At 30.9% G+C, this 57671-nt stretch carries 63 protein-coding genes and 1 other annotated feature (2 of these 64 only partly in view); of the genes, 55 read left to right on the top strand and 8 right to left on the bottom strand.

Going from position 1 to position 57671, the window contains the following annotated elements; all coding sequences use genetic code 11:
* From GQF29_RS02610 to GQF29_RS02510, 22 genes are all read left to right on the top strand, one after another.
* A protein-coding gene (locus tag GQF29_RS02610) for a C40 family peptidase (protein ID WP_008788345.1) crosses the window boundary here: on the top strand, positions 1-609 show its 3' portion. The gene continues 375 nt to the left of window position 1, outside the view; 609 of the gene's 984 nt are visible here — the last part of the coding sequence; its start codon lies beyond the left edge, outside the window; the stop codon is at positions 607-609.
* A 66-nt stretch (positions 610-675) separates the two neighbouring features.
* On the top strand, positions 676-1845 hold the full coding sequence (locus GQF29_RS02605) for a cation diffusion facilitator family transporter (protein ID WP_017144162.1): 1170 nt from the start codon (positions 676-678) through the stop codon (positions 1843-1845).
* Between the two features lie 48 nt (positions 1846-1893).
* Positions 1894-2125, top strand: a binding site (T-box leader).
* Between the two features lie 38 nt (positions 2126-2163).
* Positions 2164-3183 (top strand): methionine ABC transporter ATP-binding protein, encoded by a 1020-nt coding sequence (locus GQF29_RS02600; RefSeq protein ID WP_008788348.1) that lies wholly within the window; start codon positions 2164-2166, stop codon positions 3181-3183.
* Positions 3184-3849 carry a methionine ABC transporter permease gene (locus GQF29_RS02595; RefSeq protein ID WP_008788349.1) on the top strand — a complete coding sequence of 222 codons (666 nt, stop codon included), beginning with the start codon at positions 3184-3186 and terminating at the stop codon, positions 3847-3849.
* Between the two features lie 14 nt (positions 3850-3863).
* Positions 3864-4685, top strand: a complete 822-nt coding sequence (locus GQF29_RS02590; RefSeq protein WP_029158252.1) for a MetQ/NlpA family ABC transporter substrate-binding protein — start codon at positions 3864-3866, stop codon at positions 4683-4685.
* Between the two features lie 77 nt (positions 4686-4762).
* Positions 4763-5950: an HD domain-containing phosphohydrolase gene (locus tag GQF29_RS02585; protein WP_017144163.1), complete on the top strand. Its 1188-nt coding sequence runs from the start codon at positions 4763-4765 to the stop codon at positions 5948-5950.
* Positions 5951-6018: 68 nt separating this feature from the next.
* Positions 6019-6192 (top strand): hypothetical protein, encoded by a 174-nt coding sequence (locus GQF29_RS18340; RefSeq protein ID WP_008788352.1) that lies wholly within the window; start codon positions 6019-6021, stop codon positions 6190-6192.
* 27 nt (positions 6193-6219) lie between these two features.
* Entirely contained in the window at positions 6220-6468 is a 249-nt protein-coding gene (locus GQF29_RS02580; protein ID WP_008788353.1) for a spore coat protein, read from the top strand.
* Between the two features lie 111 nt (positions 6469-6579).
* Entirely contained in the window at positions 6580-7245 is a 666-nt protein-coding gene (locus tag GQF29_RS02575; RefSeq protein ID WP_008788354.1) for a response regulator transcription factor, read from the top strand.
* Positions 7233-8240: a sensor histidine kinase gene (locus GQF29_RS02570; protein WP_008788355.1), complete on the top strand. Its 1008-nt coding sequence runs from the start codon at positions 7233-7235 to the stop codon at positions 8238-8240. Before GQF29_RS02575 ends, GQF29_RS02570 begins: the two co-directional genes overlap by 13 nt.
* Positions 8241-8292: 52 nt before the next feature.
* Complete coding sequence (locus GQF29_RS02565) at positions 8293-10584, top strand: ABC transporter permease (RefSeq protein WP_008788356.1); 2292 nt, start codon at positions 8293-8295, stop codon at positions 10582-10584.
* Positions 10585-10629: 45 nt separating this feature from the next.
* Positions 10630-12987, top strand: coding sequence for an ABC transporter permease (locus GQF29_RS02560; RefSeq protein ID WP_008788357.1), 2358 nt, complete (start codon positions 10630-10632; stop codon positions 12985-12987).
* Positions 12988-12998: 11 nt separating this feature from the next.
* On the top strand, positions 12999-13682 hold the full coding sequence (locus GQF29_RS02555; protein WP_008788358.1) for an ABC transporter ATP-binding protein: 684 nt from the start codon (positions 12999-13001) through the stop codon (positions 13680-13682).
* 75 nt (positions 13683-13757) lie between these two features.
* The gene (locus GQF29_RS02550; RefSeq protein WP_008788359.1) at positions 13758-14639 is read left to right on the top strand and encodes a LysR family transcriptional regulator; all 882 of its coding nucleotides are present in this window, start codon (positions 13758-13760) and stop codon (positions 14637-14639) included.
* A 77-nt stretch (positions 14640-14716) separates the two neighbouring features.
* The gene (locus tag GQF29_RS02545; RefSeq protein WP_008788360.1) at positions 14717-15511 is read left to right on the top strand and encodes an MBL fold metallo-hydrolase; all 795 of its coding nucleotides are present in this window, start codon (positions 14717-14719) and stop codon (positions 15509-15511) included.
* A gap of 358 nt (positions 15512-15869) precedes the next feature.
* Complete coding sequence (locus GQF29_RS02540) at positions 15870-16058, top strand: hypothetical protein (RefSeq protein WP_160340732.1); 189 nt, start codon at positions 15870-15872, stop codon at positions 16056-16058.
* A 153-nt stretch (positions 16059-16211) separates the two neighbouring features.
* Positions 16212-16532 carry a MerR family transcriptional regulator gene (locus GQF29_RS02535; protein ID WP_008788362.1) on the top strand — a complete coding sequence of 107 codons (321 nt, stop codon included), beginning with the start codon at positions 16212-16214 and terminating at the stop codon, positions 16530-16532.
* A gap of 17 nt (positions 16533-16549) precedes the next feature.
* Positions 16550-17605, top strand: a complete 1056-nt coding sequence (locus tag GQF29_RS02530) for an MFS transporter (RefSeq protein WP_236916374.1) — start codon at positions 16550-16552, stop codon at positions 17603-17605.
* Positions 17606-17772: 167 nt separating this feature from the next.
* A complete protein-coding gene (locus GQF29_RS02525) occupies positions 17773-18522 on the top strand; it encodes a carboxymuconolactone decarboxylase family protein (protein ID WP_054689962.1) in 750 nt (249 codons plus the stop codon).
* 12 nt (positions 18523-18534) lie between these two features.
* On the top strand, positions 18535-18933 hold the full coding sequence (locus GQF29_RS02520) for a cupin domain-containing protein (protein WP_008788365.1): 399 nt from the start codon (positions 18535-18537) through the stop codon (positions 18931-18933).
* Positions 18934-18945: 12 nt separating this feature from the next.
* Positions 18946-19923, top strand: a complete 978-nt coding sequence (locus GQF29_RS02515; protein ID WP_117599015.1) for an aldo/keto reductase — start codon at positions 18946-18948, stop codon at positions 19921-19923.
* A 3-nt stretch (positions 19924-19926) separates the two neighbouring features.
* Entirely contained in the window at positions 19927-20490 is a 564-nt protein-coding gene (locus GQF29_RS02510; protein WP_008788367.1) for a histidine phosphatase family protein, read from the top strand.
* Positions 20491-20521: 31 nt separating this feature from the next.
* On the opposite strand, the gene GQF29_RS02505 is transcribed toward GQF29_RS02510, so the two are convergent.
* Entirely contained in the window at positions 20522-20836 is a 315-nt protein-coding gene (locus GQF29_RS02505) for a PTS sugar transporter subunit IIB (RefSeq protein WP_008788368.1), read from the bottom strand.
* A 231-nt stretch (positions 20837-21067) separates the two neighbouring features.
* Entirely contained in the window at positions 21068-21904 is an 837-nt protein-coding gene (locus GQF29_RS02500; protein WP_008788369.1) for a MurR/RpiR family transcriptional regulator, read from the bottom strand.
* 296 nt (positions 21905-22200) lie between these two features.
* On the opposite strand from GQF29_RS02500, the gene GQF29_RS02495 reads away from it, so the two are divergent.
* A complete protein-coding gene (locus GQF29_RS02495) occupies positions 22201-23094 on the top strand; it encodes a LysR family transcriptional regulator (RefSeq protein ID WP_008788370.1) in 894 nt (297 codons plus the stop codon).
* A gap of 17 nt (positions 23095-23111) precedes the next feature.
* On the opposite strand, the gene GQF29_RS02490 is transcribed toward GQF29_RS02495, so the two are convergent.
* Complete coding sequence (locus GQF29_RS02490; RefSeq protein ID WP_008788371.1) at positions 23112-23981, bottom strand: DegV family protein; 870 nt, start codon at positions 23979-23981, stop codon at positions 23112-23114.
* 212 nt (positions 23982-24193) lie between these two features.
* Between GQF29_RS02490 and GQF29_RS02485 the strand changes: the two genes are divergently transcribed.
* The 16 genes from GQF29_RS02485 to GQF29_RS02410 all read left to right on the top strand — a co-directional run bounded on the left by GQF29_RS02485 (position 24194) and on the right by GQF29_RS02410 (position 38939).
* Positions 24194-24706, top strand: a complete 513-nt coding sequence (locus GQF29_RS02485; RefSeq protein WP_008788372.1) for a flavodoxin — start codon at positions 24194-24196, stop codon at positions 24704-24706.
* A gap of 2 nt (positions 24707-24708) precedes the next feature.
* Positions 24709-25458, top strand: a complete 750-nt coding sequence (locus GQF29_RS02480; protein ID WP_008788373.1) for a carboxymuconolactone decarboxylase family protein — start codon at positions 24709-24711, stop codon at positions 25456-25458.
* A 13-nt stretch (positions 25459-25471) separates the two neighbouring features.
* Positions 25472-26446: an aldo/keto reductase gene (locus GQF29_RS02475; RefSeq protein WP_008788374.1), complete on the top strand. Its 975-nt coding sequence runs from the start codon at positions 25472-25474 to the stop codon at positions 26444-26446.
* Position 26447: 1 nt separating this feature from the next.
* Positions 26448-27272 (top strand): SDR family oxidoreductase, encoded by an 825-nt coding sequence (locus tag GQF29_RS02470; protein WP_008788375.1) that lies wholly within the window; start codon positions 26448-26450, stop codon positions 27270-27272.
* Between the two features lie 18 nt (positions 27273-27290).
* A complete protein-coding gene (locus tag GQF29_RS02465; protein ID WP_008788376.1) occupies positions 27291-28256 on the top strand; it encodes an aldo/keto reductase in 966 nt (321 codons plus the stop codon).
* Between the two features lie 166 nt (positions 28257-28422).
* A complete protein-coding gene (locus tag GQF29_RS02460; RefSeq protein ID WP_008788377.1) occupies positions 28423-28707 on the top strand; it encodes a PTS sugar transporter subunit IIB in 285 nt (94 codons plus the stop codon).
* Positions 28708-28718: 11 nt separating this feature from the next.
* Positions 28719-29165, top strand: coding sequence for a PTS sugar transporter subunit IIA (locus tag GQF29_RS02455; protein ID WP_008788378.1), 447 nt, complete (start codon positions 28719-28721; stop codon positions 29163-29165).
* Positions 29166-29173: 8 nt separating this feature from the next.
* Positions 29174-29716 (top strand): 6-phospho-3-hexuloisomerase, encoded by a 543-nt coding sequence (gene hxlB / locus GQF29_RS02450; protein WP_008788379.1) that lies wholly within the window; start codon positions 29174-29176, stop codon positions 29714-29716.
* Positions 29717-29920: 204 nt separating this feature from the next.
* Positions 29921-30544, top strand: coding sequence for a TetR/AcrR family transcriptional regulator (locus GQF29_RS02445; protein WP_008788380.1), 624 nt, complete (start codon positions 29921-29923; stop codon positions 30542-30544).
* A gap of 2 nt (positions 30545-30546) precedes the next feature.
* Positions 30547-31764 (top strand): cation:proton antiporter, encoded by a 1218-nt coding sequence (locus GQF29_RS02440; RefSeq protein ID WP_008788381.1) that lies wholly within the window; start codon positions 30547-30549, stop codon positions 31762-31764.
* A gap of 205 nt (positions 31765-31969) precedes the next feature.
* Positions 31970-33529 (top strand): carboxylesterase/lipase family protein, encoded by a 1560-nt coding sequence (locus GQF29_RS02435; protein ID WP_008788382.1) that lies wholly within the window; start codon positions 31970-31972, stop codon positions 33527-33529.
* 20 nt (positions 33530-33549) lie between these two features.
* Entirely contained in the window at positions 33550-34935 is a 1386-nt protein-coding gene (locus GQF29_RS02430) for an MFS transporter (protein WP_017144165.1), read from the top strand.
* A 94-nt stretch (positions 34936-35029) separates the two neighbouring features.
* Positions 35030-35881 carry an AraC family transcriptional regulator gene (locus GQF29_RS02425; RefSeq protein ID WP_008788384.1) on the top strand — a complete coding sequence of 284 codons (852 nt, stop codon included), beginning with the start codon at positions 35030-35032 and terminating at the stop codon, positions 35879-35881.
* A gap of 71 nt (positions 35882-35952) precedes the next feature.
* Positions 35953-37068 carry an alpha/beta hydrolase gene (locus tag GQF29_RS02420; RefSeq protein ID WP_008788385.1) on the top strand — a complete coding sequence of 372 codons (1116 nt, stop codon included), beginning with the start codon at positions 35953-35955 and terminating at the stop codon, positions 37066-37068.
* Positions 37069-37077: 9 nt separating this feature from the next.
* On the top strand, positions 37078-37968 hold the full coding sequence (locus GQF29_RS02415; protein ID WP_008788386.1) for an ROK family protein: 891 nt from the start codon (positions 37078-37080) through the stop codon (positions 37966-37968).
* A 107-nt stretch (positions 37969-38075) separates the two neighbouring features.
* Positions 38076-38939 carry a phosphatase PAP2 family protein gene (locus GQF29_RS02410; protein WP_008788387.1) on the top strand — a complete coding sequence of 288 codons (864 nt, stop codon included), beginning with the start codon at positions 38076-38078 and terminating at the stop codon, positions 38937-38939.
* Between the two features lie 88 nt (positions 38940-39027).
* On the opposite strand, the gene GQF29_RS02405 is transcribed toward GQF29_RS02410, so the two are convergent.
* Together GQF29_RS02405 and GQF29_RS02400 are read right to left on the bottom strand one after the other, a co-directional pair.
* Complete coding sequence (locus tag GQF29_RS02405; RefSeq protein WP_008788388.1) at positions 39028-39597, bottom strand: chromate transporter; 570 nt, start codon at positions 39595-39597, stop codon at positions 39028-39030.
* On the bottom strand, positions 39594-40160 hold the full coding sequence (locus GQF29_RS02400; protein ID WP_008788389.1) for a chromate transporter: 567 nt from the start codon (positions 40158-40160) through the stop codon (positions 39594-39596). The genes GQF29_RS02405 and GQF29_RS02400 overlap by 4 nt, the downstream gene beginning before the upstream one ends.
* A gap of 107 nt (positions 40161-40267) precedes the next feature.
* Here GQF29_RS02400 and GQF29_RS02395 point away from each other — a divergent pair, with 107 nt between their 5' ends.
* Together GQF29_RS02395 and GQF29_RS02390 are read left to right on the top strand one after the other, a co-directional pair.
* Positions 40268-41161 carry a LysR family transcriptional regulator gene (locus GQF29_RS02395; protein ID WP_008788390.1) on the top strand — a complete coding sequence of 298 codons (894 nt, stop codon included), beginning with the start codon at positions 40268-40270 and terminating at the stop codon, positions 41159-41161.
* 311 nt (positions 41162-41472) lie between these two features.
* Positions 41473-42186 (top strand): UPF0236 family transposase-like protein, encoded by a 714-nt coding sequence (locus tag GQF29_RS02390; protein WP_008788391.1) that lies wholly within the window; start codon positions 41473-41475, stop codon positions 42184-42186.
* Between the two features lie 422 nt (positions 42187-42608).
* Here the strand turns inward: GQF29_RS02390 and GQF29_RS02385 are convergent, their stop codons facing one another.
* Positions 42609-43607, bottom strand: a complete 999-nt coding sequence (locus tag GQF29_RS02385; RefSeq protein ID WP_008788392.1) for a GGGtGRT protein — start codon at positions 43605-43607, stop codon at positions 42609-42611.
* Positions 43608-43622: 15 nt separating this feature from the next.
* The gene (locus GQF29_RS02380) at positions 43623-44315 is read right to left on the bottom strand and encodes an iron-sulfur cluster assembly scaffold protein (protein ID WP_008788393.1); all 693 of its coding nucleotides are present in this window, start codon (positions 44313-44315) and stop codon (positions 43623-43625) included.
* A 280-nt stretch (positions 44316-44595) separates the two neighbouring features.
* On the opposite strand from GQF29_RS02380, the gene GQF29_RS02375 reads away from it, so the two are divergent.
* The 6 genes from GQF29_RS02375 (at position 44596) to GQF29_RS02350 (ending at position 50980) form a co-directional block, all read left to right on the top strand.
* The gene (locus GQF29_RS02375; RefSeq protein WP_008788394.1) at positions 44596-45027 is read left to right on the top strand and encodes a MarR family winged helix-turn-helix transcriptional regulator; all 432 of its coding nucleotides are present in this window, start codon (positions 44596-44598) and stop codon (positions 45025-45027) included.
* A complete protein-coding gene (locus tag GQF29_RS02370) occupies positions 45027-45791 on the top strand; it encodes a sulfite exporter TauE/SafE family protein (protein WP_008788395.1) in 765 nt (254 codons plus the stop codon). The genes GQF29_RS02375 and GQF29_RS02370 overlap by 1 nt, the downstream gene beginning before the upstream one ends.
* 73 nt (positions 45792-45864) lie before the next feature.
* Positions 45865-46761, top strand: coding sequence for a MurR/RpiR family transcriptional regulator (locus tag GQF29_RS02365; protein ID WP_008788396.1), 897 nt, complete (start codon positions 45865-45867; stop codon positions 46759-46761).
* 123 nt (positions 46762-46884) lie between these two features.
* A complete protein-coding gene (locus tag GQF29_RS02360; protein WP_008788397.1) occupies positions 46885-47769 on the top strand; it encodes an ROK family protein in 885 nt (294 codons plus the stop codon).
* A gap of 134 nt (positions 47770-47903) precedes the next feature.
* Positions 47904-49301, top strand: coding sequence for a 6-phospho-beta-glucosidase (locus tag GQF29_RS02355; RefSeq protein ID WP_008788398.1), 1398 nt, complete (start codon positions 47904-47906; stop codon positions 49299-49301).
* A 281-nt stretch (positions 49302-49582) separates the two neighbouring features.
* Positions 49583-50980 carry a PTS sugar transporter subunit IIC gene (locus GQF29_RS02350; RefSeq protein WP_008788399.1) on the top strand — a complete coding sequence of 466 codons (1398 nt, stop codon included), beginning with the start codon at positions 49583-49585 and terminating at the stop codon, positions 50978-50980.
* Positions 50981-51144: 164 nt separating this feature from the next.
* On the opposite strand, the gene GQF29_RS02345 is transcribed toward GQF29_RS02350, so the two are convergent.
* Positions 51145-51552, bottom strand: a complete 408-nt coding sequence (locus GQF29_RS02345; protein WP_008788400.1) for an Hsp20/alpha crystallin family protein — start codon at positions 51550-51552, stop codon at positions 51145-51147.
* A gap of 224 nt (positions 51553-51776) precedes the next feature.
* Between GQF29_RS02345 and GQF29_RS02340 the strand changes: the two genes are divergently transcribed.
* The 8 genes from GQF29_RS02340 to GQF29_RS02305 form a co-directional block, all read left to right on the top strand.
* The gene (locus tag GQF29_RS02340) at positions 51777-52640 is read left to right on the top strand and encodes a Cof-type HAD-IIB family hydrolase (RefSeq protein ID WP_008788401.1); all 864 of its coding nucleotides are present in this window, start codon (positions 51777-51779) and stop codon (positions 52638-52640) included.
* 79 nt (positions 52641-52719) lie between these two features.
* A complete protein-coding gene (vanR, locus tag GQF29_RS02335; protein WP_008788402.1) occupies positions 52720-53400 on the top strand; it encodes a VanR-ABDEGLN family response regulator transcription factor in 681 nt (226 codons plus the stop codon).
* Positions 53393-54493 carry a sensor histidine kinase gene (locus tag GQF29_RS02330; RefSeq protein ID WP_008788403.1) on the top strand — a complete coding sequence of 367 codons (1101 nt, stop codon included), beginning with the start codon at positions 53393-53395 and terminating at the stop codon, positions 54491-54493. The genes vanR and GQF29_RS02330 overlap by 8 nt, the downstream gene beginning before the upstream one ends.
* 71 nt (positions 54494-54564) lie before the next feature.
* On the top strand, positions 54565-55320 hold the full coding sequence (locus tag GQF29_RS02325; protein ID WP_008788404.1) for a C39 family peptidase: 756 nt from the start codon (positions 54565-54567) through the stop codon (positions 55318-55320).
* Between the two features lie 32 nt (positions 55321-55352).
* Positions 55353-55805, top strand: coding sequence for a GNAT family N-acetyltransferase (locus GQF29_RS02320; protein ID WP_008788405.1), 453 nt, complete (start codon positions 55353-55355; stop codon positions 55803-55805).
* Between the two features lie 103 nt (positions 55806-55908).
* Positions 55909-56571 (top strand): response regulator transcription factor, encoded by a 663-nt coding sequence (locus GQF29_RS02315; protein WP_008788406.1) that lies wholly within the window; start codon positions 55909-55911, stop codon positions 56569-56571.
* Positions 56556-57584: a sensor histidine kinase gene (locus GQF29_RS02310; RefSeq protein ID WP_008788407.1), complete on the top strand. Its 1029-nt coding sequence runs from the start codon at positions 56556-56558 to the stop codon at positions 57582-57584. Before GQF29_RS02315 ends, GQF29_RS02310 begins: the two co-directional genes overlap by 16 nt.
* Positions 57585-57622: 38 nt before the next feature.
* On the top strand, positions 57623-57671 hold the start of the coding sequence (locus tag GQF29_RS02305) for an ABC transporter ATP-binding protein (protein ID WP_008788408.1). Its footprint extends 632 nt past the window's final position; the window shows 49 of its 681 coding nt (coding positions 1-49); the start codon lies at positions 57623-57625; its stop codon lies off the right edge, out of view.

Genomic DNA, 57671 nt, shown 5'->3' with positions numbered 1-57671 from the left:
AGTTTACAAAAAGATGCTGCTATTGATAAAGATGAAACTGTTTTATTGCATATGAATGCAACTATTGATTCTCAACAAAGAGAAGAGAATTTAAGATTGTCATTTTATATTGAAGACCAGGAGTATGTTGTTGATTTTATTTATAAAGATTATCAGAATCAAAAACAAATTATTGAATTAAATCAGGTTTTAGATATGAATAATGAATTGTCTATGAAGTTTGATGATTTAGGAATCTTGAATAAAGTTCTTCCTGATGATACAAGTGGTGAATATTTTTATTTTGAATTGGAAGATAAAAAGAATCTGTTTTTATATGGCAGTTGTGATTTTGAGAATAAAAGTCATCATGATATGAAACTAGCGGATTTACCTGCTTTACGTATTCGTGGACAGAATATTCATTTGTTTCATATTGCCAAACAAACCAAAGATAAACGAGATTTTGTTGAAGATGAAAATACTGTTATTCAACAAGGAGAAAAATGTAGAATATTCTATTATATAGAATTGCCTAAAGACATTTTCTTTAATGATATTTATAAAAATAAACAAAAGATTGAAATGAGTTATAAAATAGATAGATATCTATTGAAAATTCCAGAATAACTGAAAGGATATTGATGAATATGTCAATGTCTTTTCAGTTATACTATGATAGAAGGGGGATTCATGATGTTCCAATTGATTGTAAAGAAGTACATAGAAAATTATGATGATAGTAGTCATCCAAAAGTCAGAGAAAGATATGGAACACTATGTAGTATCCTTTCCATTATTTGTAATGGTTTTATGGTTGTCTTTAAATTGATTTTTGGATTTATAACAAGGTCAGTTGCTATTCAAGCCGATGGATTTAACAACTTATCTGATATGGGAAGTAATTTGGCCACTCTGTTTGGGTTTAAATTGGCTGGCAAACATCCAGATGCTGATCATCCTTATGGTCATGGAAGATATGAATATATTACAGGACTGATTATTGCTTTTTTGATATTATTAGTCGCATTTTCTTCTTTAAAAGAATCTTTCATGAAAATTCTTCAACCAGAAGAACTGAATTTTCAGTTAACAGCTGTTATTGTTTTGGTTATTTCTATACTTACAAAACTTTGGATGGCATCATTTAATAAAAAGGCGGGTCAATTCATTCATTCAACATCATTAAAGGCAGCAGCTCAGGATAGTTTAAATGATGTTATTACAACATTTGCAACTTTAATTTCGTTGTGTTTAAGTCTTGTCACTGATTTACCAGTAGATGGGGTTATAGGTGTTATTGTGTCTTTGTTTGTATTGAAGTCTGGTGTAGATATTTTCAGAGATACAGTTGATCCTTTATTAGGGCAAGCTCCTGATAAGGAATTAATTAATCAAATCTATGATTTTGTTATGTCATTTGATAAGGTGATTGGTATTCATGATTTTATGATGCATGATTATGGACCGGGACGACAATATATGACATTTCATGCTGAAGTTGATTGTCGTGAAGATGTGATGGTCCTCCATGATCAAATAGATCTTATTGAAAGAGAATTATTACATAAGTTTGATATTTTAACAACAATTCATATGGATCCGATTGATATGAATGATGAATTAACAAATCATTTACGTGAAAAAGTGAAATTTATTGTGAATGATATTAATCAATGTTATAGTATTCATGATTTTAGAATTGTCAGTGGGCCAACTCATACGAATTTGATTTTTGATGTATTGATTCCAGCAGATGATGAGATTGCACATATTGATTTAAAAAGAAAGATCGAAGAAAAGGTCTATGAGTTGAATCCTTCTTATTTCTGTGTTATACAAGTTGATCATGCATTTATTTGTTAAAAGTGAAAAAAATGTTTGACAATTGTTTTTATTCAAGATAATATATTATCAACAACAGTGAAGAGAAGAGTAGTTTATTATAAGCTTCATAGAGAGTTCTTGGGTGGTGGAAAAGAACAAGTGGAGATAAATGAAGATGGTCTTGGAGTTTTATTGGTGAATAATGAGCCAATAACGGATGTACCCGTTACAGTACTAGAGTATGTTGGTACTCGAAGAGGCTATAATTGTGAGATTATAGTAAATTAAGGTGGTAACACGGGTGATGCTCGTCCTTTCAGTAGGACGAGTTTTTATATATTTAAGGGAGGAAAGACTATGATTGAACTTAAACATATTACAAAGATATTTCATACACAAAAGGGTGATATTAGTGCTTGTCAAGATGTCAATCTGACAATTCAAGATGGTGAAATCTTTGGTGTTATTGGATATAGTGGAGCAGGGAAATCAACTCTTGTTCGTATTATTAATCAATTGGAAAAACAAACGAGTGGTGAAGTGATTATTGATGGAGAGGACATATCTCAATTAAGTGGTGAACGTTTAAGAAAAAAAAGAACAAAGATTGGTATGATTTTTCAGCACTTTAATCTACTTTGGTCAAGAACAGTTCAAAAGAATATTGAATTATCTTTAGAAATAGCAGGGGTAGATAAACAGACAAGACAACAAAAGGCTAAACAATTAATTGAACTTGTTGGTTTAACAGGTAGAGAGAATGCTTATCCAAGTGAGCTCTCAGGCGGTCAAAAACAAAGAGTTGGGATTGCAAGAGCATTGGCTAATGATCCGCATATTTTACTTTGTGATGAAGCAACAAGTGCATTGGACCCCGATACAACCGAACAGATTCTAGACTTATTAATTCAAATTAATAGACAATTAGGAATTACAATTGTCATGATTACACATCAGATGGAAGTTGTTCAAAAAATCTGTCATCGAATAGCTGTAATGAGTGAAGGTAAAGTTGTTGAAGAAGCAAGTGTGAAAGATATTTTTGAACATCCTCATCATGAAATTACAAAACGTTTTGTAAGAGATTTATCTAGTAAAATTGATGATGGCAAATTGAATGATAATTTGAAGCAAATATATCCTGATGGTATTTTATTAAGATTAACTTTTGATGAAGAAATTTCTAGGCTTCCAATTGTCTCAAAAGTAATGAAAGAAATAGATTTAGATTTAAGTATTGTCTCAGGAAATTTAACAAATACAATTGATAGTTCGTTTGGAGTCCTGATTGTTAATGTTTTAGGTGGGGACAAGCAGGAATATGAAAATGTTATTCAAAAATTTAAGGATTATCAAGTGATTGTGGAGGTGATCTAGATGAGTACAGTTTTAGAACAAATTGATTGGGATGCAATGATTCTTTCAATTCAGGAAACATTGTTTATGACATTCTTTTCACTGTTGATTGCAGTTGTGTTAGGATTTGGACTAGGAATTATTCTTTATGTTACAAAAGATGATGGACTTTATCCAAATAAAATAATTAACCGTATATTAGACTTTATTGTCAACTTACTAAGAGCAGTTCCATTTATTATCTTGATCATTATCTTATTGCCAGTCACAATATTTTTGGTTGGAACAATGCTGGGAGCCAAAGCGGCTTTACCCGCTCTTATCATATCAAGCGCTCCTTTCTATGCACGAATGTGTATGATTGCACTAAGTGAAGTAGATAAGGGAACAATTGAAGCAAGTAAGGCGATGGGAGCAAGCCATTTACAAATTATTACCAAAGTTCTTATCCCAGAAGCCAAGCCAGCTTTAATATCAAGTATCACAGTAATGGGAATTTCGCTCGTTGGATATACAGCAATGGCGGGATGTATTGGTGCTGGAGGACTTGGAAATGTGGCTTACATGTATGGATATGCAAGACAAAACATGGTAGTCATGTATACTGCAACATTCTTTGTATTAGTTATTGTCTTTATTATACAGGGAATAGGAGATTATGTTGTCAAAAGAATTGACAAGCGATGAAAGGGGAAAATAAAATGAAAAAATTATTAAAAATCGCATTAGCATTATTATTAACAGTAGGCATTGTAGGGTGTGGAAGTCAGAGTGATTCTAGTGATGAAAAAACATTAACAGTATCAGCAACACTGGATCCACATGCGAAAATCTTAGAACAGGCAAAACCGTTGTTAAAGGAGAAGTATGGAATTGACTTAGAGGTTAAAGTTTTAGATGATTATTATATCTTTAATAAGGCATTAGATACTGGAGATGTTGATGCTAACTATTTCCAACATAGACCATTCTTTGATGGCGATGTAGAGAAGAATAATTATAAAATAGCGGAGGCAGGTGCTATTCATATAGAGCCATTTGGATTCTATTCAAAAACAGTAAAGTCTAAAGATCAAATAAAAGATGGGGCTAAAGTCATTATTTCTAACTCAGTTGCAGATCATGGAAGAATCTTAGCAATCTTAGCAGATGCTGGTTTAATTACGATTAAAGATGGTGTTAAAGTTTTAGATGCAACTGTTAAAGATATTGCATCTAATCCTAAGAATTTAGAATTCACTGAAATTAAGCCTGAATTATTAGCAACTTCTTTTAATAATGGTGAAGGTGATTTGGTTGCTATTAATGGAAATTATGCATTACAAGCAAACTTAAATCCAACAAAAGATGCTGTTATCTTAGAATCAGCAAATGCTGATAATCCATATGTAAATATTGTTGCTTGCCAAAAAGGGCATGAAAATGATGAAAAAATAAAAGCATTAGTAGAAGTTTTAAAATCTGATGATATTAAAAAATTTATTGAAGAAACTTATAAAGGGTCAGTGATTCCTGTTAAATAGATGAGATAAATCTCATCTATTTCTTTTTGTTTTATTCGACATTCAAATCATGTATAATGTGTAAAGGTGGTGATTCTGTGAAATTATGTTTTAATCATTTGTTATTGGCTTTTTCATATGCACTTGATTGTGTTGAAAAAGATTATTTTAAAACAACGAGTTATCATGGCAAAAGAGTATCATATATATGTTTATTGTTAGGAGAACATTTTGCATTAAATAATCAGCAATTAAGTGATCTGGTAGGTTGTGCAATTTTGCATGACAATGGATTAACTGAGTATTATAAGCAAGGTGATAATACTCAAGAGGCTGAATTTTTAAAGATTCATTGTGAGGTTGGTGAAGAGAATATAGATTATATTCCTTTTTTTGAAGATGTTCATAATGTCATTTTATATCATCATGAAGCAGTTGATGGAAGTGGACCATTTCATAAGATGATTGATGAAATACCACTATATGCTCAACTTATTCATATTGCTGATTGGATTGATGTCAATTATAATCTTCAAGATATGAGTGAAAAAGAGTATCAGAATATATTATTAGAACTTCATAAGTTAAGAAATAAAGAATTTTCAGATAAAGTTGTTGATGCATATTTAGCTGCATTAACATATGATAAGATAATCATTAACAACGATCAATTAGAAAATTATTTAAGAGAAAATATTCATAATATCTATCAAGATTTCACAGATTCGCAAATGTTAGCAATCTGTCAATTGTTTGCAAGAATCATTGACAGCAAATCCCCACATACGCGAACACATTCAATAGGTGTTGCATCAAAGGCATCTTATATGGCTTTATATTATGAATATGATGAAGAAATGATGTTAAAATTATTTTTTGCAGGTGCGATGCATGATGTTGGAAAACTCGTTATTGACCGTGATGTTTTGGAAAAGCCTGCTCAATTAACTGACTCTGAATATACGTATATGCAGACACATGCATATTATTCATATAAGATTCTTAGTGATATGCAGTTGGGTGAAATTGTTCATTGGGCATCTTATCATCATGAAAAATTAGATGGTAGTGGTTATCCATTTGGAAAAAAAGCCGAGGAATTGGATTTTATTGATCGTTTGATGGCATGTTGTGATATTTACCAGGCTTTAACTGAAGATAGACCTTATAAAGATGCAATGTCTCATGAAAAAAGTATTGAAATTATGAGAAGTATGGCAGTAGGAAATAAAATTGATAGTCAAATTGTTGAAGATATGAATAAAGTTTTTGGGAAGACATCTTAGAATGTCTTTTTTTTAAAGAAATGTATCTTTTTCATTTTTTTGTGAAAAATAAAAATGGAGGTGAAGGTATGAGTCCCAAAGAATTGCTTTATATTGAAGATGCATTAGGTCATGAAGAGTATTTGAAAAAACAGTGTACTGAAGTCGCTTCTAAACTTCAAGATGCTGAGTTAAAGGAATACGTAAATCAGTTAGTAACAAAACATAATGAATTATTTCAACAATTTTATAATCTTTTATAAAAACAATAAGAAAGGAGATCGAAAATCATGGATGATAAATGTTTAATGGAAAGTCTATTAATGAGTGTTAAAGGAGTTTGTGACTTATATTTACATGGAACTATTGAATCAAATACAGAACATGTGCATTCTGCATTTGATCAAGCATTATGTAATTCTTTAACAATCCAAAATGAGATTTATAAGAAAATGGCTGCTAAAGGTTGGTATCCAACTGAACAGGCTGAACAACAAAAGATAAATCAGTTAAAACAAAAATTCTCTCAAATGTCTTAATTGACAAATTAATAAGATAAAGAAATAGTGTTTCAATCTATGAAGCACTATTTTTTCAGTATTTTCATTCTTAATACACTTTTCTATGATACAATATATACAGGTGATATTATGCAAAAAATACTTGTTGTAGAAGATGATCAATTGATACAAAGGTCATTAAAAGAGGCATTAGAGTTAAAAGACTATGAAGTTATTCAGGCATTTAATGTTAAACAAACTTTAGAAATAATGAATTCATCTATTGATTTAATCATTATGGATATTCAATTACCTGATGGAAATGGAATTTCTTTATGCCAACATATCCGTGAGAATTATCGAACCCCTTTACTATTTTTAACATGTAAAAATAGTGAACAATCTATAGTAGAAGGATTGAGTGCTGGAGGAGATGATTATGTATGTAAACCATTTGGTATTCAGGAACTCTATGCACGTATCCAATCATTATTAAGAAGAATTCCAGTAAATCAGGATATTATTTATACAGCTGATTTAAAGATTGACACAAAAAACTATCAAGTTTATAAGAATGGTCAGTTATTAGATTTAACAAATGTTTGTTATCATATTTTGTTATGTTTGATTCAGCACCATGGCATGGTGATTACACGACAAAATTTATTGGATTTAGTGGAAAGTCAAACCCAGCATTTTATAGAAGACAATACTTTATCTGTTCATATGAAAAGAATTCGCCAAACTTTAGGTACTTATCATGGTCAATCTTATATAGAGACATTAAGAGGGGTGGGATATAGATGGGGCCAATAAAATCAATGGATGCTTATTTATATAAGGGTATTCAGACAATCTATATTATTTCTTTATTAAGCTTTATGATGTATATTATCTTTCAAACCCAGCTTTATCTTTATATGTTAGGGATATGTTTAGGTTTGTTAGGTCTTTTTTATGTTTGGATAAGGAAGAATAATCATGAGCAAATGAAACATCTTATTTCTCATGCAGATGCTATTATTGAACAAAAGAAAGTGAATGTCATTGATGGTGAGGGAGATATGAGTTTGTTATCTCATAAACTTTATACATTATCACATCGTTATAACCAACTTATGAAGACCATGCAACAAGAACAAATCCAATTGAAAGGTTATATTGAAGATATTTCTCATCAATTGAAGACACCAATTACATCTATGAGATTAAATGAAGAATTGCTATTAGATGTTATTGAGGATAATAAACAAAGAGATAAATTACATCAAATTTATCAACAAACATTAAAGATGAATCATTTGGTTAATGATCTTCTGACATTAGCATTGTTAGATTCTCATAGTATTTCTTTTCGGTTTGATGATTATTCAATTGAAACACTTATTGATACTGTTGAAGAAAACTTAGAGCATTTATTAAATCAAAATCATATGATTTTACAGGTTGAACATCAACAGGAAACACTTCTATGTGACTATAAATGGTTTGTAGAAGCTTTAGAAAATATTATTAAAAATTGTATTGAAAAGAATCAGAATGGTTGTATTGATATTATTGTACATAAATTTGAATCATTCATAAAAATTATGATTAGAGACTATGGTCAAGGGTTTGATGAAGAGGAACTGCAACATATTTTTGAACGTTTTTATAGAGGGAAGGTCCCTCAAGGTGAAGGAATAGGTATTGGACTTTCTTTAGCAAAACGAATTATTGAAGAACATCATGGATTTATCGTTGCTAGAAATGATAATGGGGCGGTATTTGAAATCTCAATTCCTCAAGTATTAGCAAAGAAAAAAATTTAAATTCACTGAATTTAAAGATTACTTTGATAATATAAAAATAAGGGGGGATTATATGAATAAGACTTTATATCGTCTTGCATATCGAAACATTATCAAATATAAAAAACATTATATATTTGTTTCACTAATTATCCTTTTTATATCTATTTTTTATAGTACATATACAATTGTTCAAACTTCTTATTTTCAAGTGAATAGATTATGGAATGAACAGGAATATGGTTCATGGTACTTCTATGGACAAATTGCTGAACCAGAGAAATTTGATAAAGTTGCTTATCATTATGAAGAAGACAATGGCTTTCAATATACATATCTTTATTTACAGGGAGTTAATGAAGATGGATACAATGTAGCATATGCAGATAAAGAGTTTAATGAATTATGTAAGGTTGATCTTATTGAAGGACACTTTCCATCTCATAAAAATGAAATTGTTGTCTCTCAGGAACTGTTAAATGAAGAAAAATATCAACTAGGAAACACTGTTCAGATGATGACGACTTTGTTAGAAATGCAAGAATATAAAATTGTAGGTGTTGTGCATAATTCTCAAGAAAATTATTTTGCAGATATATATACAAACATAAATTCAAAGTATGAGAGAGTTACTCTGTTTTGTGATAGAAGTCTAAGCATAGAATCAGGAGAGGAATTCTATAGTCATATTCCAATCAAGCTTTTATATAATGATCAAGGACAAGTTGATGTGAATAAGTATGGTTATGATCATTCAATGTACATGTTAAAATACTTAGAGGCACAATTCGATTTAGCTGTTTTATTACAACTCTTAGTCATAACGAGTTTGGTATTAATAGCTTTTGCTTCTGCAAGCTTGAAACAACGTTCTCATGAATTTGCTTTGCTTAGAGGATTAGGGATGACGAGCAAACAATTGATGCTGATGAATTTATATGAATACGCAATATGTGTCTTTCTATCCATAGTTTTAGGCACATTGATGGCACTGTTTGTTTCTTATGGAATTATGTTCGTTATTAAATATTTTAAAGATATTTTTATCATTATCATTTCACCTTTACAGTTATGTATCAATGCAGCAGTTGTATTGATATGTATAATTATGACATTGCTATATCCAATATCAAAATCTTCAAGACATGCTATGAGTGGGACTTTTGACAGTTATCGTTTTCAATATATTCAAATCCGTTACCGCAGACTGCATTATCAAAATAAATGGCGATTAGCATGGCGAGAATTGAAAGTGAATAAAAAAATACATATACTTTTCATCGTGGCACTTTGCTTTCATACAAGTTTTATACTTATGAATATGATGGCTCAGAATTATAATAATCAAAAGAAAGATATTACATATATTGGTTTAGACAAAACAAAAAAATTAAGTATCCTTACAGATTATCATTTTCATTCACTTGAACTTAATAATATTTATTATACTCATAGCAAAAGTGAAGTGGATATTGTATATAAAGATACAGAAGCTTATGTTGATGATGTTTATACATGTGATGATGATTTGTTAAAGAAAAGTCGAATTGAGGGGAGATTTCCTATGAATGATTATGAAATTCTTATTCATAATAATCCTCAATTATATCTCACATATAATAATGGTTATCATGAAATTTTAGATATTCAATTGTCTATTGGGGATTCATTTCAACTCAATGGTCAAGATGTAACAGTTGTAGGAATTGTTCAACCAGCTGAAATTCTAAAATATAACGATCCTGTAGATGGTTTGTTTAATTTTGAAAGATATTATTTATCTACATATACTGGAATTTATGTAACTCCCTCTCTATATCAAACAATAAATGGAGTTTATGAACAGGATTATATAGATATCTATTATCAAACAGAAAAAGAGAAAAATATTATGATAAGTCAAATATTAAATCAGTATCCTGAACTCCTCAATAATATAGAGGATAAAAATAGTATAGAAATATATTCTGGTTCAAATGCGCGTTCATTTGCTGAATCAAGCATTCATTCATATGTTCTATATGCATCTATGAGTATTTGTATTTTCCTATGTTATTTTATCAATAAAAATGAAATGTTCAATAGAAGAAATGACTATGCTTTATGCCAGTTAATAGGAATGACAAAAAGAGATTTATTGAATAAACAAATAGCTAAAGGAATTATTATATTTGTTCTTGTTATCAGTATACAAACATTTTTTGTTATTATGGAATGTACTTATTTAGAGAATTGGACAATTCCCTATATGGAGTTTATCATTTTAAGTTTATTCGTTTTTGTTATCTGTCTATTGATTTATGTGACTCCACTATACTTTGTATTAAAACATAAGCCATTAGATAATTTAAGAAAAATTGACTAGGAAATCTATTGAAGTGATTCTTATAAAATAAAGGAGGGGAAAGTTATGAATAAGACACTATATCGTCTGGCATATCGAAACATTGTTAAATATAAAAAGCACTATATTTTTGTTTCGCTTATTATCATTTTTATATCAGTTTTTTATAGTACATATTCGATTGTTCAAACTTCTTATTTTCAAGTAAGTAGATTATGGAATGAACAGGAGTATGGTTCATGGTATTTCTATGGACAAATTGCTGAGCCAGAAAAATTTGATAAAGTGGCCTATCAGTATGAAGATAAAAATGGTTTTGAATATGCTTATCTTTTTGATCAAGGAAAGACTGAGAATGAGTGGCGTGTTTCATATGCTGATCAGTCATTCTTTGAACTCTGTCAAATACGTTTGGTAGAAGGACAATTTCCACAGAATGAAGATGAAATCATGATTTCAGAAGAGTTAAAGGAAGATTATCAGCTTAACCAGATTCTTGAAATAAGGACATCTTCAATTGAAGAACGAGAACTAAAAATTGTTGGCATTGTTCATAATTCACAAGAACGATATTTTTCTGATATATATACAAATATACCCGATAAATATGAAACAACAACTATCTTTAGTGATCGTAACTTGGCAGTTAGAAAAGAGAATATGGGTGATTATTATGTTTTAGATATTTCGTTACCACATTTTACTGAACATTATAGTGGAACGGTAATCGATGTAGAATTAGATACTGATAATCATTGGGAACATAATCCATATGGATATAATCATAATGAGAGTATGGCTAATTTTCAAGAAAAGCAGACAGATTTATTTATTTTATTACAGGTTTTATTAATTACAAGTTTTGTCTTAATTACATTTACTTCTGCAAGCTTAAAGCAGCGAGTACAGGAATTTGCTTTAATGCGAGGCATTGGAATGACAACAAGGCAATTAATACTGATGAGTTTTTATGAAAATGTATTATGCTTAATTATAGCCATTATGATTGGAACTTTACTCTCTCCACTCATTTCATATATTATTATGTTAGGTGTTGATTCTTTATTAGGTTATTTTGCTTTCATTCTTTCATCTCAGCAATTGTTTGTGAATGGAGTTATCATATTGATTTGTATGAGTATTACATTGTTGTATCCAATATCCAAATCATCAAAACGAGCCTTAAGTGGGACATTTGATAGTTATACTTTCCAGTATATTCAAGTTCGTTATCGCAATCTCCATTATCAAAACAAATGGCGATTGGCCTGGCGTGAATTAAAAACAAATAAAAAAATGCATTTCTTTCTTATTATAGTTTTATGCTTTCATACAGGTCTTTTTCTTATAAATACAATAATCACTACTTATAATGAGCTTAGTCAAGAAGAAAGTTTAGAAAATTATACAACAGTTGAATATGAAAAAACTAAGCGATTAAGTATATTTGGTGAATATGATTTGAGTTCACTTAATATTCCAAATACATATTATACATATGTGAAAAGTGATATTCCTTGTCAATATGAAAATCAAGATGTATTTTTAAATCAAGTTTTTACTTGTGATCAAGAGATTATTGAAAAGAGTGATATCAAAGGAAGAAAACCTGTGAATGATTATGAAGCCTTAATTGTTGGTGATATCAGTCCTTATCATCTTGAAGAGAATGTAAGTGAAGGAGAAATACAAACAGTACATACCAATATGGATCGCTTACTCATAGGTGATACCCTTGTCTTAAATAATCAAGAGATAGAAATTGTCGGAAGCATTGAGCCAGCAGATACTATCGAAACAAGGACATGGTATGGGGATGATTATTATGAAGGATATTATACAGCTATTGATTATGGGATTTATATCAGTTCTCCACTTTATCAAAAGATTAAAGATGGATATGAAAGCGAATATATTAATATTTTTTATGAAGACGATAATGAAAGAAATCTTTATATACAAAATATTGAAAAATTGTATCCAGAGTTATTAGGGAATATTGAAATACAAGATCATTACATTTTCGGTTTTAGTAATTTAAATTCGGCTCCTGAAACATTTTTTAATTCTTATGTTCTTTGTGGATCTTTTGTGATTTGTATTTTCCTTTGTAGTTTTATGAATAAAAACGAAATGGTAAGTAGGAAAAATGATTATGCATTGATGCAGTTAATAGGGATGACTAAGAAAGATTTATTAATAAAACAATTATTGAAAGGATTTATTATTTTTATTATTATCACATGTTTTAATCTTTTACTAATTGCATTAGAATGTTTTTATTTACGATATTTTCTATTTCCATATGTTGAATTTATAATTGTCAGTATGATTACTCTCATTGTTTGTTTTATTGTTTACAGTTTCCCATTATTAACAATATTGAAGAAAAAACCTTTAGATAATTTAATTAAAACTGAATAGGAGGACTTATTATGATATTAGAAGGAAAAAATCTGAGAAAAACTTATGGTTTTGATGATAACAAAGTTGACGCTATTAAAAATCTATCCATTGATATAGAAGAAGGAACATTTGTTGCCATTGTTGGAAGAAGTGGTAGTGGTAAAAGTACATTGTTACATGTTTTAGGTGGTTTGGTAGAACCTAATGCAGGTGAAGTTTTTTTAGAAGGACAATCACTATATAATATGAATGATGATACTTTAACAAGATTAAGAAGACGCAGAATGGGATTTGTTTTTCAGTTTTTTAATCTTATATCTACACAAAATGTTTTAGAGAATATTGTTTTACCTATTCATCTTGATAATGAACAAGTTGATAATGATTATATTGAAGAGGTCATTCAATTATTAGGACTAGAAGATAAAAAATATGCTTTTATTCATGAATTATCTGGTGGACAGCAACAAAGAGTGGCAATAGCACGTGCTCTTGCAAGTAAACCAGCAATTATCTTTGCTGATGAACCAACAGGTAACCTTGATGCGAAAAGTTCACAGGAAGTGGTTGATTTATTGAAAATAGCACAAAGAAAATATCATGAAACTGTTATTATGGTAACTCATGATGAATTGATTGCGAGTATTGCTGATCGTATTATTACGATTGAAGATGGACAAATTGTTCAAGACACAAGGAAGGTTGTTAAATAACAGTCTTCTTTTTTTGATTCGTTCTCGATTTTAGGGAATCCTTCTAGTATAATGATAAAAGAAAGAGGTGTGACTATGGAGTTAAGAGTATTGAAGTATTTTCTTGCGGTTGCAAGAGAGGAGAATATTACACGAGCTGCAGAGTTTTTACATATTACACAACCAACCTTATCACGACAGTTAATGCAGCTAGAAGATGAATTAAATGCACAATTGTTTATTCGTGGTAAAAATAGAATCACATTAACAGATGAAGGAATGTTGCTAAGAAGACGAGCAGAAGAAATTGTTGATTTGGCTCATAAAACTGAAAAAGAATTTTTAGAACAGAATAATTTAATTACTGGTGAGATTTTTATTGGTGGTGGAGAGACATATTCAATGCATATCCTGGCAAGTGTAATACAGGATTTTAAGTGTGAGTATCCACAGGTTCAATATCATCTCTATAGCGGGAATGCAGATGATGTTAAAGAAAAAATAGATAAGGGACTCATTGATATAGGATTATTAACAGAACCTGTTGATATTGAAAAATATGAATTTATAAGATTGAATCATAAGGAAGTTTGGGGGATTGTTGCACCAATTGAAAGTCCTATTGCACAAAAAGAATATGTAACGGTAGAAGATTTAATTGATTTACCACTTTTGATAACAAGTCGTTCAATTGTTCAAAATGAAATAGCAAACTGGTTTAAAGAGAGTTATGATCATTTAAACATAATAGCCACATATAATTTAATTTATAATGCTGCTATTATGGTTGAACATGGGATTGGTTATGCAATAAGTTTAGAAAAATTAATTAACCCAAGTTCATCGTCAAAGGTGTGCTTTGTTCCATTATCACCACGTTTAGAAACAGGAACAGTTGTTGTCTGGAAAAAGCATCAAATCTTTTCTCCAGCAACTTCACGTTTTATTGAAAAACTGAAAGATTCTTTAAAAGCATAATTGAATATAGATTATAGGTATTAGACATTTTATATCACTTATCCTATAATTATATTGAAAAGAAAGGTGGAAAATATATGAAACAAGCCATTGCTCCAAAAACAATTTCAATAAGACATCAAGCATTTCAGCCTATTTCTCATACAGATATTTATTGGTTGTCAGGTGCAGGAATGATGATAAATAGTCATGGAACAGTTATTATGATCGATCCTTTACTTGAGGGTTTTGATTTACCATTGTTAGTTGATATGCCAATCATTCCTCAAGATGTTCCTCACTTAGATGGTGTACTCATTACACATTGTGATAATGATCATTTTAGTCGAATGACTTGTCTTGATTTATCAGCTGTCACTTCTGCATATCATGGTCCACATTATTTGGCTCAGTTATTCGCAGAGGAAAAACTTCCAGGTCATGGGTATGATATTGGTCAACAATTTGAAATTGGACCAATGAAAATAACATTAACACCAGCAGACCATGCATGGCAAAATGAAAAAGAAAAATATCGTCAAATCAGAGAATATCGCTTTGAAGATTATTGTGGATATTGGATAGATACTCCTGAAGGGAGTATTTGGTTAGTTGGGGATTCTAGACTGCTTGATGAACATCTTCAAATGCCAGAACCAGATGTTATGTTATTTGATTTTTCTGATAACTCTTGGCATATTGGCTTAGATAATGCTATTAAACTTGCTAATACATATCCTCATACTGATTTAATACTTATTCATTGGGGAACAGTTGACGCACCAGATATGGATGCTTTTAATGGGAACCCTAAATCATTAGAAGGAAGAATTATCAATCCTGAACGTATTCATATTGTTGCACCTGGAGAAGTCTTCTCGTTGAAGAGATAAAGTAATGAGCCTATTATATGCAAATAGGTTCTTTTTTGTACAAAAAAATGTTATAAAGTCATTTGACAATAATGATGAATCAGAATAATATATAGATAAGGTTAGTGATGACTAACCTTGCCTAGTGTATAGAGAATAATGAATGAAAATATAAAATATAAATAAGAATGGAGGTATTATTATAGGTACAGTTATTATTTTTCTTGTTTTGCTTATGTTTTGTATAAATAGTATCAAATCATATATGAAAAAGATTTCTCAAAAAAATTATAGTTGTGAGAAATGTTCAGTGACTCTTCAATCAAAAGATAAAAATAAGAAGCATTACCCGTTTTGCATAAAGTTAAAAATAGAAGGAATGACATCTCCAAAATGTAAAGAATGTATTGAGAATACATTTAATCAAATAGAAGGTTATTTCTTGATAGTAGATATGGATACAGAATCAGCATTATTATTTACAAAGCAACAAGTCCCACAAGAAAGTATTATTCAACAGATGAAATCTGTTGGGTATCGCATATTAGAAATGCAAATAATGGTGTGAAATTTATATTGAATTAAAAGAACTTATTTCTTTGAGATAAGTTCTTTTATAATGCTTACAGAGCATTAATGTACATTCATTATAGGTATTAGACATTGTGCTATGTCTAATATAAAATGAAGATGTCAAAAAAATATATTTAAGGAGGTTATCATGAAGAAAGAGGATGTGAATCGAATATACAGTATTCCATTTTCAATATTAGATGATTATGAAAGTTTACATTTAACAAAGCAAGAAGAGTATGATGAAGAAGATATTGAGAAATTGAGTTTCATTCTCTCGCTACAAAAACTGCATTTTGCTCATGAAGACATCAAAATATATATGCAGTTATATTTATTAGGCGATCAGACAAAATTACAAAGAATAAAAATATTGAAAAGAAAAAGACAACAACTTTTAGATCATATTCATGATACACAAAAGGAATTAGATGCTTTGGATTGTTTGTTATATAAGGTGAATGGATAAGGAAAGGAGTTAATTATATGGAAAATAAAAAACATTGGATTGTTCTTGCAGTTTGCTGTGGTTTGGCAGCCTCATCAATTGGAGTCTCTATTAATTCGTCTGGAGTTTTTTACACTCCTGTTTCTGAAAGTTTGGGTATTATGCGTGGAACATTTTCTATGCATATGACAATATTTTCACTTGTGACAGCAATGGGTGCATTATTTATTCCAAGAATTATGAAAAAAGTCCCATATAAAATATTATTGAGTGTTAGTGTTGGGATTGCTGTGATTGCGACTGGGGCTATGGCTTATGCAAGAACGATACCGGTATTTTATATTTTAGGAGCAGTGAGAGGCTTAAGTACAGGCATGTTTTCAATTGTTCCACTCACTATGATTGTAAATAATTGGTTTGAAAAAAAGCATGGTCTTGCGACAAGTGTTGTTTTTGGTTTTAGTGGCTTGGCTGGCTCTATTTGTTCGCCTATCTTATCTGGTTGTATTGAAACAATGGGATGGCAAACTGGATATTTGATAAAAGCTGCAATTCTATTGGCATTATGCCTTCCAGCTGTTATCTACCCTTTTCATATCAATCCACAGAAAGATGGACTTTTGCCTTATGGTTTTGAGGAAAAGAAAGCAACAGTATCTCTTTCTCATACATCATCGTTTCATTTTATGACAACTGCATTTATTTCGTTCTTTATCTTTGGACTTCTATGTAGTTGTATTACAAGTATAACTCAACATTTACCTGGCTATGGGGAATCAATTGGTTATAATGTCTCATTGGGAGCAACATTATTATCAGCAGGAATGATTGGTAATATTGTATCTAAATTAATTATAGGCGTATTGAGTGATGCTATTGGAGCAGTCAAAGCAACAATAACAATGATTATAGCAAATGTTATTGGAATTATTTTATTGATGATGGGTTCATCATCATGGTTATTAATATTAGGGGCTTTCTTATTTGGATCTTGTTATTCTATAGGTGCAGTATCATTGCCATTGCTTACAAAGTCTTTTTTTTGGAGTAGAACATTATGCAACTGTATTCCCAACGATATCATTTGCTTCTAATCTAGGAGCTGCTATTTCATTATCAATGGTAGGATATATTTATGATTTCTTTGGATCATACATGTATGCTTTTATCATTGCCTTGATAATGATTGGAGTTTGTATGATGACATTAACAATAACAATAAAAACAAAATATAAAGTTATAGAGAATGGAGAAGATAATTATGAGGGACTTACAAAAAGCGAAAGTATTATATAATGAACTAAATGATACGAATGATATCCTTAAAGAAGATATTGAATTTAAAGAAATCATGGTCAATTATATCTATGGTGATATTTATCAACATGGGAATTTAAGTCAGCAATTAAGAGAGTTAATACTTATTGTTGTCAATACAACAAATCACACTTTAACAGTATTATCTAGACATGTAAAGGCTGCTATAAAGATGGATGTTCCTCCTATTCAAATTAAAGAAGTCATTTATCAGTGTACACCTTATATTGGTTTTGGAAAGGTAGAAGAAGCATTAGAAGTTGTTAATAAAGTTATGAAGGAATTTCATATTCCTTTACCTTTAGAATCTCAACATACAGTGAATGAAGAAACAAGGTTTCAAGCAGGATTTACTATCCAATGTACAGCGTTTGGAAAAGAACATATTCAATCAGGACATGCTATGGCACCAGAGGAATTAAAACATATTCAAAATTATTTATCAGAACATTGTTTTGGTGATTTCTATACAAGGAATGGTTTAGACTTAAAAATACGTGAGTTGATGACATTTGTGATGTTAGCAACTCTTGGTGGATGTGAAAATCAGTTAAGAGGTCATGTTGGTGCTAATATAACAGTAGGAAATAGTCGTGAACTGTTAATTGAAACCATTACGCAATGTCAACCTTATATTGGATTTCCAAGAACATTAAATGCATTAAATATTATTAACGAAGTGACAAAAAAATAAGGAGAAAAGAAAATGGAGAAGAAAGAAATTTTATTTGGATTAGGTGAACCTAATGATGCATATGCTCAATACTTTGATGGACAAAGCTATTTGAACAGATTAACGGAAACTGGTGGACCTATGGCAAATGTGACATTTGAACCTGGATGTCGCAATCATTGGCATATTCATCATAAGAGTGGACAGATTTTACTTTGTACCATGGGAAGAGGTTATTATCAAGAATGGGGAAAGCCAGCTCAGGAATTAAAACCAGGTGATATTGTATGCATTTCTCCTGAAGTTAAGCATTGGCATGGAGCTGCTAAAGATAGCTGGTTTACACATATTTCTGTTGAAATCCCTGCTAAAGATTCTTCAAATGAATGGTTAGAAGCAGTAGATGAAAATGAATATAATCAATTAGGTTAAGGAGGCAAGAATATGGAATATGTTCAATTAGGGCATTCAGGATTAGAAGTTTCACGTATTTGTTTAGGGTGTATGAGTTTTGGTGATCCCCAAAAATGGATTCATAGTTGGGTTTTAAATGAGACTGATTCAAGAAAAATTATTAAAAAAGCTTTAGATTTAGGAATTAATTTCTTTGATACTGCTAATGTATATGGTTTAGGGGTTAGTGAAGAGATTTTAGGAAGAGCTCTTAAAGATTATGCAGTTCGAGAAGAAGTTGTTATTGCTACAAAGGTCAGTGGACAAATGCATGAAGGACCAAATGGTGGGGGATTATCGCGTAAATCCATTATGCATGAGGTTGAGCAATGTTTAAAACGTTTGGATACAGATTATATAGATTTATTATATATTCATAGGTGGGATTATAAAACACCGATTGAGGAAACAATGTGTGTTTTAAATGATCTTGTAAGAAGTGGAAAAGTTCATTATCTTGGTGCATCAAGTATGTATGCATGGCAATTCCAAAAAGCTCAATATGTTGCACAGAGTCATGGCTGGACAAAATTCTCAGTGATGCAAGGACATTACAATCTGCTGTATCGTGAGGAAGAAAGAGAAATGAATCCATTATGTCAAGATATGGGTGTTGCTTTAGTTCCTTATAGTCCACTTGCAGCTGGTCGTTTAACACGTGATTGGAATTCAGATTCAAAGCGTGCACAAGAAGACGAAGTGGCCAAAAGAAAATATGATAATACTCAAGAAGCGGATCAAAAAATTGTTGAAAGAGTGTCTGAAATTGCACAAAAATATCAAGTCACAAGATCTCAAGTTGCAGTTGCTTGGCTATGGTCAAAAGGTGTAACTGCACCAATTGTTGGAATTACTAAAGAAAAGTATTTAGATGACTTTATTGGAGCACTTGATGTCTGCTTGTCTCAAGAAGATATTGAATATTTAGAAGAGTGCTATATTCCTCATAAGATTATGGGGCATGAATAACTGATGAAAACACTTTATTTGATGAGACATGGACAAACACTCTTTAATGTGAGACACAAAATTCAAGGATGGTGTGATTCACCTTTAACCAAAGAAGGTATTTCTCAAGCACAAATTGTTAAATCTTATTTCCAGGACAATAATATTACATTTGATCATGCTTATTCTTCAACTTCTGAAAGATGTTGTGATACATTAGAAATCATAACTGATATGCCTTATACTCGTTTAAAGGCCTTAAAAGAAATGTATTATGGCTTTTTAGAAGGTGAAAGCGAAGATTTAAATGCGAAAACACCTCAGGATTGTGAAACATTCTATATGTATTTTGGGGGAGAATCTTCAAATGATGTCAAAGATAGAATGCTACAAACTTTAACTGATATTATGGAAAAAGATGATCATGAATCTGTTTTAGCTGTTTCACATAGTGGCGCTTGCTTTAATTTCTTAAGAGCAATTCAAGACCCTACAGAAGAACTTAAAAAAGGCTTCCCAAATTGTTGTATATTCATATTTGAATATAATGAACAATTTGAATTAAAAAAAGTCATTAGACATTTATAAAATAAGGTGTAAAAGCTAGAAAATCTAGCCATTACACCTTTTCATTATCTAATAACTCCAATGCTCTTTTTAAAACCTTTTCCCCATTCATCATTCCATAGTCCCTCATATCAATAATTTCTACAGGAATTCTTCCATCTACAATGTTTTTGATTTGATTTAAGCAGTGTCTAACCTGTGGACCAAGCATAACAATATCCCAATCTTTTACAACTGAATCAACTTGTGTAAGAGGAACAGCCATAATTGTGATTTCAATATTTTCTTTCTTTGCATATTTCTCCATATTTGTAACTAATAAACTTGTAGACATACCAGCATTACATACTAATAATATTTTTTTCATTTTTTCTCTCCTCATTTATAATCTGAATGATAGATAAAATAACGAAGGTTATATAACTGTGATATAAATAGATGTAGATTGACAGGAAACCATTTTAACCATCTTCTTTTATCTATCACTACAATCACATTATACTGCAAAGAGAATTTATGAAAATATCTAACTTGTATAAAGAAATTTTTTTGCAAATATTTAAACAAAACAATCAAAACAATGAAAAAAATTAATCATTTAATCAATATAATTATCAATCTTAAAATTCAAGAAATCGTAGAAATTCCTTTCAAAGTAACACGAATATAAACAATCAAGTATATATTGTAAAGAAATACGTGATGAAAAAGAACTGATTTTTTCATGAAAACTTTCATAAGAACACATATAGAGATGATAGTTTGCAAGTGGAGATAATTGTTCTTCATAAGTTGCAGATATTAATATTATTTTTGCTTTGCGTTTTTTTAGTTCATGCATAAGATCTAATATATTAGGTGTTCTTCCCATATAAGATATGACAATGACCAAATCATTTTGTCCTTTGATACAAGCAGACCAATGTTGGTCATACATTGAAGTTGCAATTTCAATAGGCTGACCAATTTCCTGCATATTTTGACGGAAGTTTTCAGCAACTGAAATATTTCCAACAGATGGGTATATAGCAATACTCTTCGCATTATACATTTCTTGAACAATAGCTTTAATAGTTTCTAAATCAAGTAAATTTTTAGTTGCGACAATCGTCTGTTGATATAGACTTTCCATATTATGTATTATTTCATGGTGTGTCTGTCTATGAAAGAAGGGATAATTAAAATCCATATCCTGACTTTCTTTTTCAAAATCTTTTTTTTGAGTAGCAATTAAGACTTTTAAATCACTAAAGTTTGATAATTCCAGTTTGTTACATAAACGATAAACTGTTGTTTGAGAAACATAAGTTTGTAAAGCAAGTTCTTTGGCATTCATCATCATCACTTTTTCTGGGTGAGAAAGTATGAAGTCAACAAGTAATTTTTCATTATCAGTGAGTTTTGTGAGTTGAGATATTTTTGTAAATATATTCATGTCAATTTCCTTTCTATGTTAATTCTATTATAAAAAATGAAAACAATAAAAACAAGAGTTATCAAAATTTTACATAAATGAAACGTACCAATTTTCTATCAAATAAAAATTATCACTTTGATTTGTATGTAAATGATAATCACATTATATAATTCATTGAAAAGGTTGTTTGAATCCTTTGTGATCCATATAAATATTTTATAATAATTTATAACATATTTAAAGTGGGATAGTTTCTACTTGACTTAGAGTTAACTCTAGGGTTTATAATATAAAAGAAAGATGGTGATATATTTATGTTATTAAAACAGATGAAATATTTTATGAGTGTTGTAGATAATCATAGTTTTACTGAAGCTGCTGAGCAATGTTATATATCCCAATCAGCTATATCACAGCAAATCAAATCTTTAGAAAATGAATTTGGTGTTCATTTGATTAAGCGAAATAATCGTCAGTTTTCTTTGACTCCAGCAGGAGAGTATTTTTATCGTCATGGTAGAGAACTCATTGATGAAATTGAACATTTTAAAAATGAAACAAAGAGAAGAGGAACAGATGAAGAGTTAACTTTAAAAATAGGATATTTACGTTGTTATGGGGCTCAGGAACTCCAACATGCTATTGCTCAATTCGCAAGTCTTTATCCAGAGGTTTCACTTTCTATTATGAATGGAACTCATGAAGAACTTTATAACTTGTTAAGATTTCATGATGTTGATTTGGTCATAAGTGATCAAAGGCGTGCTTTTAATCAAGATTATTTTAATTATGAGTTGCTATATAGTGATTGTTATGTTGAAATCTCTACTCATCATCCCTTAAGTGAAAAAAAGACTCTCACTTTAAATGATTTAAAAAGAGTCTCATGTATACTTATATCAACTAAAGAACAACAAGATACTGAAAAAGATTATTATCAAAATACTTTGGGGTTTTCTTCTCCTTTTCTCTTTGCTGAGACATTAGAAGAAGCTCGCTTAATGATAGCTTCCAATCGAGGTTTTCTTCCTATTGAAGCTATCGGAACTTTAACAGAACCTGTCCAGGGGATTAAACGTATCCCTTTATATCATAAAGATAAACAGCTTCAACGTAACTATTGTGCATTTTGGAAAAAAGAAAGAACCAATTATTATATTGAAGAATTTGCTGAACTTTTAAGGCAATTATTAAACGCAGACTGTTAAGCCTGCGTTTTATCATTTTATTTATTTTCCTCAAAGATAAATCCAAAGCATCCTGGACCACTATGGCTTGTAATAACACCACCTGTCTCAATCCAACGAATATTTTGAAATCCATGTTCTTTGGCTATATTTTCAGTCTCTTTCATGATTGTTTTATCCAATCCATAAGAATGTAGCATGAAGAAATCTTCTAAATGACAGTCATATTCAGTTAGAAATTCATTCATCATACGTTTACATATTTTCTTCATATCACGTCCACGATACTTTTTCGTTCCAACAAGTTTGCCATCAATAATTTCTATAATAGGTTTAAGTCCTAAAATATTGGCACCTAAATAAGCGGCATTTGAAACTCTTCCACCAGCTTTGAGAAAGTCTAACTGACTTGGTAAGAAGACCATGTGTGTTTTTTCAATAAGTTTATAAATATAAGATTTAAGTGCCTTTAATTCAATATCAGGGTAGTTTTCTAAATATTTTGCAACTTTATATAAGAGAAAGCCTTGTCCACCAGATACGAATTGAGTATCAATATGACAAACATAGTCTAATCCTTCACTTGCTATATTCGCATTTTGATATGTTGCTGTTGTTACTGCTGAATAACATAAATGTAAGATCAATTTATCAGGATGTTCCTGATGTATTTTTTGATATGCATTCATATATTCTCCAACATTTGTAGCACTTGTTGTTGGAATAGTTTTTGTTTTGTCGTAATAATCAATAATCTCTTTAATTGGAAATTCCCCATCATCATAATTTTTATGATTAAACATAACATGCATTGGTACAATTTCAATACCATATTTTTCAGCAATATCCTTAGGTAAATCTGAACCAGACTCAGCAAGAATAACAAATCCTTTTGTGTATTTATCCATATACAATTCCCCTCTTTCTTTGCTTTCATTGTACACATGATAGTGTATGAATACAATATATTCTATAATAACATAATATTTAAGAAAAATATTTGTTATTTTGTAGAAGAGTATAGGAATTCATATAAGTTAAACTTATCAGAATGATTTGTTATTGAGATTGTTCTGGAAAATAAAAAGACATAAAATTAGATTAAGAAAAGAGGTAAAATATGAAAAAAAATTTAATTGTTTATTTTTCACATAAGAAACAAAATTATGTATCAGGTACAATTAAGGAACTCAAGGTTGGAAATACTGAAGTGATTGCTAAGAAACTTCAAAAGCTGCTAGATGCTGATTTATTTGAAATGATACCACTTCATGATTATCCGTTTGATTATGATGAATGTACTCAAATTGCAAAACAAGAATTGATTCATAAAGTGAGGCCTAAACTTTTAAATGTTGTCCCCCATATACGAGAATATCAGAATATATATTTGGGTTTTCCCTCTTGGTGGGGAACGATGCCTATGTGTATATGGACTTTTTTAGAGAGTTATGATTTAAGTGAGAAATATATTTATCCGTTTTGTACTCATGAAGGAAGTGGCTTAGGGAAGAGTATCCATGATATTGAAAGATTATGTCCAGATAGTTTTATCCAAAAGGGTTTAGATATATATGGGAGTCAAGTTCATCAGTCAGATGTGAAAATAAGTGAATGGATAAAGGAGGTATGATAATGGTAATAAGTGAAAATGCTCAAAAATATCATGAAAGAATGTTTCCAGGGTATGAATCAAAATTGTTAAAAACAGATCCAGAGTTTATTGTATTATTTGATAACTTTGCATTTGATGAGGTTGTCAATCAGTGTGATTTGGATGAACATACAAGATTTATTGCAATCTTGGCGACATTAATAGGATGTCAGGGTATAGATGAGTTTAAAGTTATGTTAAATGCTTCATACAATTTTGGTGTGACACCAATTGAGATGAAAGAGATTGTCTATCAGGCAGTTGCTTATTTAGGAATGGGAAGAGTTTTTCCGTTTCTTCATGCAGTGAATGATTTTTGTATTGATCATCATATTGCATTGCCATTAACTGGGCAATCAACAACCAATCCTATTAATAGATTAGAAAAAGGAATTCAGGCACAAGTTGATATTTTTGGAGAAAATATGAAAAATTTTTATCAATCAGGTGATAAAGATTCACAACATATTAATTATTGGCTAACAGATAATTGTTTTGGTGATTATTACACTAGAAATGGTTTGGATTATAACCAAAGAGAAATGATTACATTTTGTTTTTTAGCTGCTCAAGGGGGTTGTGAAGCACAACTTATTTCTCATGCATCAGCGAATATTAGAATTGGTAATGATAAAGATTTTTTGATTCAAGTTATTTCACAATGTTTACCATTTATTGGTTATCCCAGAAGTCTCAATGCATTGCATTGTGTGAAAGAAGCAATAGAGTAGGAGGAATAAAAATATGCAAAAAAGAAGATTAGGGAAAACAGATATGTATGTTAATCCAGTAGGATTAGGATGTATGGGATTCTCGCATGCATATGGTGTTGCTGAAGATAAAGAAACAGCTATTCAAATCATTAGGAAAGCTTTTGATATGGGTTATGATTTCTTTGATACTGCTGAATGTTATACAGGAGAAAATGCTGATGGCAGTATCTCTTATAATGAAGAATTAGTAGGAACTGCACTTAAAGATGTAAGAAAACAAGTTGTGATTGCTACAAAGTTTGGTGTTGAACACAAAGGGGACCATTTAGAATTGGATAGTTCACCAGAAAGAATTAGAAAATCAATTGAAGGAAGTCTGAAAAAAGTACAAACAGATTATATTGATTTACACTATCAGCATCGTATTGATCCGAAAGTTGAACCAGAGATTGTTGCTGGAGTGATGAAAGAATTGATAAAATCAGGGAAAATAAAAGCTTGGGGAATTTCAGAAGTTAATGAAGACTATTTGAGAAGAGCTCATGCAGTATGTCCTGTAACGGCGATAGAAAATCGGTATTCAATGATGGCAACATGGCATGAAAATTTATTTCCAGTATGTGAAGAATTGGGAGTGACATATGTTGCTTTCTCACCTATGGCAAATGGTTTATTATCTGGTCAGTTTAATGCAGAGACAAAATTTCCTCAAGGAGATTTTAGAAATCATATGCCCCAATATCAAAGCGAAGGATATCAAAAAGCAAATTGTTTATTAACTTTATTAAATAAAATGGCAAAAGAGAAGAATTGTACAATGGCACAATTATCATTAGCATGGATGATCAATAAAAAATCATTTATCATTCCTATTCCAGGCAGTCGAAAAGAAGCAAGATTATTGGAAAATTTTGAATCTTGTCATATTATACTCACAGAAGATGAAATTCAATGTATTGATACGCAATTAAAAGAAACAGATTTTGAAGTGTTTGGAGGACATTAAAATGAAAGATGTTATGATTGTTACAGGAGCTGGACAAATCAGTATGGCAATTGCAAGAAGAATGGGTTATGGAATGAAAATTGTTATGGGGGATAAAAGCATTGAGAATGCTATAAACATAGCAAAGATCATGAATGATGCTGGTTTTGATGTGATTCCTTTTCAAATGGATTTAGCATCAAAAGAATCTATTTTAGAACTCATTGCAGAAGCACAAAAGTATGGTGATATCACAATGTTAGTGAATGGAGCAGGAGTTTCACCAAGCCAAGCATCAATTGAAATGATTTTAAAAGTTGATCTTTATGGAACGGCTGTTTTATTAGAGGAAGTTGGAAAAGTTATCAAAGAAGGTGGTGTTGGGGTGACGATTTCAAGTCAGTCTGGACATCGTATGCCTGCACTGAATGCAAAAGTGGATAGTTTATTAGCAATGACACCAACAGAAGATTTATTAAATTTAGAAGTTCTTCAACCACAAAATTTATCAGATAGCTTACATGCGTATCAAATTGCAAAACGATGTAATGAAAAAAGAGTTATGGCTGAGTCTGTAAAATGGGGAGAAAGAGGAGCACGTATTAATTCCATTTCTCCAGGTATTGTCGTCACACCACTAGCGATTGATGAGTTTAATGGACCAAGAGGAGATTTCTATAAAAATATGTTTGCAAATTGTCCTGCGAAAAGACCTGCAACAGCTGATGAAATTGCCAATGTTGCTGAATTATTAATGAGTCATAAAGGGGCATTTATTACAGGAACTGATTTTTTAATTGATGGTGGAGCAACAGCTTCATATTTCTATGGCCCATTGAAGCCATAATTTGAGGAGATGAAAACAATGGAATATGTCAATTTAGGACGTACTGGTTTAAAAGTTTCGCGTATCTGTTTAGGATGTATGGGATTTGGTAGTGATAAGGGCGGAATTCAAGCCAATGTCGGTGAAGAAGAGGCAAGAAAAATCATTAAACACGCATTGGATCTAGGGATTAACTTTTTTGATACAGCCAATTATTATTCATTAGGAGAATGTGAAGAAATTTTAGGGAGGGCGTTAAAAGATTATGCTTCTAGGGATGATGTTGTGATTGCTACAAAATTATATTATCCAATGCATAATGGTGCCAATGCGAAAGGACTGTCACGTAAAGCTATTTTTGTAGAAGTTGAAAATTCTTTAAAAAGATTACAGACAGATTATATTGACTTATATATTATTCATCGCTGGGATTATACAACCCCTATTGAAGAAACTATGGAAGCTCTTAATGATTTGGTGAGAATGGGAAAAGTGAGATATATAGGTGCAAGTGCAATGTATGCCTGGCAATTTGTCAAAGCCAATGCTGTTGCAAAGGAACATGGATGGACACAATTTGTATCTATGCAGGACATGATCAATTTAATATATCGTGAAGAAGAAAAAGAAATGATTCCAATGTGTCAATATGAAAACATTGCATTAACGCCATTTTCTCCTCTTGCTCATGGTGTTTTTAATAAACCGTTAGGATCCCCTAGAATTGATAACTGTGGGAAGTTACAAAACGAATATATCTTAGAACATGATCAAGAGATTATCAAACGTGTTTATGAATTATCAAAAAAGTATCAGAAATCAACAAGTCAGATTGCTTTGGCATGGGTATTATCAAAATCATATATCACTGCACCTTTAGTAGGGGCTTCAAAAATCGAATATTTAGATGAAGCGGTTGATGCTTTTAATATTTATTTGACACAAGAAGAAATAGAATATCTAGAAGAACCCTATATTTCTCATATACAATATGGATTTAGATAGAACTTGTTTTGTGAAATCTAAGGAAATATTCTATTAAAGAATAAATGAAGAGTTTGAAAAAGTGAATAATGTTTAGAGGATAGATTCGACTCTTTTTTGGTAACGATGCGAATGTGTAGTAAAACTTTAGGATAGTACAAATAAAAAAAGAAATCCATATAAGAATATGAAAAAAGTATTGGTTGTTTGTGGAAATGGAATTGCATCATCATCTATTATGGTTGCAGGATTACAAGATTATTTGAAAGAACAAGGAATTGAGGCACAAATTGATAAAGCATCTTTAATGGATGCAACTACAGATAGGATTAATAGTTATGATTTGTTGGTTTCTTCAACAAAAATTAATAATGATGCAGTGACTATTCCAGTTATTATTGGAATTGGATTATTAACAGGAATTGGTGAAGAAGAAGTTTTAGAAGACATTAAAGGTGTGTTAGTAGGTTAGGGGAGAGAATAATGAAAATCTATTTTACTGAAAAAAATGTATCCTCTGATTTAGAAGCTATTGAAGTCGCTGGATCTGTTCTTGTTCAAGAAGGAAGAGTAATGCCTGAGTTTATTACTGCATGTACAGATAGAGAAAAAATTTATCCTACGGGATTAGGACTACCATCAGGTCAAGCTGTTGCTATGCCACATGGCGAATCAAGTTTTGTTAAAGAAGATAGTATAAGTATTGTGAGAACACAGACACCTGTTGTTTTTAAACGTATGGAAGATCCAGACCAAACTGTTAAATGTCAATTGATTTTTAATCTTGCTCTTGCAACAGGTGGAAAACATATTACAGTTCTTAGAAAGTTAATGGGATTGTTTCAAGATGAAATGTTTATTCAAAATTGCATGCAATATGATAATATTTCATTGATTAAATACGTTTGTGAACAATTAGAAGAAGGTTAAAGAAGATTATGAATATTAATGGTTCTAAAATATTAAGTGAATTAACAGAAGTTAATAATCAGTTAAATACTTCTGATATCTACAAACTTATTGATTTAATTGATATATCAAATCATATTTATTTAACAGGTGCAGGAAGATCTGGTTTGATGATTCGTTCATTTGCAAATCGCTTGCTCCACTTAGGGTATAATATAAGTGTTGTCGGTGAAATCAGTTCACCCCATACCCATCCAGGTGATTTGTTATTGATTAGTTCTGGTTCTGGTGAAACAAAAAGTTTAATAAGTCAAGCTGAAATTGCTAAACAAAATGGATTAAAGGTTGCTCTCATTACAACAAGTTCGATCTCTTCCTTAGCGAAGTTAGCAGATATTGTTTTACTTATTCCAGTTCAATCCAAAGATACAAATGGTGAAACAATTCAACCAATGGGAACATTATTTGAACAGTATACATTAATTTTGTATGATAGTATTGTTTTAAATATAATGGGTCTAAAAAATCAAACAAACGAAACAATGAAAGCTAGACATGCTAATTTAGAATAACTATAGAATATGACTCCCTTAAGATATTATATAGTTGCAATAGATATAATTTTCTCATGTATAAATTCAATTAATTATTGAGATGAAAGAAAAATATGTAGAGAATTTATTCTTGTATAAAAGGAAAAAGTGATTTTTATCTTTTTCTTTTTTTTATTTGTGATATACTATTTATTGACCGCATGGTCAATGATTGGAGAGATTATGAAAAGAGAAGACATGAATAAAGCTATGCATACAAAGATTATTGAAAGTGCTATTCAAGAATTTAATGAAAAAAGTTATGAAAAAGCATCTATGAATCATATTTGTCAAATTGGTCAAATATCTAAGGGAATCATTTATCATTATTTCAAAGATAAAGATGAACTCTATTTAGAATGTATAAAAATCTGTTTTGAAACGATTGTCACATATTATCAAGATCATTTACCTTTGGATATGAATCAGGAAGAAAGTATGAAAATCTATATGCAGTTAAGAATGCAGTTTTTTGAAGAATATCCTCAATTAAGAGGGCTCTTCTTTCATACAATTTTAAGAACACCATCTCATTTAAAAGAAGAAGTGAAAATGATTAAGACAGATTTTGATGTGTTAAATGAAGATTTTATAAAACACTATTTACAAAGTAAGAAATTAAGAACTGGGGTATCATTTGAAAGAGCATTAGAATATTATAAGATGATGCAAAATACATTTAATGATTATTTTCGTGTTCAGATAGAAAATGGTGAACCGTTTGATGAGATTGTTGAAAAACATGAAGAAGAAATGGAAAATTGGATTGATATAGTGCTTTATGGTATTGCGAGGGAGGAAAATTGATAATGATGATGAGATTTCTTATTGCTTTTTTGATTGCAATTGGAGTAGGAAAATTGGTTTCAAAACTAAAATTACCAGCTATATTAGGATGGTTATTAGCGGGCATGATTTTAGGTCCACATGCTATTGGATTGATAAATCAATCTTTATTAGATTCAGTGGTTTATGGAAGAATTATTAATATTTTAGAATGTTCAGTAGGTTTGATGATTGGGACAGAACTTGTTTGGAAAAAAATCAAGAGTGCCGGAAAACAAATTATCATTACAACTTTGACTCAGTCACTTGGGACTTTTCTCTTTGTGAGTTTGGTTTTTGGCATCACTTTTTACTTTATGAAGCTCCCCATTTATCTTGCCTTCTTATTTGGTGGGATTGCTTTAGCAACAGCCCCAGCCCCTGCATTATCTATTGTCAGAGAGTTTAAGACAGATGGACCAGTCACAAAAACGCTTATTCCAATGGCAGCATTGGATGATATGGTTGGTGTTGTTATTTTCTTTACAACAATGGCGATTGTCAGTGGGCAGGTGTCTTCTCAAGATATGCCTATTTATATGATTGCATTTATTGTTTTGTTGCCATTAATGATTGGAGCATCTGTAGGTGTGTTAAGCGGATTAGTGATGAACCGTGTGAAAACATCTAAGCAGCGATTTCTTGTTTTAATTGGGTTTATACTGATTGCTTCTTTGGTGGGAATGATTGTCAACTATCATTTCTTGTCAACACCTATTTTAAACTTTATGTTGATAGGTATGGCATTTTCAGCTGCTTTTGCAAATATGATAAAAACAGAAGAACTGGATGATTTAATGAAACAATTTAATCCTATATTAAGTGTGTCTATGATTATTGTTATTTTAAATCTTGGTTCACCTTTAGATTATCATTTGATTTTAGGGGCAGGTTTGTTTACTGTAATCTATATTATTTCTAGAGCAATTGGCAAGTATTTTGGAGCTTACTTTGGAGCAACAATTACACATTGCCCTCGAACTGTTCAAAAATATTTAGGGTTGACTTTATTACCTCACTCAGGTGTCTCTCTGGTTTTTACTGGTATAGCAGTTGCAAATTTATCTGGACCAGCTCCAGAAAGTGCACAAATTATTCAAGGAACAATTGCTGCTGCCGCAGTGATTAATGAATTGATTGCAGTTATTATGGCGAAAAAAGGTTTTGAATGGGCTGGTGAAATGGCTTCTCATGAGGAGTGATTTCCTAGCCTTTTCTTATTTTATATTTTTAAAATATCAATTAATGACTATTATTCAGTCAATAAAGCACAACATTTATGAGAATTGAGCATGTATAATGAAAAATGTAATTGAGAGAGACTTGATTGCATTTCTTTTTTACTTATAAATGAAAGCGCTTTATATAGGAGAATGTTTTGACTAATCAAAAATAAGGAGTAGAAAGATGTTAAAGAAATTTGAATATGATAATATCCCTGTTGTTCAAACAACTGCTGGATATGTAAAAGGTTATCGTTATGAAGGCACTTATATTTTTAAGGGAATACCTTATGCTTATGCAGACCGTTTTCAGATGCCAGTTCCACCAGTCTCTTGGGAAGGTGTGAAAGATACAACTTCATATGGAATGGTATGTCCATTGCTTTATCCAGAAAAACCACAGGGTGAAATGTTAGTTCCTCACATGTATTGGCCTCAAGATGAGCATTGTCAAACTGTCAATATATGGAGTCAGGAAATAGATGAAAAAGCAAAGAAACCTGTTATGGTTTGGTTACATGGTGGTGGTTTTTTTGCAGGGTCTTCAATCGAAAAGTTAGCTTATGATGGGGCCAATATGAGTCATTATGGAGATGTCGTTGTTGTTTCACTCAATCATCGTTTAAACATATTAGGCTTTTTGGATTTATCACCATTTGGTAAGAAATATAAAAACTCAGCCAATGCAGGATTAGCAGATTTGGTAGAAGCTTTACATTGGATAAAAGATAATATTGCTCAATTTGGTGGTGATCCAGATAATATAACATTGTTTGGTCAATCTGGCGGTGGGATGAAAATAAGTGCATTAATGCAGATTCCAGATGCTCAAGGATTGTTTCATAAAGGAATGATTATGAGTGGTGTTGCGGGTGATTTTATGCCACCTTGTCAAGGAGGAGATGGAACCCTTATTGTTAAGGCATTACTTGAAGAATTGAATTTGTCTTTAAGTGAAATAGAGAAATTGGAAACAATTCCTTATTCTATGTTAGCTAATGCTTATTTAAAAGTTGCTCCAGCACTACAAAAGGCTGGTGCTTATGTTGGCAATAACCCAATGATAAATGATTATTACTTAGGTGAACCACAGATGACATTATTTACTGAACAAGCTAAAAAGACACCACTTATGGTTGGAACAGTATTTGGAGAAATGAGTTTTGCTCCTGTTACATATAATAAATTGAAACTCAGTGAACAAGAAATGATAGATATTCTTCATTCTCATTTCAAAGATCAAACACAAAACATCATAGAAGCTTTTTTGAAAGCTTATCCTGATAAAAAGATAATTGATCTCTTGAACATTGATACATTATTTAGACTAATGTCTAAACAACTTATCAGTGCAAAATCAAAGTATCAGCAAGCGCCAACTTATAATTATATATTTACCTTAGATTTTCCTTGTCAATTTGGAAAGCCTGCATGGCATTGTTCTGATATTCCATTTGTTTTCCATAATATTGATAAAGTTCCGGTTGCAAATATTGAAGGTGTCAGTGAAAAACTCCAAGAACAGATGTTTAAATCTGTGATTGCATTTGCTTATACTGGAAATCCTAATCATGACGGCTTGCCACAATGGGATGCTTGTCAACCAGAACATGAAATCACAATGATTTTTGATAAGGATTGTGTTGTACGTGAAAACTTTGATAATGAATTATTAAAGTTGTTAAAACAAGTTTTACCTGAATTTTCGTTAGAAATGTTAATGAACACTGCTATACAGCATTAAAAAATGGAAAGGATATGAATATGAAAAAAAATCAAAGTAATATAACTTCTGAAAAAATTGGACTTTTTGAAAAGATTGCTTATGGTGGAGGAGATTTGGCAAGTAATCTTATTCTTGTTTTATCAAGTACGTTTGTCACTTTCTTCTATACAGATGCATTGGGATTAAATGCTGCAATTATTGGTATGATTATGATGGTTTCACGTTTTCTTGATGGGACAAGTGATATCATTATGGGGTTTATTGTTGATAAGACAAGATCTAAACATGGAAAAGCAAGACCGTGGTTATTATGGTTAGCAATTCCGATTACTGTCTCTCTCATATTAATGTTTACAGTTCCACAAACAGGTGATTTTGGAAAGTATGTATATGTAGCCATTACTTATAATCTAGTGACAACAATCTTGTACACAGCTATTAATATTCCATATGGAGCACTCACTTCATTAATGTCACGTGATCAGGATCAACGTATGGTTATTAATATTTTTAGAATGACGATGGCACAAATAGGTTCATTGATTATTAATGCTATTACTTTACCAATTGTTAATTCTTTAGGAGGAAGTGGTGATCAAAAATCTTGGATCATAACTTCAGTTATTTATGGGATTGCTGCTTTAATATTATTTTTGCTTTGCTTCTTTAAGACAAAGGAACGTGTGAAAGTCAATGAGAATAAGGAAGCAGAACAAAAAATGTCATTTATAACATCAATTAAGTTTTGTTTAAAAAATGATCAGTGGCTTGTTTTGGTTATTTATTGGGTTATTATGGCTTTTGGAATGGCTATGAGTATGAGTGTTGGAACATATTATGCAAAATACATTCTTGGTAATGAGAATTTTGCTGGATTCTTAATGGCTATTTCTATTGTTCCTGTTGTTATTTTTATGCCACTTCTCCCTCCACTCATCAGAAAGATAGGAAAGTGTAAGGTTTCTATTATTGGTGGTATTATCTCTGTAGTGGCTTTGTCTCTTATGGCACTCAATCCAACAAGTATGAACTGGTTACTCGTTTGTTCACTCATCAAAGGAATTGGACAATCTGCGACGGCAGGAACAATTTTTGCAATGGTTGCTGATACAATTGAATATGGACAATGGAAAACTGGTGTTCGTACAGAAGGAATGTTATATTCAAGTACAACATTTGGTGCAAAAATTGGTATGGGAGTTGGTGGTGCAATTGCTATGGCTATTTTAGGAGCCACCGGATACAATGGTTTATTAGCAACTCAAAGTGAATCTGTTTATCAAGTTCTGAAAGTCTTATATATTTATATTCCTATTGCTTTTTCAGTGTGTATGCCAATATTATTAAAAGTTTTCTATAAATTAGATAATATTTATCCACAAGTTATGGCAGATTTACAAGAACGTGAAAATATAGTGGAATAGAGTTTGCTTATTTAAAAATGTGATATGTCAATTGATGTATCACTATTTTTATAATTTTTGCTATGATATAATGAAAAACAAGAGGTGATGAAAAATGGATAAATACTATCATGAAAGAGTGACATTAAAACATCAAATTCCAGCAATGATAGCTGTTCTTGATCAAGATGAAATTGAAAAACAATTTCCTTATGGGGCTTTTATTCCAATGCATTGGCATCGCAGTTTAGAAATTTCTTTATTAGAAAATGCAGAAGTTGTTTTACAGATTGGTGAAAAAGAATATTTTATTGATAATGATTTTACCTGTGTGAATAGTGGCACTCTGCATTCTTTACATGCTCAATCTATAAGAGAAAATCCACATTGTTTTATTGTTTTAATTTCTTATGATTTTATGAAACAATATTATTCGAATATTGATAATATTTCTTTTGATTTATCACTTAAAGACAATCATGATGACTTAAGAGTTTTATATCGTCGTTTAGAAAATTTGTATCTTCATCAGGATGAATATTCTTATTTAGATATGACAGCATGTATATTTGATATCTTTGCTTTATTATTAAGAGAGTATAAAATAGATAAACAATATATCAAAACAAAATCATCAAAGAATCATGAACAGATGAAAGAAATATTAACTTATTTACATGAGCATTATCAGGAACCTTTATCTTTAAATGATATGGCTGCTTCATTTTATATGAGTAAAGAACATTTCTCTAGACAATTTCATCTTTATGTTGGAAAAACATTTAGAGATTATTTGGCTTCATATCGATTGTATAAAGCATATGAAGATATTATCAATACAGATATGACTGTACAAGATATTGCACGTATTCATGGCTTTTGTAATGTCAAGTCATTCATCAAATTATTTCATGAAACCTATCATCAAACACCACTTCAATATCGTAAGAAAATGTCAAGAAATTGACATTTTTTTGTCAATTAAATACAACTTTATGAAAGCATTTTTATTTATAATTATAAATAGGAGGATTAATTATGGGTAAAAAATACAGTGAAGAGTTATTGAATAAAATTCGGCAAAAACAAAAGTGTGTATGTATGAACGGAATAGATGTTATTGTGAAACCTATTCCTGATTGTGATGAAGATGGAATGATGGATCCGCGCTTATATCATGATAATAAGAAGATGGCTACAATGATGAGATTTATGCCAAAAAGTCTTATGAAGATTGATGCTTCTCCTAAATCTATTGACCGTTTAAGAGGAATGTTTAACGGAGTCAAGAGTGAACCTATTGCTTCTGATAAAATCAAAGTGATTCAACAAACCATGAATGGAATGGATAATAATGATATCCCTATTCAAATCTACTTACCAATTGAGACAAAGGAGAAAACACCAGTCCTTTATTATATTCATGGTGGTGGGTTCTTTGCAGGTCATATGGGTGTTGTTGATCAACTGGTGAAAATGATTGTTGAAAGGTTTCATGTTGTTGCTGTTTCAATTGATTATCGCTTAGCACCAGAAAATCCTTATCCTAAGGGACATCAGGATTGTTATGAAGGATTAAAATGGGTGTATCACCATATTCAAGACTATGGTGGGGATAACAAGAATATTTTTGTGGCTGGAGATAGTGCAGGTGGAAATTTAACACAATATTGTACAACACGTGACATGGAAGATGGAAGTCATATGGTCAAAGGGCAATTGTTATTGTATCCAACGGTTAATATGGGTGGTATAGATGATGATGAATCTCATTGGAGCATAGAGCGTTATCATATACATCCTAAACATAAAAAAGTGATAGAGGCATCATTATCAATGATGGGTGGTGATGATGGTATGACCAATATGTTAGGCGATATTCTTGGAACTCAAGATATTATGAATCGCTATTTAACGCCATATATGATGGATTTAACAGGCTTACCACCAACTTTTGTGACTGTCGGTGAACATGATTTTCTCTATATAGAATGCATGGCATATGCTAAAAAATTAGTTAAAGCGGGCGTAGAAACGACAACGGTTGTTTATAAAGGAATGGGACATGCTTATGGTGATAATATTGGTGTTTATCCACAGAGTGAGGATTGTGCAATGGAAATGGGAAAGTTTATTATTAAACATAGTAAATAGGAGAACAGTATGAAAAAATTAATTTTTGATGTTGGTGCAAGTGCCATTAAATATGCATTGATGGATAATGATGCACATATTTATGAGAAGGGTAAAGAAGTCACACCACATGACAATTTTGAGCATTTTTTAACAATCTTGAAGTCAATCTATGAGAAATATCAAACACAAATTGATGGGATTGCCTTGAGTTTACCAGGAACTATTGATTCAGTACGTGGCCAAATCTATGCTCCTGGTGGACTTTCTTATAATGAAAATATCAATTTGGTAGATAAAATGCGTAGTTTTACACAACTTCCTATTACAATTGAAAATGATGGGAAAAGTGCAGCTTTAGCAGAAGTATGGAAAGGAAATCTTAAAGATTGTCAAGATGGGATTGTGATTGTAGTAGGAAGTGGTCTTGGTGGTGGAATTATTAAAGATGGTCAATTATGGAAAGGACAACATCTTTTTGCAGGTGAATTCTCATATATTTTCCAAGGCGAAGGAACTTCTTTTATGGAAAATGCTTGGGCGGTTAAAGGCAGTACGACAGCATTAATTATGGATGTTGCACGTCGTAAAAACATAGAGGCAAGTCAACTAGATGGTTATCGTATCTTTCAATGGGTTGAAGCATTAGATGAAGAAGCCTGTGCTGCTTTGCAAACTTTAGCGAAAAATTTAGCTATTGGTATATATAATTTACAATGTATCTTAGATCCACAAAAGATACTTATTGGTGGTGGAATTAGTCAACAGCCTATTCTCATTGAAAAAATTCAAGAAGAATTAAATAAAATCTATGAAAAAATCCCTTTTGACATTCCTCATGCTCAAATAGATAATTGTTGTTATTATAATGATTCTAACATGATTGGAGCATTGTATAATTTCTTGACTATGTATCCTTGATAGGAGTTATTCATAGATTATGGTGAAATAACGAAACCTACATGATGAAAGAAAACTTTATTTTCACTTTCTTTATGTGGGTTTTTGTATAAAAAAGGAGCTAAGATATGAAAGTATTTGAAAAGAAAAATTGTCTTTTTGTTGGTATTTTATTGTTGGTATTTATGATTGTAGGTTCATTTTTTGATTTTCAAATTTCTACAGCATTATTTGATCCTGATAGTTTATTTGGAATGTTATTTGCAAGTTATGGACAACTTCCAGCCATGTTATGTATAAGTACAGCTGGAACTTTACTCATTAAAATTGCTGATCATCAAAAGAAAGTATTACTTATTCTCAGTTATTTATTTGGAATTTTGCTCAATGCTTTTGCTATTCTTGGAATAACAATGGATCCTATGTTATATATTCCTCATATGTCAATAGTTTTAAGTCTAATCATTGCAGTTATACTTGTTGGAGTTGTTAATTTTATTATGTTAAAACTCACACAAGATGCAAATCGTCAGCAAATTAAGAAGGTCATCATTCTTTTTATTGGTGTTATGTTTCTGGAAATGATTATTATCAATATTATTAAAATTCCTTGGGCTCGTCCAAGAATGCGTATGATAACGGCACAAAATCAAGTGTTTCAACCTTGGTGGGTTATTGGAAGTGATATGAAAGACCATTTGATGGCATTGGGGATAGCTGCTGAAGAATTCAAATCATTTCCTTCTGGACATACTGGTAATGCTGCATGTGCTCTTTTGCTAGGTGTTCTACCAGTGATTTGCCAAAAATTGAAAGGAAAAGAAAATTTGTTATTCTTTATTGGTGTTATATTTACATTAACAGTTGCTTTTTCAAGAATTATTGTGGGGGCTCATTTTTTAACAGATGTAACGATTGGAATGAGTGTGACATTTCTGATTGAAGTGATATTTGTATATAAGTTGTGGAAAAAAGATAATGACAGCATATAAAATAAATGAAAATCATGTATTTCTATGTTTAAATCAAAAAGAAGATAAAAAACTATCTACTAAATAGTGAATTATCTTCTTTTCAATTTCATAATAAATTTCCCACAACAAAATATTGAATAACATTTAAAATTCCAGCCAATACCATAACAAAGATTGGATTCATTTTCCATTTCATTAATAAGAACATACAGATACCAAAAATAACAACCATTTGTATTTTTATTGTATTGATACTGATTCCAAGTTCACCAAAGATTGCTGAAATAATAATTGTTAAGCCTGCTGTTGCAATGAGTGAAACAACGGCTGGACGTAGTGTACTCAAAACAACTTGTAATGATTTCATATTGCGATATTTTAAATAGAGCCATGCAATGATTGTCACAATGATACAAGCGGGTAAAATACATCCTAATGTTGCAACAATGGCACCAGGGATACCAGCTATTTTGATACCAACAAATGTTGCAGAATTGACAGCAATAGGACCAGGAGTCATTTGTGAAATAGTTACCAGATCTGTAAACTCTGATAAACTTAACCAATGGTGTAAATCAACAACTTGATTTTGAATGAGTGGCATAGCAGCATAACCACCACCAAAACTAAAAGCACCAATTTGTAAAAAACTTAAAAACAATTGCAAATAAATCATATCATTTCACTTCCTTTTTGTACAAATGTCTTGATGAGTCCTAGAGCAATACATACCAGTATGACATAAACAACATTGACATTGAAAAAATAAGTGACAATAAAAGACACTGTCATAATGATGAGTGAAAAAGGATTTTTTTCTTTAACAATACCTGATCCCATTTCAAAAACAACGGAAGCAATCACGGCTCCTACTCCAGCCTGCATACCTTCTAACATCAAAGATACAAGTAAATTTGTACGAAAAGCATTATAACAAACTGAGATAGCAGAAATAATGACAAAAGGAGGAATAATCGTTGCAATCACTGAAACAAGCACACCTAGCATGCCTGCTAATTTATATCCTACAACAATGGCTCCATTCACTGCAATTGCACCTGGTGCAGATTGTGCAATAGCAATTAGATCTAACATTTCATCCTCATCTATCCAATGATATTCACTGACAAACTTTTTGCGCATTAATGTCACTATGACATAACCGCCACCAAAAGTAAAAGCACTTAAATATAAAGTTGAAAGAAAGAGCTTTCTTAATTTATATTTTTCTATGTTCATATGTCTACCTCCATAGTCACATCATACATTGTCTTGAAAAATAAGTAAAATACTATTATTATATAATATATATAATAATTTTGTTATGTATTGAAAGGAGTTCTTTTATGACATTACGCCATTTGCTTATTTTTATTCAAGTCTATGAAAATCAAAGTATTACCAAAGCAGCACAAAAGATGCACATTGCTCAACCTTCTATCAGTTTAGCCATTAAAGAAATGGAAAATTATTATTCTGTTCAATTTTTTGATCGTATGAATAGAAAAATCTTTCCAACAATTGCAGCAAAGCAATTCTATGAATATGCAGTTCATATTATTTCATTGTTTTCAGAAATGGAAAAAGGTATAAAGAATTGGGAAGAGGAAGGTATGATTAGGATTGGCAGCAGTATGACAATTGGTCATTATGTCTTACCTCATGTTGTTCAATTATTAAAGAAAAAATATCCAAACTTAAAGATTAAAATGTTTGTGTATAATTCTGAAACATTAGAAAAGTTAATTATCGAAAATAAGATTGATTTTGCACTTGTTGAAACTCATCTTCAAAATGAGAATATTATTCAGATTCCGTTTATGTCTGATTATCTTTCTACTATAGTCTGTCTAAATCATCCACTCTTATTCAAAAACGATTTACAACTTGCTGATTTACTTGATTATCCATTTTTAATGAGAGAACAAGGAAGTTCAGTTTATAATCTTGTCAATAGTATTTTTGTATCACATCAGTATTCTATTGAATTTGCAATGGAAAGTAGCAGTACACAAGCTATTGTGAGAAGTGTTGAAGCAGGTTTAGGAATTTCTACTTTACCATTTATGTTGGTAAAAGATGCAATAGAAGAAAAAAGAGTAAAAGAAATTTTTGTTTCTGAATTAAATATCAAAAGGTCATATCATATTATTTATCATAAAAATAAATATCTCTCTTCATTATCAAAGGATTTTTTTGAAATATGCTTAGACTATGGAAAACAACATGAATTTTTATGATGAAAAGGCCCATAGATCTAATGGTCAGTTCACATAAAGAAAAGAGGCTGTAACAGATAAATAGTTTCTTGAATACAAAAAAGTGATGAGTTTCATCTAGAATTAGGTGAGAAAACACCACTTTTTTGGTATGATTTGATTGTGGAAATCACGACATTAACACAATCAAATTATGGTAATTATAATAGCACATTTCAGTTACCATTACAAATTAATGCTTGTATTCGATAGTGTAAAATTGTTGGGGAGATGAAATAAAAAAAGAAATCCTGTATAATTTAAGTTACCACACATAAATCAGGAGGATTTCTATGTCTATTATTTTATCACACTTTCAACCTATTTCAACCCCTTTTCATTTTTTTGATTCCTCTATATATTCATCTCATAATCCCTTATTATGGGAATCTAATTATCTCAATTTCTCTTCTCAATTGATTCAACAACTTTTTATTGATTATCTTCGCAATATTGATGAATGCTTCTTTCATTCTGATGAAAGAAAGAATTCCTATTACTCTAAAGACAAGCAGCCTAGAACTCTTGTTACTTTATTTGGCACTATAACTTTTACAAGAAGACGCTATACAAATAGGTCAACTGGAAATTCTTTTCATTATATTGATTATCTGCTTGGCATATCTCAATATCAGAGAGTCACAAATCAGGTTGTCTCACAAATCTTTCATAATGTTTCTTGTGATCATGACAGTTACAGAAAAGCTACACAACCCTTTGGATTATCTAAGTCATTTGCCTATTACCAAATCAAAAAGCTGAAAACAGATGTCTTTATGCCATACCTTAATAAACCCATCACTTGTGATAATCTTCATATCGTTGCTGATGAGGATCATATTGCACTTCAGAATAAAAACAAACCAAGGAAAAGGAATTCCATAAATTCATATATGCTTAGACATGTCACTATTTTTACCGAGATTACAAAAATATGTAAAAACAGAAACAAACTGGAAAACAGAATGATTCTTACACAAAGAGCAATATCAAATTTCTTCATATAAGCATTTTTCATAAAGATACGCATAAGTGTTTTTAGGGCTCTAGCATATGTAAAAATTGTTGTGTCTTTCACTTGAAGTGTTTCTTTCATATCTAGAATAAAATTATCCATAGTCTCTTGATTAAAAGATGAGATAGGGGTATTATATTAGGCACAATAAACCTATAAATTGATTTCATACTCTCTTTATAATGTTTTATTGTTCCATCACGCAAGTTCCTAGCTTTACAATATAATAAGTATTCTTCACATCCTTCCTCAAATGTTAAATTTGTTTCTTTTTTCATTGTTAACTTCTTCATAATTGTACCTTTCTTGCGTACAAAAAAACTGCACACATCATCATAGAATTTATCTAAATAACGTGTACAGTTTTAATTTACTCATATAATTTTAAGTAGTTTAAACTTTAAAAAAATATAATTATTTACAAGCTTCTTCAATCGCTACTGCAACAGCTACAGTTGCACCAACCATAGGGTTATTACCCATACCGATTAATCCCATCATTTCTACGTGAGCAGGAACTGATGAAGAACCAGCAAATTGTGCATCACTGTGCATACGTCCCATAGTATCAGTCATACCATAAGAAGCAGGTCCAGCTGCCATATTATCAGGATGTAATGTACGTCCTGTTCCTCCACCTGAAGCAACAGAGAAATATTTTTTACCTTGTTCGATACATTCTTTTTTATAAGTACCAGCTACTGGATGTTGGAAACGAGTAGGGTTAGTAGAGTTACCAGTAATAGAAACATCTACACCTTCTTTATGCATAATTGCAACACCTTCACGAACATCATCAGAACCATAGCAGTTTACTTTTGCTCTCGCTCCATCAGAGTAAGCTGTTCTAGATACTTCTTTAACTTCACCAGTGAAATAATCAAATTCAGTTTCTACATAAGTGAATCCGTTAATTCTTGAGATGATTTTAGCAGCATCTTTTCCTAAACCATTTAAGATAACTCTTAATGGTTTTGTTCTTACTTTATTTGCTTTTTCAGCAATTTTAATTGCTCCTTCAGCAGCAGCGAATGATTCATGTCCAGCTAAGAAACAGAAACATTCAGTGTTTTCATCTAATAACATAGATCCTAAGTTCCCATGACCTAAACCTACTTTACGATCATCAGCAACTGATCCAGGAATACAAAATGATTGTAAACCTACACCAATAGTTTTTGCAGCATCAACTGCTTTTGTATCTCCATTTTTGATTGCCATTGCAGCACCTACAGTGTAAGCCCAGCAAGCATTTTCAAAACAGATTGGTTGTGTTGATTTGACGATATCATATACATCAATACCTTTTTCATCACAAATTGCTTTAGCTTCTTCGATTGATTTGATATCATATTTAGCTAATGCAGCGTTAATTTGATCAATTCTTCTCTCATAACTTTCAAATAATGCCATTTTCGTACCTCCTCATTAATCCTTTCTTGGATCGATGTATTTAGCAGCTTCAGCAAATCTACCATAAGTACCAGTAGCTTCTTTTAAAGCTTCATTTGCATCTTTTCCAGCTTTAATCATATCCATCATTCTTCCAAGACTAATGAATTCATAACCGATGATTTCATTGTTGCTATCTAAAGCAAGTCTGTTTACATAACCTTCAGTTAATTCCAAGTATCTAGGACCTTTTAATTGAGTTGAATAAGATGTACCAACCATACTTCTTAATCCTTTACCTAAATCTTCAAGACCAGCACCTACAGGAAGTCCACCTTCAGAGAAAGCTGATTGAGTACGACCGTAAACAATTTGTAAGAATAATTCTCTCATTGCAGTGTTAATTGCATCACAAACTAAGTCAGTATTTAAACCTTCTAATAAAGTTTTACCAACTAATGCTTCTGAAGCCATAGCTGCAGAGTGAGTCATACCAGAGCATCCGATTGTTTCAATTAATGCTTCTTCGATAATTCCTTCTTTAACGTTTAAAGATAATTTACATGCACCTTGTTGAGGAGCACACCAACCAATACCATGTGTTAATCCAGAAATATCTTTAATTTCTTTTGAATATACCCATTTTCCTTCTTCAGGAATTGGAGCACACCCATGACTAGCACCACGTGTTACGCATTGCATTTCTTCTACTTCATGTGTATAAATCATTTTTTTACTCCTTTCATTTTATAAAATGATTACTGCAAGGATAAAGGAAAATTTAGTTTATTTTCCATTCTCCAGGTGAAGGAATTCACCTACTGTGATTATAAGGCAAAAGGTCTTCAAAGTCAATGAACTCCGAGTATTCCAATGATAAAAAATGTAGAAAAATGACATCAAGAAATAAGCAGAATTTAGGAATATATGAAAAAAGTAGAACTGTTTCATTGACTCTTTGAACTATCTATACTATAATAGTTCAAAATAGAACTAATATGGAGGCAATATGACAGATTTACTAAAAATGATTCATAGTATGAAATCTTTATATGACCATCTCTGTATGGATGTTATGCAAGCATATCACTTAACACGCAGTGAACTTGATATTTTATTATTCTTACATAATAATCCTGAGTTTGATAGTGCTAAAGACATTGTAGAAAAAAGAGGGCTGGTCAAATCACATGCTTCAATGGGAATTGAGAAGCTCATACAAAAGGGTTATCTAAAGACAGTTCAAGATCAAAAAGATAAACGTCGTTATCATCTTTATCTTTTAACTTCAAGTCAACCAATTATTGAAGCCGGTTTAAAAGCACAAAAACGTTTTAATGATATTCTTTTTCAAGGAATTAGTGAAGATGAATTAAAATGTTGGGAAAACATTTTAAGACAAATGAGTTATAATATTATAGATGGGAAGGAAGAGATTTAATGTTTGCATATTTTATTTATATTATTGCAGGAATGGGAGCGGGAATTGGAACGGGATTAGCAGGTCTATCAGCTGCGGCTGTTATTTCACCCATGCTTATTACTTTTTTGGGATTTGATCCTTATGAAGCAGTGGGAATTTCTTTAGCCTCTGATGTTTTGGCATCGGCTATTTCGGCTTATACATATGGAAAAAATAAAAACTTAGATATTAAAAATGGATTGGTTATGTTAGCGAGTGTTTTGGTCTTTACACTGATTGGGAGTTATATTGCTTCATTGGTTCCAGGTGGAACAATGGGTAGTTTTTCGGTTTTTATGACATTATTATTAGGAATTAAATTTATTGTTCGACCAGTCATGACAACAAAGGAAGCACAAGCGGAGAAGACACAAAAAGAGAAAAATATTCAATCATTAATATGTGGCTGTTTCATTGGATTTATTTGTGGGTTTATTGGTGCTGGTGGAGGAATGATGTTATTGTTGATATTAACATCTGTTCTTCAATATGAATTAAAGACAGCAGTAGGAACGAGCGTCTTTATTATGTCATTTACGGCATTTACTGGAGCATGTTCACATTTTGCAATTGGTGGTATGCCAAATATAGAAGCCTTGATTGTTTGTGTAGTTGCAACTTTAGTAGGTGCAAGAATAGCAGCTTTATTTGCTAATAAAGCAGAGCCAAAGAGGTTGAATCAAGCAACAGGAGTTGTTTTAACTGTTTTAGGATTGGCTATGGTCATTACAAATTATATGTAATGACTTTTTCATTTATTGGAAGCGTTTGTCAAATAAGTGGACTGTTGTTATAATGTTAAAGAGGTGAGGATAAATGTTGGTAAAAGAAAAGTTAATGATGAGAGAAGAATTTTCAGAAGTAGATATTGCGATTGCTAATTATGTTTTAGAGCGTGAATATCAATTGAAACAGGATAGTGTCAGAAGAATTGCTCAGGAAACTTATGTATCACCATCTTCAATTATACGATTCTGTCAGAAACTTGGATATGAAGGATATAATGATTTTAGAGATGATTATTTAAAAGAGTTAAAATATTTATCATCACATTTTAAGAATATTGATCCTAATTTTCCCTTTAAAAGAACTGATAAAAATACAGTTGTTGCCAATAAACTAGCAACTCTTTATGAAGAAACAATTCAAGATTGTCTTTCACTTATTCATCATGATTCTCTGCAACAGGCTATCAATATGCTAAATAAAGCAAAGCATATATATATTTGTGCATCTGGTGCTCAAGTAGAGTTAGCTTCAGTTTTTAAGGTGAAGATGATGAAAATAGGAAAAGGTGTTGTGGTTTATTCACATGCTGAAGATATTTACTATCAGGCGTGTTATTGTGAACAGGATAGTTGTTTTATAATGATTTCTTATTCTGGCGAAACTGATAAAATTTTAAAAGTTGCTAAAAAAATCAAAGAAAGAGGGATAGATGGTCTAGCAATGACATCATATGGAAACAATACTTTATCTTCTTTAATTGATTGTTGTTTATATGTTTCTACTAGAGAAAAACTGGTTTCAAACTTAGGAACATTTGGATTAAATATTTGTATTATGTATTTATTAGATGTTTTATATTCCAATTGTTTTAATAGTGATTATGAAAACAATTTAGATAAAAAGATTAAAAATTCTTTGGCCTTTGAGAAATCTGAACGTATTGGTGGTAGACATTCTGATAACCCTATTTTAAAAGAAGAATGAAACAATGTTTTATATGTTCCTAGCTAAGAGAACTTTTTTAAGAAACAATGTGCTTTTTTGTTAGAGTTATCTTGTTTGAAAATATAGGAAATATATAATAAAGAAAAAACAAGGAGAATTATTATGTATTATTTGGGAATTGATATAGGTGGAACTTTTATCAAATATGCTTTAATTCATAAAAATATGAAAGTTATTAAGAAATGGAAAAAAGAAACACAAAAATATGAAACTGTTGAAGCTTTTTATGATTATTTATGTGCTGATATCTATAATCTTAATGAAATTGAATTGATAGGTGTCAGTGCTCCAGGAGTTATTGATGAAACTTCTCAGGTGATGTCTGAAGCAGCTAAAAATGTCAGAATTATGTATAAGACATATGTTAATCAGGAAATAGAAAAAAGATTGCATAAACCCACAGCTACTATTAATGATGCAAAGGCTGCTGGTTTATGTGAATTAAAATTGGGACAAGGGCAAAATACAAAAACGAGTGCTTATGTTTTAATTGGAACTGGAATCGGTGGTTGTTTTTGTGATGAAAATGGTGCTATTCAGGGACATGATTATCTTGCAGGAGAATTATCTTGTTTACCATTTGCAATGATAGATGGTCAAATTGTCAGTGCTTCACGTTATGCCTCGATGTCAGCTTTAATTACTATTTATAATCAGATTGCTAATGAACCTTTACAATATGGAACAGAAATATGTGAAAGATATTTAAATAATGAAGAGAATGCTTTAAAGGCCATGAATCAATGGTGTACAAATATCATCTTTGTTTTGAATACCATCACACTTTGTTATAATCCTGAGGTTATCTGTATTGGTGGGGGAATTTCTGAGGAACAATGGTTTATACAAAAGATTCAAAAAATGTACCAAGAGCTCATTCCTAAACGTTTTGCATCTTTGGTGACAACGAAGATTAAAAGTTGTCAGTATCATAATGATGCCAATCTCTTAGGGGCAGTTCTATATACGATTTCAAATAGAGAATAGTGAAACACTGTTCTTTTTTTATTGTTTTAAAGAGTTGAAATTGAGGAACTCTGTTCAAAGTATTGTAAGAGATATTGTTTATTTAAAGAGATACTATAGAATAGTGGTATCAAAAGGAAAGAAGGAATATTGATATGTCAAAAGGTGTTAAAATTGTAACAATTGGTGGAGGAAGTAGTTATACTCCAGAATTAATGGAGGGATTTATCAAAAGATATGATGAACTTCCAATCAGAGAAATTTGGTTAGTAGATATTGAGGACGGTAAAGAAAAAATGGAAATCGTTGGAGCTATGGCTCAACGTATGTGGGATGCATCTCCTTATGATGTCAAAGTTCATATGACTTTAGACAGAAGAGAAGCATTACCTGGTGCTGACTTCGTTACAACTCAATTCCGTGTTGGTTTATTGAATGCTCGTATTAAAGATGAAAGAATTCCTTTCTCTTATGGAATGCTAGGACAAGAAACAAATGGTGCTGGAGGAATCTTCAAGGCTTTTAGAACAATTCCAGTGATCTTAGGTGTTGTTGAAGATATGAAAGAATTATGTCCTGATGCATGGTTAATCAACTTCACGAATCCAAGTGGAATGGTTACAGAAGCAGTTATGAAATATGGAAAATGGGATAAGGTTATTGGATTATGTAATGTGCCAGTAAGTGCAATGATGAAAGAACCAGAAACAATTGGGAAAACATTAGATCAATTAACTTATAAATTTGCTGGATTAAATCATTTCCACTGGCATAGAGTTTATGATGAAAATGGAAAAGAAGTGACTCAGGATATTATTGATGCTATGTATGAAGGTAAAGATAGCGGTATTCCTGTTAATATTCACAAAGTTCCATTCTTTAAAGAACAGCTAGATGCAATGAAAATGTTACCTTGTGGATATCATAGATATTACTATCGTCAACAAGAAATGTTAGCACATGGATTAGAAGAATACAGTGATCCAGAAGTGGGAACACGTGGACAACAAGTGAAACAAACAGAAGCAGAATTGTTTGAATTATATAAAGATCCAAACTTAGATCATAAACCAGAACAATTAGCAAAACGTGGAGGAGCTCATTATTCAGATGCAGCATGTGAAACAATTGCATCAATCTATTCAAATGCCAATAGACACATTGTTGTCACAACAAAGAATAATGGAGCAGTACCAGATTTACCAGCAGACTGTGCAGTAGAAGTCTCTGCATACATTGGAGCAACTGGGGCAAAAGCAATCGCTTTTGGAGAATTACAACCAGCTGAAAAAGGATGGTTACAATGTATGAAGAACATGGAACACTGTGTTGAAGCAGCAGCAGTCACAGGAGATTATGGAATGGCATTACAGGCATTTATTTTAAATCCACAAATTCCATCAGGAGAAAAAGCAAAACAAGTCTTAGATGAATTGTTATTAGCACATAAGAAATACTTACCACAATTTGCAGCAAAGATTGCAGAATTAGAAGCAGCAGGTGTTACTATTAAAGATGATGTTGCTAGAGAATTAGTAGAGGATGGGAAATAGAAATTCTTTCTCTATATTAGGTATATAAAAATAAGGAAGTTTTAAAATCATTGAATTTGTCAATGAAATTAATTCTTCCTTTTTGTTTTTCACCCAAATGTGGGTAAGCACCAAAATAGAAGTCTTTGATTTCTATTTTTTTCTTTTATGGAACAGTGTTTCTTATATTGAAAAAAGAAGATGATAAATTGGGGAACAATGTGCCTAAGGTCCTTTATAATATTGAGAGATTTGTCGAAAAACATATAATAGAAGTATATTCAAAAGAGGGAGGAAAGAATATGGATGCTTTTGCTGATAAGCTAGGACGTGTTGGAGCATGGTGTGGACAGAATAAATATTTGTCTGCTATCAAAAATGCGTTTCAAAATTTTATGCCAGCAACTATTGCTGGAGCCATTGGTGTTTTGTGGACAAATGTACTTATTAATGACAGAGTTGTAAATGGAGCACCTCAAGGTTTAGGGGGATTAATTTCAGGAATTATGGTGTTGGAACCATTGAATGCTATTTTCTCTGCTATTCAATTTGCAACAATCTCTTGTATTTCAATTGGTATTGTTATTCTTGTTGCACAAGAAATTGGTGAAATGAATGGAGAATCAGGAATCTTTAGTGCCGTTTTAGGATTTGTTTCATGGATGGTTGTCACTCCAAATACTTATGGAATGGCTGGACAAACAGTTACGCTTGCAGACTCAACAACAAAGGTTGTTTCAGACTTTTTACCAAAAGGGGCAACTGTTGCTGATTTTGGTGGAATTTCATCTCGTTATACTGGCGCCACTGGTCTATTTACGGCCTTAATTGTTGGGATTATTGCATTAGAAATCTTTGGATTTTTAAGAAAAATGGATGCATTGAAAATTAAGATGCCGGATCAAGTCCCACCAGGTGTTGCTAAATCTTTTGAAATCTTAATACCAGCATTTTTAACAGTCACAATTGTAGGAACTTTAGGATTTATCATTCAAAGTGTTTCTGGTCATTATGTCAATGATGTTATCTTTCAGTTAGTACAGGATCCACTTGGAAATATTATTGGGAATAATTTACTTGCTGTTTTGTTGTTATTTGTAATTATTTCATTATTTTGGTTAGTTGGTATTCATGGCAATAACATGGTAGAAGCGATTAATCAATCTATCTTTAGATCATTGTTATATGCTAATACTGCTGCTTATACTTCTGCCACATATAGTGGGCAACAAGATATTCCAAATATTCTCAATTTAACAATGTTAGAGATGTTTGGAAAATGGGGTGGCTCAGGATTAACATTATCTCTTGTTATTGCTATATTTATTTTTGGTAAACGTGAAGATAATCGTGCTATTGCGACATTATCAGTTGTTCCAGGTTTATTCAATATTAATGAAACAGTGACATTTGGTATGCCAATTGTCTTAAATCCTATTTTAGGAATACCCTTTATTTTAGCCCCATGTCTATCTTTAACAATTGGTTATTTCTTAACTGTTGTTGGATTCTGTCCAAAAGTTGTTCTAGAAGTTCCTTGGACAATGCCACCATTATTAATGGGATTTTTAGCAACTGGTGGAAATATCATGGGAGCTATCTCACAACTCATAGCTATTGTCGTTTGTGTTGTCATTTATGCACCATTCTTAATCGCTTATGAAAAATATCAAAATAAACAATCTGAAAAAATTGATTAATTGAACTTCTATTCATATTTTTGACAAAAATAAAACTATTTTTGTGAAATGAACCCCATTGTTTGGATATATAAATAATGGTGGTTCATTTTATTATGACGAAGCTAACAAGAAAAAAATATATGAAAAAGCCAGTTGACTTCAAAGTCAACTGACCTTTTCTCCTATTGAATAGGAATAAATTTTTTATCTTCAATTTGTGGAGTTGTATCTTTTGGAAGAGCAATTTTCAATTCTCCATTATCAAATGAAGCTTGAATATCTTCTTCTTTAATCTTGTCACCAACATAGAAATTACGACTGCAACTTCCACTATAACGTTCACGTCTAATGACATGACCATCATTATCTTTTTCTTCATTATTATAGTTCTTTGTTGCATTAATCATTAAATATCCATCTTTTAATTCAAGTTGAATATCTTCCTTTTTATAACCAGGAAGTTCCATATTCAACATATATTGATCATCCTTTTCAACAATATCTGTACGCATACTGTCAACTGAAGAATAATCAAATGGATCATGGAATAAATCATCAAACATATCATTAAATGCAGGTAGGAATTTCATAAAACATCGCCTCTTTCTTTTTTTATTTCTTTAACAATTAGATTTCAGTATAACTGAAAATGAAATTAACTACCTCATTAGGGACCTTCCCTAACTACACTTATATTATATCACTATTTTTAGCACTGTCAATATAAGAGTGCTAAAAAATAAAATTTCAATTTAAGTAAATTTTTAAAGAGATTAAAAAATTATGATATGCTAATAAAAATAGGAGGTAGACAATGATTAAATTAGTTGTTAGTGATATGGATGGAACATTACTTGGAAAATCAAAGGGGGTCAGCATCCCTAATAGAAATGCAATACAGAGATTATCTGAGCATAATATAGAGTTTGCTATAGCATCAGGTAGAGATTATAATGGTGTCTATCAAATTATTCATGAATTAGGAATTGAGTGTGAGGCTATCTTAGGTAATGGTGCACAGTATGTGGATGTAAAAGGCAATATCTTGATGGAATGTTATATGCAGAAAACAATTTATAAAGATGTTGTCAAAATATTTGACGATGCATCAATCCCTTATATGGTTTTTACAACAAAAGGTTTTTATGCGACAGAGCCACAAAGAGTGCGAGATTTATTTGTTCAAAGATGCGTCAATTTTTTTCATCAACCTTATGGTGAATATGACAAGGGTGGTAAGTTTGAAAATTCAACTTGTAACTTTTTGCAGGCAATTGGAAATGTTGATGACTTTTTAAAACAAGATTTTGAAATTATTAAAGTTGAGGCCTTTTCATTGGATGCAAGTGAAATTGCTCCTGCTAAAGAAAAACTTCAATTTGTCCCAATGATTTCATATTTATCATCTTTTTCTGATAATGTTGAAGTGACAGATCAAAATGCTCAAAAAGGACTTATTCTTGAAAAAGTTGCTAAGCTTAAAAATTTATCAAAAGATGAAATTGTTGTCATAGGAGATGGTATGAATGATTTAACGATGTTTCAACATTTTCCTTATGCTTTTGCACCTGCTAATGCCGATTTAGAAATTCAAAATTTAGCTTATCAGATTGTTGCAGATTGTGAAGATGATGGCTTTGCTGAAGTTATAGATATTATTTTTAAGGATTTGATGTAACAAATCCTTTTTTTCTTAAGAGTTTCTTAAAGAATTCACATAAATAATGTAGTATAATGTAGAAAAATGGGGTGAATACATGAAAGTATTAGTTGTTGACGATGAAAAAGAGATTGCTGATTTAGTTGAATTATATTTAAAAAATGATGGTTTTGAAGTTTATAAGTTCTATACTGGAAATGAGGCATTGCAATGTGTTGATGTACAAGATATCGATTTGGCTATTTTAGATATTATGTTACCGGATATTAGTGGATTAGAAATCTGTCAGACAATAAGAGAAAATTATAATTTTCCAATTATTATGCTGACTGCTAAAGAAACTGAGATTGACAAGATTACGGGTTTAACAATTGGGGCAGATGATTATGTGACAAAACCATTTCGTCCTTTGGAATTAATGGCACGTGTAAAAGCACAGTTACGTCGTTATAAAACGATGACTCCAAAAGAAGAAAAGAATATGGTGACAATTGGTGCTTTAACAATTGATCAAGATAATCACCAATGTATTTTAAATAATCAAACACTTTCTTTAACACCAACAGAATTTTCAATTCTTTGGTTACTATGTAAACATAAAGGCAAAGTTGTAACTGTTGATCAGATTTTTCAGGAACTTTGGGGTGAAAAGTATTATACAAATTCTAGCAGTTCTATTATGGTACATATTCGTCATTTAAGAGAAAAGATGGATGATTCAGCAGAAAATCCTAAATATATTCAAACTGTATGGGGAGTAGGTTATAAAATTGGGTAAAGATTATACAAGAAGATTTCAAACTGAAATTTTAAAAAAGCATTTCATGATTGCCTTGATATCTATTGTTATTATGTTATTGTTTTATTTTTTTGTAGATAATTTCTATAATGGTGCAGTTATTAATTTTATTCAAGATGTTTTTGGTTGGGATTTTGCATCATTTATATTACGAAATCAAACAGCTTTTGTATTTATTACAATTTTAGTTGTTTTGTTATTGAATTCTTTAATTGTTGAGGTTTATTCTATTCAAAAGATTTCTCATGTTTTTTCACAGATGAAAATCTTGTTTCAAAAAGATGATCAAAGAATTGTGTTGGATGAATCCTTACAAGAACTTGAAGATGATTTTAATGAGTTAAAAAGAGAAAGTATTGAAAATGAGAAGAAGGCTATTAAGGAAGCACAACATAAGGTTGATATGATTGCTTATCTTGCCCATGATATCAAAACGCCACTAGCATCTGTTATTGGATATTTATGTTTATTAGAAGAAACAGAAGATTTACCAGAAGAATTACGTCATAAATATACGCATATGACTTTAGAGAAAGCTTATCGTCTAGAAAAACTAATTAATGAATTCTTTGATATAGCAAAATTGAATCAATCTTATAGTCCTTTACATAAGGAAGAAGTATCCTTAAGTTATTTATTGGAACAAATGAAAGAGGAGTTTTATCCTATTATGAGTCAAAAACAACAGGAGATTGTTATACAAGTTCCAGAAGATATGATAATTTATGCTGACTCTCAAAAGATTGCAAGGGTCTTTAATAATATTTTAAAGAATGCTTTTTATTATGGGGATGAGAAAACAACTATAACTATTGAAGCAACAGAAGATAATGTTTATACGCATATCTTATTTCGAAATATAGGGCAAACAATTCCAAAAGATAAACTTAATGTTATTTTTGAGCAGTTTTATCGTTTGGATACTGCCCGCTCTTCAAGTACAGGAGGTTCAGGTTTAGGACTTTCTATTGCAAAATTAATTGTTGAACAGCATCAGGGAATTATTAAGGCTAAAAGTTATGATCATGTGACAACGTTTGAAGTTTTTATTCCACATACCAAGGCACTTTAAGAAAATCTTAAGATTATTTTAAACAATTCTCTCATTCTTTCCTCTATACTTTTGATTGAGGAGGAATCATAATGAGAAAAAAGATTATTGTTTTTATAGCCGTTATTGTGATACCAATTCTCATATTAGTTATTGATCATTTTGTTCTTAATGAACACATTCAAGTTGATGCTCAATATGATCAATCTCAGGAATGGCAGGATATTATAAAAAACCAAGATGATTATCCAACATCACTTTTAAAATTAGCCATGCACAATAAAGAAACAATTCCTTTTGTTTCTGCATATCCTCAAGAGCATCAAAAGAATCTTTCTATGAGTCTTGAAAATGATTTGAAAGATCGAGAAATCCCATTATTACTCCAATGGGATAAAAGATGGGGTTATAAAATGTATGGTGATGAGATGATGGGGATTAATGGATGTGGGCCAACATGTTTATCAATGGTTGTGAGTTATTTAAAACAAAATCCACAATATAATCCTTATTACATAGCTCAATATGCTTATCAAAAAGGTTATTATTCTCAAGCTGGAACTACTTGGGCTTTGATGAATGAAGGTGCTAGTCACTTTGGTGTGAAAGTTCAAGAATTATCATTAGATGAAAATGCAATTGCAGAGGCTTTGAAACAGGGACAACCAATTATTTGTAGTGTAAGGAAAGGTATTTTTACAAGTGAAGGACATTTTATAGTTTTAAGAGAGTATAAAGATGGACTTATTTATGTCAATGACCCCAATAGTCCTATAAAAAGTCAGAAAGGTTATACTTTTCAAGAACTTTATAGTCAGATTAGAAATCTATGGGTTTATAGTCTTTAAAATGTTATAATGCATCCAAGAGGTGATTGTTTATGGAAATACGTGAGGTTCCAACAAATCATTCTGACCTTCTTCAATTGGTGAAGGAATTGGATGCTTTTTTTGTGGGAAAATGGGGTCAACAAATTGCAGAGGGATATCAAGAACTTCATAATCTTTCTCAAATGGCATATGCACTCATTTGTTATGATAATAAGAAACCTGTTGGATGTGGATGTTATAAAGTTATAGATCATCAAACTGTTGAAATCAAAAGAATGTATGTTAATGAAAGATATCGCAGGCAGGGAATTGCAACAAAGATTCTTAATAGATTAGAAAAGAAGGCTGTTTCTGAAGGTTTTGTCATAGCGGAATTAGAAACAGGTAAAGATATGCAAGATAATATCTTAATGTATCAAAAATGTGGTTATGATCTTGTAGAAAATTATGGAGTATTTAAAGGTGATAATATTTGTATATGTATGAAAAAGAATCTTAAATAGATTCTTTTTCAATGTTTATCAAGAAAGAATCAATAAGCTTTATAAAAGCTTTTTTCTTTGTCTTTTAATTTATGATACAATAAATAAGAATGGGGTTGATAAAATGATTTTAATTGTAGAAGATGATATAGCAATTCAAGAAACATTAAAAGAGTTATTATGCATGAAAGGATATCAAGTTCAACAGGCATATCATATGAAGGAAGCATTGTTGTTAGATAAGAGTCATATAGATGTTATGATTATAGATATTCAGTTACCAGATGGAAATGGGATTACTTTATGTCAACAGATGAGACAACAATCACAAATACCAATTCTTTTTTTAACAGCAAAAGATGATGAACAAACGATTGTTGAAGCATTAAATGCTGGTGGCGATGATTATATTACAAAACCGTTTCGAGCAAATGAATTACTTGCGAGGTTGAATTGCATTATGAGAAGAATTGAACACAATCATGATATTATTCAGACAAATGATTTAAGTATTGATATAAGAAAATATCGTGTTATGAAAAATAATCAGGAAATTGTTTTAAGTGCTATAGGATATGAGATTTTATTTTTAATTGTTCAAAATCAAGGAATGGTGATTACTCGTGAGAGAATGATAGAATTCATTGAAGAAAAAACTGGGAATTATATTGAAGATAATACTGTTTCTGTACATATGAAAAGATTAAGGGAAAAGCTTGGACAATATCAGCAGCAGGAATATATTGAAACAGTGAGGGGGATTGGTTATAGATGGAAAAACATTTAAGAAAAAGTCAAACGCTTTATTCATTAAGTGCTTTTCTTTTCTTTTTTCTATGCATTGTCATAAGTTTATTAGGCTGGTATTTACAGAGTCTATATTTTTACTTAGCTATTATTGTATTTTCATTTTTAGGTTTGATAACACATACTGTTTATATTAATCATTTAAAAAAATCACTTTTAACCTTGATAGAGATGTGTGAGACAATTATTGATCAGTCAAACCAAAATATTCCAGTGATAGATGGCGAAAGTTATATTGCAGTTTTATCAAATCATTTGCATATGCTTGATATTCGCATGAAATCAATGTTGGAGAAACTTTCACAAGAACAGGAAGATTTAAAGGATTATATTGAAGATATTTCTCATCAAATCAAAACGCCATTAACAGCAATGCTTTTAAAAGAAGATATTTTGCTTGAAATGACTCATGGTGAAGAACATCGTTTAATTGAACAATTAATCTTCCAAACTCAGAAGATTCAATATTTTATTGAATCATTGCTTCATTTGGCTCAAATAGAATCACATAGTATCATATATCATTTTCAGGAGTTTACAATTGATGAAATTGTTCATGAAGTTGAAAGAAATCTTCAACCTTTGTTAGAAGAAAATGATGTTCATATTCAATTACATCAAAATGAAATTATATACTGTGATTTCCAATGGATGAGTGAAGCATTTGAAAATATCATTAAAAATTGTATAGAACAAAAACAACATTCCTCTGTTGAAATCACTTGTCAAAATCATCATACATATCTTCAAATTTCTATTCAGGATTATGGAAAAGGTTTTGTAGAAGAAGAACTCCCATATATTTTTGAGCGCTTTTCTCATCAACAATATCAAAAAAACAACAAGAGTATTGGGATTGGTTTATCTATTACAAAGGGGGTTATTGATGCTCATCATGGAACCATTGATGCGATAAATCATCATGGTGCATTATTTTTGATAACACTTCCACATAAAAGTACAAAAAGCAAATATACAGTCACGAACGAGTAAGAATACATCTGTATACTTATAAGTGAGGAGGGAGATATATGATACTTTTAGAACTGAAAGATGTAAGGAAAAGTTATGGTTATGATG

The sequence above is a fragment of the Coprobacillus cateniformis genome, from assembly GCF_009767585.1.
In the GTDB taxonomy this organism is placed as follows: Bacteria; Bacillota_I; Bacilli_A; order Erysipelotrichales; family Coprobacillaceae; genus Coprobacillus; species Coprobacillus cateniformis.
The sequence above is the reverse complement of the archived record's forward strand: the minus strand, read 5'-3'. Positions and strand labels throughout refer to the sequence as shown.

Excerpts from the sequence above, each read along its gene's own strand:
- GQF29_RS02605 (WP_017144162.1), top strand. The coding sequence starts at position 676 with ATGTTCCAATTGATTGTAAAGAAGTACATAGAAAATTATGATGATAGT.
- GQF29_RS02600 (WP_008788348.1), top strand. The coding sequence starts at position 2,164 with ATGATTGAACTTAAACATATTACAAAGATATTTCATACACAAAAGGGT.
- GQF29_RS02595 (WP_008788349.1), top strand. The coding sequence starts at position 3,184 with ATGAGTACAGTTTTAGAACAAATTGATTGGGATGCAATGATTCTTTCA.
- GQF29_RS02590 (WP_029158252.1), top strand. The coding sequence starts at position 3,864 with ATGAAAAAATTATTAAAAATCGCATTAGCATTATTATTAACAGTAGGC.
- GQF29_RS18340 (WP_008788352.1), top strand. The coding sequence starts at position 6,019 with ATGAGTCCCAAAGAATTGCTTTATATTGAAGATGCATTAGGTCATGAA.
- GQF29_RS02580 (WP_008788353.1), top strand. The coding sequence starts at position 6,220 with ATGGATGATAAATGTTTAATGGAAAGTCTATTAATGAGTGTTAAAGGA.
- GQF29_RS02575 (WP_008788354.1), top strand. The coding sequence starts at position 6,580 with ATGCAAAAAATACTTGTTGTAGAAGATGATCAATTGATACAAAGGTCA.
- GQF29_RS02570 (WP_008788355.1), top strand. The coding sequence starts at position 7,233 with ATGGGGCCAATAAAATCAATGGATGCTTATTTATATAAGGGTATTCAG.
- GQF29_RS02565 (WP_008788356.1), top strand. The coding sequence starts at position 8,293 with ATGAATAAGACTTTATATCGTCTTGCATATCGAAACATTATCAAATAT.
- GQF29_RS02560 (WP_008788357.1), top strand. The coding sequence starts at position 10,630 with ATGAATAAGACACTATATCGTCTGGCATATCGAAACATTGTTAAATAT.
- GQF29_RS02555 (WP_008788358.1), top strand. The coding sequence starts at position 12,999 with ATGATATTAGAAGGAAAAAATCTGAGAAAAACTTATGGTTTTGATGAT.
- GQF29_RS02550 (WP_008788359.1), top strand. The coding sequence starts at position 13,758 with ATGGAGTTAAGAGTATTGAAGTATTTTCTTGCGGTTGCAAGAGAGGAG.
- GQF29_RS02545 (WP_008788360.1), top strand. The coding sequence starts at position 14,717 with ATGAAACAAGCCATTGCTCCAAAAACAATTTCAATAAGACATCAAGCA.
- GQF29_RS02540 (WP_160340732.1), top strand. The coding sequence starts at position 15,870 with ATGACATCTCCAAAATGTAAAGAATGTATTGAGAATACATTTAATCAA.
- GQF29_RS02535 (WP_008788362.1), top strand. The coding sequence starts at position 16,212 with ATGAAGAAAGAGGATGTGAATCGAATATACAGTATTCCATTTTCAATA.
- GQF29_RS02530 (WP_236916374.1), top strand. The coding sequence starts at position 16,550 with ATGGAAAATAAAAAACATTGGATTGTTCTTGCAGTTTGCTGTGGTTTG.
- GQF29_RS02525 (WP_054689962.1), top strand. The coding sequence starts at position 17,773 with ATGAGGGACTTACAAAAAGCGAAAGTATTATATAATGAACTAAATGAT.
- GQF29_RS02520 (WP_008788365.1), top strand. The coding sequence starts at position 18,535 with ATGGAGAAGAAAGAAATTTTATTTGGATTAGGTGAACCTAATGATGCA.
- GQF29_RS02515 (WP_117599015.1), top strand. The coding sequence starts at position 18,946 with ATGGAATATGTTCAATTAGGGCATTCAGGATTAGAAGTTTCACGTATT.
- GQF29_RS02510 (WP_008788367.1), top strand. The coding sequence starts at position 19,927 with ATGAAAACACTTTATTTGATGAGACATGGACAAACACTCTTTAATGTG.
- GQF29_RS02505 (WP_008788368.1), bottom strand. The coding sequence starts at position 20,836 with ATGAAAAAAATATTATTAGTATGTAATGCTGGTATGTCTACAAGTTTA.
- GQF29_RS02500 (WP_008788369.1), bottom strand. The coding sequence starts at position 21,904 with ATGAATATATTTACAAAAATATCTCAACTCACAAAACTCACTGATAAT.
- GQF29_RS02495 (WP_008788370.1), top strand. The coding sequence starts at position 22,201 with ATGTTATTAAAACAGATGAAATATTTTATGAGTGTTGTAGATAATCAT.
- GQF29_RS02490 (WP_008788371.1), bottom strand. The coding sequence starts at position 23,981 with ATGGATAAATACACAAAAGGATTTGTTATTCTTGCTGAGTCTGGTTCA.
- GQF29_RS02485 (WP_008788372.1), top strand. The coding sequence starts at position 24,194 with ATGAAAAAAAATTTAATTGTTTATTTTTCACATAAGAAACAAAATTAT.
- GQF29_RS02480 (WP_008788373.1), top strand. The coding sequence starts at position 24,709 with ATGGTAATAAGTGAAAATGCTCAAAAATATCATGAAAGAATGTTTCCA.
- GQF29_RS02475 (WP_008788374.1), top strand. The coding sequence starts at position 25,472 with ATGCAAAAAAGAAGATTAGGGAAAACAGATATGTATGTTAATCCAGTA.
- GQF29_RS02470 (WP_008788375.1), top strand. The coding sequence starts at position 26,448 with ATGAAAGATGTTATGATTGTTACAGGAGCTGGACAAATCAGTATGGCA.
- GQF29_RS02465 (WP_008788376.1), top strand. The coding sequence starts at position 27,291 with ATGGAATATGTCAATTTAGGACGTACTGGTTTAAAAGTTTCGCGTATC.
- GQF29_RS02460 (WP_008788377.1), top strand. The coding sequence starts at position 28,423 with ATGAAAAAAGTATTGGTTGTTTGTGGAAATGGAATTGCATCATCATCT.
- GQF29_RS02455 (WP_008788378.1), top strand. The coding sequence starts at position 28,719 with ATGAAAATCTATTTTACTGAAAAAAATGTATCCTCTGATTTAGAAGCT.
- hxlB (WP_008788379.1), top strand. The coding sequence starts at position 29,174 with ATGAATATTAATGGTTCTAAAATATTAAGTGAATTAACAGAAGTTAAT.
- GQF29_RS02445 (WP_008788380.1), top strand. The coding sequence starts at position 29,921 with ATGAAAAGAGAAGACATGAATAAAGCTATGCATACAAAGATTATTGAA.
- GQF29_RS02440 (WP_008788381.1), top strand. The coding sequence starts at position 30,547 with ATGATGATGAGATTTCTTATTGCTTTTTTGATTGCAATTGGAGTAGGA.
- GQF29_RS02435 (WP_008788382.1), top strand. The coding sequence starts at position 31,970 with ATGTTAAAGAAATTTGAATATGATAATATCCCTGTTGTTCAAACAACT.
- GQF29_RS02430 (WP_017144165.1), top strand. The coding sequence starts at position 33,550 with ATGAAAAAAAATCAAAGTAATATAACTTCTGAAAAAATTGGACTTTTT.
- GQF29_RS02425 (WP_008788384.1), top strand. The coding sequence starts at position 35,030 with ATGGATAAATACTATCATGAAAGAGTGACATTAAAACATCAAATTCCA.
- GQF29_RS02420 (WP_008788385.1), top strand. The coding sequence starts at position 35,953 with ATGGGTAAAAAATACAGTGAAGAGTTATTGAATAAAATTCGGCAAAAA.
- GQF29_RS02415 (WP_008788386.1), top strand. The coding sequence starts at position 37,078 with ATGAAAAAATTAATTTTTGATGTTGGTGCAAGTGCCATTAAATATGCA.
- GQF29_RS02410 (WP_008788387.1), top strand. The coding sequence starts at position 38,076 with ATGAAAGTATTTGAAAAGAAAAATTGTCTTTTTGTTGGTATTTTATTG.
- GQF29_RS02405 (WP_008788388.1), bottom strand. The coding sequence starts at position 39,597 with ATGATTTATTTGCAATTGTTTTTAAGTTTTTTACAAATTGGTGCTTTT.
- GQF29_RS02400 (WP_008788389.1), bottom strand. The coding sequence starts at position 40,160 with ATGAACATAGAAAAATATAAATTAAGAAAGCTCTTTCTTTCAACTTTA.
- GQF29_RS02395 (WP_008788390.1), top strand. The coding sequence starts at position 40,268 with ATGACATTACGCCATTTGCTTATTTTTATTCAAGTCTATGAAAATCAA.
- GQF29_RS02390 (WP_008788391.1), top strand. The coding sequence starts at position 41,473 with ATGTCTATTATTTTATCACACTTTCAACCTATTTCAACCCCTTTTCAT.
- GQF29_RS02385 (WP_008788392.1), bottom strand. The coding sequence starts at position 43,607 with ATGGCATTATTTGAAAGTTATGAGAGAAGAATTGATCAAATTAACGCT.
- GQF29_RS02380 (WP_008788393.1), bottom strand. The coding sequence starts at position 44,315 with ATGATTTATACACATGAAGTAGAAGAAATGCAATGCGTAACACGTGGT.
- GQF29_RS02375 (WP_008788394.1), top strand. The coding sequence starts at position 44,596 with ATGACAGATTTACTAAAAATGATTCATAGTATGAAATCTTTATATGAC.
- GQF29_RS02370 (WP_008788395.1), top strand. The coding sequence starts at position 45,027 with ATGTTTGCATATTTTATTTATATTATTGCAGGAATGGGAGCGGGAATT.
- GQF29_RS02365 (WP_008788396.1), top strand. The coding sequence starts at position 45,865 with ATGTTGGTAAAAGAAAAGTTAATGATGAGAGAAGAATTTTCAGAAGTA.
- GQF29_RS02360 (WP_008788397.1), top strand. The coding sequence starts at position 46,885 with ATGTATTATTTGGGAATTGATATAGGTGGAACTTTTATCAAATATGCT.
- GQF29_RS02355 (WP_008788398.1), top strand. The coding sequence starts at position 47,904 with ATGTCAAAAGGTGTTAAAATTGTAACAATTGGTGGAGGAAGTAGTTAT.
- GQF29_RS02350 (WP_008788399.1), top strand. The coding sequence starts at position 49,583 with ATGGATGCTTTTGCTGATAAGCTAGGACGTGTTGGAGCATGGTGTGGA.
- GQF29_RS02345 (WP_008788400.1), bottom strand. The coding sequence starts at position 51,552 with ATGAAATTCCTACCTGCATTTAATGATATGTTTGATGATTTATTCCAT.
- GQF29_RS02340 (WP_008788401.1), top strand. The coding sequence starts at position 51,777 with ATGATTAAATTAGTTGTTAGTGATATGGATGGAACATTACTTGGAAAA.
- vanR (WP_008788402.1), top strand. The coding sequence starts at position 52,720 with ATGAAAGTATTAGTTGTTGACGATGAAAAAGAGATTGCTGATTTAGTT.
- GQF29_RS02325 (WP_008788404.1), top strand. The coding sequence starts at position 54,565 with ATGAGAAAAAAGATTATTGTTTTTATAGCCGTTATTGTGATACCAATT.
- GQF29_RS02320 (WP_008788405.1), top strand. The coding sequence starts at position 55,353 with ATGGAAATACGTGAGGTTCCAACAAATCATTCTGACCTTCTTCAATTG.
- GQF29_RS02315 (WP_008788406.1), top strand. The coding sequence starts at position 55,909 with ATGATTTTAATTGTAGAAGATGATATAGCAATTCAAGAAACATTAAAA.
- GQF29_RS02310 (WP_008788407.1), top strand. The coding sequence starts at position 56,556 with ATGGAAAAACATTTAAGAAAAAGTCAAACGCTTTATTCATTAAGTGCT.